The organism is Aquabacterium sp., assembly GCF_048860245.1.
Taxonomy (GTDB): Bacteria; Pseudomonadota; Gammaproteobacteria; order Burkholderiales; family Burkholderiaceae_C; genus Aquabacterium.
Window position 1 is genome coordinate 1 of the sequence record NZ_JBLIZW010000046.1, and the last position, 43,731, is coordinate 43,731.

Genomic DNA, 43,731 nt, shown 5'->3' on the forward strand with positions numbered 1-43,731 from the left:
GGTGGCGGTGGCCATGCGCCATCAACCGCATGGACGAGGCACCGTGGGCATGGTGCAGGTGCACCCCAACAGTCGCAATGTGATCCCGGGGCAGGTGAAGTTTTCGATGGACCTGCGCAATGTCAGCAACGAACTGCTGGACCAGATGGATGCGGAGATCCGTGCCTACGCGGCCCAGGTGGCGCAGGAAAGCGGCCTGACGGTGCAGGTGCAGGAGGTGTCGCACTATCCGGCGGTGCCGTTTGAAGCCGGCTGTGTGTCGGCGGTGCGCCAAGCGGCTCAGGCTTTGGGCTACTCGCACATGCCGTGCGTGTCGGGCGCTGGGCATGATGCGGTGTATGTGGCGCGTCTGGCGCCGGCCGGCATGATCTTTGTGCCGTGCAAGGACGGCATCAGCCACAACGAAATTGAATCGGCCCAGCCCGAGCACCTGGCTGCCGGCTGCAATGTGCTCTTGCACGCCATGCTGGACCGGGCGGGTGTGGTGCGCGCTTAGTGGATGGGCAGACCGTAGGCCGCGCGGGCCTTGAGGCATTGAGGGTCACCGGCCGTGACGAGCCGACAAGGCTCGGGCCGCACCTCGTAGATGCCGCAGGCCACGTGCTGTCCGACCTGACCTTGCAGCGCGGCGCAGTGAGGCTGCTTCGAGGAGGTGCCCTGCATGCAGCGCAAATGCGCGTTGAGGGGTTCGGTCAGCTCGACCGGGATCGCGCCGCCACCATCGGTGGCTTCGGCCCAGTAAAAAGACACGCGGTAAGCCGCACAACAAGCGCCGCAGCGCTGACAGTCCAACATCAGAGAAGACAGGTCGACAAGACAGAGCGCGAGTTTAGCGACTCAGGCCGCATCCGCGCAGGATCAGGTTGACGACGTGCTCGGTGGCGCGCTGGCGATCGGGCGCGCTCAGGGTGTCTTGCTGCAACACGGCGCGGATCTGGACATCAAAGTCGGCATAGGTTTGCGTGGCCGCCCAGATCGAAAAGAACAGGTGGGTGGTGTCCACGGCGGCCATGCGGCCAGCTGCGATCCAGCCATCCAGCACCCGGGCCTTGTCCACGACCTGCTGGCGCAGGTCGGTGCGCAGCAAGTCGAGCACCACCGGGGCACCGTGCAGCAATTCGTTGGCAAAGACGCGCGAGGCATCCGGGCGTTCGTGTGCCAGCGCCATCTTCAACTCGATGTAATCGCGCAGCGCTTGCGCAGGGTCGGCATCAGGGGTGATGGTTTCCAGCGGGGTCAGCCAGTCGTGCAGCACGGCATCAAGCACGGCCCGGTAGAGCTCGCGCTTATTGCCGAAGTAGTAATGCAGATTGGCTTTGGGCAGGCCGGCTTCGTCGGCGATGTCGGCCATGGTGGCCCCTTCAAAGCCGGCCCGGGCAAAGATGCGTTCGGCAGCGCGCAGGATGGCCGCTTCGTTGAGTTGACGAATCTGCCGTTTGCTGGTGCCTGCGCTGCTGCTCATGCGCTTATTTTGCCGCTTGCTCCCACACGATGTGGGTCATGGCGGCCTTGCCGGGGTCCTTCTTGATGACCGGATCGCTGCCACCGGCCATCAGCACCTTGATCGTGCGATCGTAAGCGGCCGGGTCCAGGTAGCCCATCTTCGGCGTGTTGGCGTTGCTGATCAGCTTGGCGACGTTTTCCATCTGGCGCTTTTGCACGGCCAGGCTGGCACTGCCGGAGGTGTCATTGGCCACCACGATCTTGGCGGCTTCTTCGGGGTGCTTGACGGCTTCGTTCCAGCCCTTGAAGCTGGCCTTGAGGAACTTGGCCATCTTGGCGACAAAGGCTTTGTCACGCAGGTTGGGGGCCAGCACATACAGCCCATCTTCCAGCGATGCCACGCCCTGGTCCTGGTAGAAGAAGGTGACCAGGTCGGATTCCTTCACGCCCGCGTCCACCACCTGCCAGTACTCGTTGTAGATCATGGTCGAGATGCAGGCCGCCTGGTTTTGCAGCAGCGGGTCGACGTTGAAGCCTTGCTTGAGGATGGTGATGTCCTTGCCTGGCTTGTAGCCCAGCTTGCTCATCCAGCTCAGGAAGGGGTATTCGTTGCCGCCATACCAGACGCCGAGGGTCTTGCCTTTGAGGTCCTTGGGGCTGCTGACGCCGCTGGCCTTCTTGCAAGTCAGCATCAGGCCAGACTTGTCGAAGACCTGCGCGATGTTGACCAGGGGCACGCCGTTTTCGCGGGCGGCCAGGGCATCGGGCATCCAGTTCACGATGACGTCGGCCGACTTGCCGGCCAGCACTTGCACGGGCGACACATCGGTGCCACCGGGCTTGATGGTGACGTCCAGTCCCGCCTCCTTGTAATAGCCCTTGGCCTGTGCCACGTAGTAGCCGGCGAACTGCGCCTGCGGCACCCATTTCAGTTGCAGGGTGACCTTTTCAGCGGCGTGCGCACCCACACTCAGTGCGGCGGCAGCCGACACCAGGGCCAGGCGGAAGGTGGAGGACAGCTTGCGGTTCATCGTGAGCTCCTGTGATCAAGGGTAGGACATGAACAAAAACATCGCCATCAGGCAGAACGCACCGAGGGGTGCCAGAAATTGACGCGTCGCTCCAGCCGACTCAGGGCGGCGTAGCCCAGCATGCCCACCGCACTGGCGACCACGATGGTGGCCCAGACCAGCGGCATATTCATGCGTGAGGCTTCGGTCGAAATCCGAAAGCCCAGACCCACGGTGGGGGAGCCGAAGAACTCCGCCACGATGGCGCCGATCAAGGCCAGCGAGGCATTGACCTTCAGGGCATTGAAGATGAAGGGCAGGGCTACTGGCAGGCGCAAGTCGAGCAGGGTGCGGCGGTAGCTGGCGGCGTAGGAGTACATCAGCTCGCGCTCCAGCTTGCCGGCGGCCTGCAAGCCCGCGAGGGTGCTGATCAGCGCGGGGAAGAAGGTCATCAGCACGATGACGGCGGCTTTGGAGGGCCAGTCAAAGCCGAACCACATCACGGCGATGGGGGCCACACCCACCAGCGGGATGGTGCTGGTGAGCGAGGCCACGGGCAGCAGCCCACGCTGCAAAAACGGCATCTTGTCGATGGCGATGCCCGTCAGGATCCCCAGGCCACAGCCCAGTGCGTAGCCGATCAGCACGGCTTTGCCCACGGTCTGGATCAGGTCGGCCCACAGCGTGTCGGTTTGGGTCCACAGCGCGACGGCGATCGACGAGGGGGGCGGCAACAGCACGCGCGGCACGGCAAAGGCCATGACCAGTTGTTCCCACAGCAGCAGCACCCACAGGCCAAACAGGGCGGCCGTGAGGTGGCCGCTCCAGCGCGTGGCGGGCAGGGCGGCCACACGTTGAATCGAGATCACGGACAGGAGGCTCAGCGCCAGGGTGCTCAGCCAGTAAGCGGCACCGGGTACCACGCTCTCATCCGCGGGGGCCAAGGCGATGAGGCCGGCGGATCCGGCCAGGCTCAAGCCTACTAACAGCAGCGTGGCGCCCATGCGGGGCGTGGCCCACAGGGCCCGCAGGGCACCCAAAGCCAGGACCAGCCAGGTGCCTGCTTGCAAAGCGATGCCGGTGTGCGTGCTGGCTTCCCACCAGGCCTGTGGGTGCCATGTGAAGTCACCCGGGTCGACCGCCAAAACGGGATAGGGCAGCGCCAGGCAGAGCAAGGCCAAGGCGGCGACGGCCAGCACGGATCCGGGGGCGGAGGGGCGTGGGTTCATGGGGTGAGCCTCAACGAACGGGCTGACGCTGGCGCAAGGCCACGCGTTCCAGCAGACTGACAGCAGCGGTCAAGACCACGCCCAGCACGGCCGACATCACCAGGGCGGACCAGATTTGCACGGTGTTGCCGTAGTAGGAGCTGGTCAATAGCCGGGCACCCAAGCCCGCTTGCGCCCCGGTGGGCAGTTCGGCCACGATGGCGCCCACCAGGCCAGCGGCAATCGCCACCCGCAGCGCCGGGAACAAATAGGGCAAGGCGGACGGCAAGCGGAGCATCCACAAGGTCTGCATGCGGTTGGCTGCGTAGGTGTACAGCAGCTCTTTCTCGATGGTCTGTGGGGCGCGCAGGCCCTGCACCATGGCCACCGTGACGGGAAAGAAGCACAGGTACATCGAGATCACGGCTTTGGGCAAGGTGCCGGTCAGGCCCAGGCTGCCCAGCACCACCAGCACGATGGGGGCAATGGCCAGCACAGGCACTGTCTGAGACGCCACGATCCAGGGCATGACGGCCTTTTCCAGCGTGGGCGCATGCACGATGCCGATGGCCAGCAGCAAGCCCAGCAGGGTGCCCAGCACGAAGCCCAGCAAGGTGGCCTCCGCCGTGGTGGCGGTGTGCATCAACAGGCTGCGGGGACTGTCGGCGGGCCAGTCCAGCAGGCTGTGCCACAGGTCGATGGCAATTTGGTGGGGGGCGGGCAGCACCGGGCGCTGCATGGCCCAGGTGGTGCGGACCAGATCCTGCCAGGACCAGCCGCCCTCCGGGCCGCCGAGCACCCGCTCGATGGCGCCGGGGGCATTGAGGGCCACGGCCCCGAGGTACCAGGCCCCGATCAGCACGCTGAGCACGGTGCCCACCGGCAGCACGGCGTGCCACAGCGTGTGAAGCCGACGCCCCCAGGCAGTGGTCGTCCAGGCGGGTGACATGGCGGCCTCCATCAGTGGTGTCCGTCTGCCAAGGCTTCGCGCACTTCATGCGCCAGGGCCATGAACTCGGGCGTGTCGCGCATCGACAGATCGCGATCAGGGGGCAGCGTGGAGTCGATCACCTTGACGATCCGACCCGGCCGGGGCGACATGACCACGATGCGTGAAGACAGGTACACCGCCTCGGCAATCGAGTGGGTCACGAAGATGACGGTGCGTTGCTCGCGGCGCCACAGCAATTGCAATTGCGCGTTGAGGTCATCGCGGGTGATTTCATCCAGGGCGCCAAAGGGTTCGTCCATCATCAGCAGCTTGGGCTCGAAGCCCAGCGCTCGGGCAATCGAGACACGCTGCTGCATGCCCCCCGACAGTTGCCAGGGGTACTTCTTCTCAAACTGCGCCAAGCCCACGCGCGCCAGCTGCGTGCGGGCGATCTCGCGAGCCGTCTCAGGCGGTGTGCCCTGAATTTCCAGCGGCAGCATCACGGTGGACAGCACCGAGCGCCACGGCAGCAAGGCCGCGGCCTGGAAAACGTAGCCGTAGGCACGTGCCAGTCGTGCGTCGTGTGGCGTCAGCCCATTGACCAGCACGGTGCCGGAGGTGATGGGCTCCAGGTCGGCAATGACACGCAGCAAGGTCGTCTTGCCGCACCCCGACGGGCCAATCAGGGAAATGAACTCACCCTGACGAATGTCGAGGTTGACTTCGTGGAGGGCGCGCACCGGTGCGTCGGGCGCAGGGTAGATCACGCTGGCGTTCTGAATCTGAACGACAGGTTTGCCCAAAACCAGCGCAGACGGGGGCGCCGACAGGTCAGCAAGCATCTCGGGTGCATTCATGAGGACAGCAGAAAGTTGACCGGCTGGTCAGGTTTGCTTGTCCTCACCCATGCGAGTTCTGTGCCAGATGTGCCGCGCGAGGGCGACCGTGGGGGCGTCAGGGGCGCTGTCGGGCGGCGCGGATCAGGAAATCGCGCAGGCGCGGGTCGTCGGCATGGGCCACATTGAAGCGGAACCACTGGGTCGCTTGCTGATCCAGCCGGAAGTAATCGCCGGGCGCGAGGGCGATCCCTTCGGCCACGGCGGCCTGGGCCAGTGCGCGCGCATGGTGCGTGGCCTCGCTCGCACTTGGGGCATCGGGCCAACCGGCGCACACATACAGACCACTGTCGGGTACCGCCAGCGGCTGGAGTCCGATGTCCATGAGGGACTCCACCACGCGCTCGCGAGCCGCAGCGAGCCGGTGACGGATGCGCTCCAAATAGCGGCGATGGGCCGGGTCGGCCAGCACGCGTGCGGCGGCGCGCTCGTTGATCTCGGAGGTGGTGAGGCCGCATGTCATCTTCACGCGCGCCAGGGCTTGCACCAGCGTGGGCGGACACGCCACATAGCCCACGCGGATGGCCGGGGCGATGGTTTTGGAGAACCCGCCCAGCACGAGCACCCGATGCAGGCCATCTAGCCCGCCCAGGGAGGGCGCATGCGGCCCGTCGAGGTCACGGAAGATGTCGTCCTCAATCAGCCAGAAGTCGTGCCGCTCGGCCAGGGCCAGCAACTTGTGCAACTGCTGCAGGCGCAAGGTGGTGGACAAGGGGTTCTGCCCCACCGTGGTCACGAACATGGCTTTGGGGCGATGCAGCTCGGCCAGTCGCGCCACCTCGGCCAGATCCAGCCCTTGAGCTGTGCGCGGGATGCCGATGGGGCGCAAGCCGTGGCAGCGCAGCTGGGCGTGCAGGTTCCAGTAACCGGGGTCTTCGACCAGGACCGCGTCACCGGGCTGCATCAGGCCCATCATCACCAGCTCGAAGCCGTGCGTGACCCCGTGGGTCAGGATGATCTGATCGGCATGCACAGGGCCCAGCCGATCGGACAGGTCGTGGGCCAGCCATTGCCGCAGCCCGCCATAGCCCAATGGGTGGCCGTAGCTGGCCAAATGCTCGCCGGCGATGCGGGTGGCCTGACGCAGCGCGGCATGGAAGTCGTTTTCGGCGTACCAGCTCAAGGGCAGCCAGCCACAGCCGGCCGCCAGCAAGTCCCGCCCTTGCGCAAACATGTTCAGGCTGAGCCAGTCGTCGCTGATGTGGGTGGGCAGTTGCAGATCGGCCTGGGCCCGCTCCCGCGCCAGCCGAGACGACTGCACGTAGTAGCCCGCCCCCTTTCGAGCCGACAGCACCTGTTTGCCCACCAGGGCCGTGTACGCCTCGGCCACGGTGAAGGTGCTGATGCCCAGCCGGGAGGCCAGAACCCGGACGGACGGCAGGCGGGTGCCGGCCCGCAGTTCGCCTTGTTGCACCGCGCGCTCCAGCGCGTGCGTGATCCGCCCGACCAGGCTGGCCCCCCGTCGCGTGTCGCGCGAGGGGGCCATGCGGTCGCCCAGCTCATCGGTGAGCTGGGTCAGCCAGTCGGCGGGCGCAGAAGGGGCGTGGCGTGGCGAGTCGGTCATGTTGAAACTGTACAGATGAAATGGCCTGTACGGTTGGTGTGAACATGCAAGTCGTTTGCCAGCTTGCCGTTGTACCGTGTTGGTGCGCAGCCGTGGTGGCCCCTAGCATGGGGGCATGAGCTTCAACCCCGCCACCGAAACCGCTGATCCGGCCACGCTGACAGGCCTGCCTGCCGCCTGGTTGCCCTTCACCCCCAACCGCTATTTCAAGCAGCACCCCAAGATCGTGGTGGGCGCGCAAGGCGCGTACTACCAGACGGCCGATGGGCGCCAGTTGTTTGATGCCTTGTCCGGCCTGTGGTGTTGCCCCTTGGGGCACGGGCACCCCAAAATTGCCGAGGCCATGGCCCAGCAAGCCTCGACGCTGGACTACGCCCCGGCCTTCCAGGTGGCGCACCCGGGGTCGCTGGCGCTGGCGGGTCGCATCGCCGACATGGCCCCAGCTGGACTGAACCGCGTGTTCTTTGCCAACTCCGGATCGGAGTCGGTGGACACCGCCTTGAAGATGGCCATTGGCTACCACCGCCTGCGCGGCGAGGGCGGCCGTTACCGCATCATTGGCCGCGAGCGCGGCTACCACGGCGTGGGCTTTGGCGGCATTTCAGCGGGGGGCATGGTGGCCAACCGCAAGATGTTCGGCACCGTGATGCTGCCCGGGGTGGATCACCTGCCGCACACCTGGTCACCCCAACACATGGCCTTCTCCAAAGGCCAGCCCACGTGGGGTGCGCACCTGGCCGATGAACTGGAGCGCATGATTGCGCTGCACGATGCCAGCACCATCGCCGCCGTCATCGTGGAACCCGTACAAGGCTCGACCGGTGTGGTGGTGCCGCCCGTGGGCTACCTGCAAAAGCTGCGCGACATCTGCACCCGTCATGGCATCTTGCTGATCTTTGATGAGGTCATCACCGGCTTCGGTCGCCTGGGCACGGCCTTTGGCGCTCAGCGCTTCGATGTCACACCCGACCTCATCACCTTTGCCAAGGCCATCACCAATGGCACCGTGCCCATGGGAGGGGTCATTGCCAAGCAAGAGATTTACGACACCTTCATGGGCGTGAATGCCCCGGACTATGCGGTCGAGTTCATGCACGGCTACACCTACTCCGGCCACCCCTTGGCGGCGGCGGTGGGGCACGCCGTACTGGACATCATGCAGGCCGATGGCCTGATCGAGCGCGCGGCCAGTCTGTCGCCGGTGCTGGAGGACGCGCTGCACAGCTTGAAGGGCGAGGCCGGCATCACCGACATCCGCAACTTCGGCTTCTGCGGGGCCATCGACCTCAGCCCGTGGGAAGGGCAACCCGGCCGCCGAGCCATGACCGTGTTTGAGATGGCCATGCAGCAAGGCCTGCTCGTGCGCTTCACGGGCGACACCATTGCCATGGGCCCGCCCTTCATTGCCACCCCCGATGAGTTGGCCCGCATGGTCGATGTGCTGCGCGATGTGGTGCGCCGCACGGCCAGCCCCTTGTGAGTTTTTCAGGAAAGCGTTTGTTCATGTATCACGTTCATCACCACATCTCGGGTCAGCCTCAACCCTCATCCTCCGGTCGCACGGCCGACATCTTCAACCCCGCGCTGGGGCAGGTTCAGGGGCGTGTCGACCTGGGCACGGTTGCTGAGCTGGATCAGGCCGTTGCTGCGGCACAGGCGGCGTTTCCGGCCTGGGCGGCCCAGCCGTCCTTGGCGCGTGCCCGGGTCATGTTCCGTTTCCTGAGCATCGTGCAGCAGCGATCCAAGGCGCTGGCCGAGCTCATCGTCCAAGAGCATGGCAAGACCTTTCCTGACGCCATGGGCGAGGTGGCGCGCGCCATCGAAATCATCGAGTTCGCCACTGGCATCCCGCAGCTGATGAAAGGCGAGTACACCGATCAGATCGCGCGCGGCATCGACGCGTGGTCCATGCGCCAGCCGCTGGGGGTGGTCGCCGGCATCACGCCGTTCAACTTTCCGGCCATGGTGCCGATGTGGATGTTCCCGATTGCGCTGGCTTGCGGCAACACCTTCATCCTCAAACCCTCCGAGCGTGATCCGTCACCGTCTTTGCTGATGGCTGAATGGCTGAAAGAAGCCGGCCTGCCGGACGGTGTGTTCAATGTGGTGCAAGGCGACAAGGCCATCGTGGACGCCATCCTGGCTCATCCGGTGATCCAGGCTGTCAGCTTTGTGGGGTCCACGCCCGTGGCTGAGTACATCTATGCCGAAGGGGCCCGCTATGGCAAGCGCGTGCAGGCACTGGGTGGCGCGAAGAACCACTTGGTGGTCATGCCCGATGCCGACGTGGGGCAGGCCGTGGACGCCTTGATCGGGGCGGCATACGGCTCAGCGGGCGAGCGCTGCATGGCCATTTCGGTGGCGGTGGCTGTGGGCGATGTGGCCGACACGCTGGTGGCGCAACTGGCCGAGCGGGTGCAGGCCCTGCGCGTGGGCGAGGGGCATCAGGACGGTGCGGAAATGGGCCCGGTGGTCACGCGCATGGCGCAGCAACGCATTGAAGGCTTGATCGGTCAGGGCATTGCCGAAGGGGCTGTGGCGGTGGTCGATGGGCGCGGCTTGCGCGTGCCGGGGTATGAAAACGGCTTCTTCGTGGGGGGCACCCTGTTGGATCGCGTCACGCCCGACATGATCGTGTACCGCGAGGAAATCTTTGGCCCGGTGCTGTGCGTGGTGCGGGTGCCCGACATCGCCGCAGCCGTGAAACTCATCAACGACCACGAATATGGCAACGGCGTGGCGGTGTACACCCGCGACGGTGGCATTGCCCGCGAGTTTGTGCGCCACATCCAGGTGGGCATGGTGGGGGTGAACGTGCCCTTGCCCGTGCCCATGGCATTCAACAGCTTTGGTGGCTGGAAGCGCAGCCTGTTTGGCGACCACCACGCCTACGGCCCCGAAGGCGTGCGCTTCTACACGCGGCACAAGGCCGTCATGCAGCGCTGGTCCGACAGCATCGCGCGCGGGCCGGAGTTTGCGTTCCCGCAAATGACCTGATGGTGTCGGGTCGGGCTCACCAGTAGCGCTGCACGCCCAGCAGGCACGATCGCTGGGTGCCGGCCTGCGCGCGGCGCGCCCATTCGCACCGCACTTGCAGATTGGTCTGGGCGTTCAGTGTCCAGCGGTGCGCCAGGGTCAGGCCGCTCTCGGCGGGTTGGCCCATCATGCCGACCCGTGCATACCCTTCGACTTGCATGCGCCAGTGCGTGGAGGCATCCCACAGCAGGCCCGCGGCCAGACCCGTGGCGACACTCCAATCACGCGCAGGCAAGGCGTGGTCCAGCCAGAACTGGTTGTCCATGAACACATAGCCCAACGCATGCCCCGTGGCGCCCAGTTCGGCGCTCAAGCCGGGGCCGCCATTGGCTTCGAAGGCCAAGGGGGCCGCGGTGTACGGGTGCTGTGCATCGGGGCCCCAGCTGCGCCGCCAGCCCGCCTTGACCCGCCACGAGCGGGCATCCAGAATCCCGTCAAGGGGGCTGAGCGACTGGATTTCCACGGGAGTGAACCGGTCCAATCGCATCCCCCGTTGCGCGCTGTAGGCCAGCTCCAGCCGGCCAAACTGGATCGCGGCGCCGCGTTGGTAGCCGGGTTCGGGGTCCAGCAGGTCGTGGTAGGCCGGACGCCACATCACGGACCAGACCTGTTCGCCGCCGCGTTGTCCTGTTAGCAGGTCGACCCGACCGGTGGCGTGGCCCTCAGTCGGGGGCGTGGGGCGCGGTGGCGTCACCGGTTCAGGGGCACTGGGCAAGGCCGCGCGGGCGATGAGCAGGCTCATGCGACGCGCCTGAATGGCGGCTTCGGTGCTCTCGTTTTTGCTGCCTTCGTAGGCCACATAGCGCTCGGCGGTTTCCAGAATCAAGGAGCGGCGCAGGGGATCGGGTTCCAGGCCCGTCAACTGTGCCGGTGTCAATTGCTGGTTGGCCAGTTGCTTGGCCTGGACGGTGCCTTGTGGCCCCAGGCGTTGCGCACGCTCACGCAGTTCGGTACTGTTGGCCGGTCGGTAGTGCACCTGCTTCAGCAAGCCTGGCGCCTTCAGCACCGCACGCACCGTGTCGACCGGGATGGCCCACCATGTGAAGCGATCGGTCAAGTGCAGTTCGGGGCGGGCGGCGTCCAGCAGGGACAGCAGGTGGTAGGAGCAGTTCTCGTCGAAGAAGAAGTAATCGAACCGTGTGCTGCCGAGCTCCCAGGTGTGGGCCAGCAAGCGCGCCATTTCATCTGGGGTGAGGGTCAACTCATATTCCCAGATGTCTCGGTTCTCCAGATCGTTGTAGTCCCGGATGCGGAGGTAGTACGGCGAGTTGGTGAACTGACCGGGGTACAGCCCCGTCAGACCCTTGAGGGCAAAGGCGAGGCCTTCGGCTTCGTTGCCATCGGCGGCATAGCTGATGGCATAGGACAGGAGCGGGTTGAACCCCCCTTCCGAGGCGGGCGGATCCAACCGCAGGAACGTGTGCCCGTACATCGAGGCAGGGGCATTGAGGTAGGCCGCCGGGAACACCAGTGTGGCCTGCCCGGCATGCAGACCGGCCCGCCAGGCCTCATAACGAGGGCAGTCGGGCGTGGGCAGCAGCACGGGGTCGAAATGCAGTTGCTCGTTCAGCCACGCGTGTCGGGCGATGAAGCGGCAGGCGGCCGGCTGATCCAGCGCGAAGCGGGGCTGTGGGTCGAAAAAGGCGGCGAGGGTGGCATCCAGCTCGGACGCCGGATTCTGGGCGCCGTCGGGCGCCGTGAAGAAGCCTGGGTCATCGGCCAGGCTGCGATCGCGTCCGGTGAGGGGGTGGACCCGCATGTGCAGCAGCGTGCGCCACATGGGGTGCTGCGCGAGATGCCGTTCACGCGCCTGTCCTTGCAGGGTGTGCAGATAGGCCCGTTGCGCGGGCGGCAGGACCGGTGTGGGCCAGCCGGTGTCCGACGCGGACGAGGTGACAGACAAGAGGGCGATGGCCAGCGGCCACACGGCACGCCAGAGACCTTGCGCCAGAGAGCGAACAGACAGCATGTCGAGCAAGAGTACGTATGCCCGACCAGGGCCGGGCATACGAGGGGAGGGATTGCCGCATCCTGCGGCTCAGCCTGAGCGACGCGAGGCGTCCTCAGATGCGGGTGGCGTACACGGCCAGGCGGTCGTTGGCGGCCAGGACCGACTTCAGGTTGGCGGCCACGTGCTCGTCACCGAAGACCACGGCAAATTCGTTCTTCAGGGTGGCGGCGAACAGGGCGCGGTCGGCCTTGTCAACGCCCATCACCACGGCCAACGCATCCAGGTTTTCACCTTGGCCGGCGGCGGCGTCACGGGCCAGGGCCACGCGGTTGCCGTCGATGAACATGGCGGTCTTCCAGCTCGAGGACACCACGCCGTCCTGGGTACAGCCCGAGGTGCCGAAGGTGATGCCGAAGGTCTGGTTGCCCGAGGTGCCGTTGGTGGTAGCTGCCAGCACTTGCGGGGCGATGCCCGATTGTCCCTGGAACACTTTGGAACCCCAGCCGCATGAACCGACGTTGTTCTGGGCGGCCATCGACGAACCGGCTGCGGCCAGCAGGGCCAAGGCAACAAATTTCTTCATGGAATCCTCCTGATTCAAGACCAATGCGGCGCTGACCTGTGCGCAGGAAAGGCCGTGAGGCGACCTTGGGTCGTTCGCATCGTCGGGTCCATTCTAGGATCGGTGGCGTGTGTGACGGGTGGCGTGCCACGGTCGGTGTCGTGTGCGGGGGACACGCTTTCGGGTGGCTTGACGCTGCGTAGGGCGTGCACGGGGCTTGGTTGATCCTGTCTCGCGCAACGTGCTACAGTGGTCCCTATGCAGATGGTGAGCTTTTATTTTTGCTTCTTTCATCTCCCGCCCCAAACCGGCGCAGGAGTGGCAGGCGCATAAGCGAACCACCCAGATCCTGAAAACCGCCGGTTGATCCCGGCGGTTTTTTTTCGACATCTCGACCGACCCGCAACAGGAAGCCACATGACCGCCAAATCCAGCGCCGCAGCCGGCTGGGTCCAGCCCGCCGACCGTACCTCCGAGACCGACGATGCCCGCATCAAGAAGGTCACCACCCTGCCCGCACCCGATGCGCTGATCCGCTTCTTCCCGATTCGCGGCACCGCCGTCGAGTCGCTGGTGGCCGACACCCGCAAGGCCATTCGCAAGATCATCAACGGCAAGGACGACCGCCTGCTGGTCATCATCGGCCCCTGCTCCATCCACGATCCGGCCGCCGCCATCGAGTACGCCCGCAAGCTGCTGCCCCTGCGCGAGCAGTACAAGGACACGCTGGAAGTCGTGATGCGCGTGTACTTCGAAAAGCCCCGCACCACCGTGGGCTGGAAGGGCCTGATCAACGACCCGTACATGGACGAGTCGTACAAGATCGACGAAGGTCTGCGCATCGCCCGTCAGCTGCTGCTGGAAATCAACCGCCTGGGCATGCCCGCCGCCAGCGAATTCCTGGACGTGATCTCGCCCCAGTACATCGGCGATCTGATCTCGTGGGGCGCCATTGGTGCGCGCACCACCGAAAGCCAGGTCCACCGCGAGCTGGCCTCGGGCATTTCGGCGCCCATCGGCTTCAAGAACGGCACCGACGGCAACATCAAGATTGCCACCGACGCCATCCAATCGGCTTCGCGTCCTCACCACTTCCTGTCCGTGCACAAGAACGGCCAGGTGGCCATCGTTGAGACGGCCGGCAACCCGGACTGCCACGTCATCCTGCGTGGTGGCAAGGCGCCCAACTACGACGCTGCCAGTGTTGAAGCCGCCTGCAAGGACCTGGAAGCCGCCAAGCTGCATCCTTCGCTGATGGTGGACTTCTCGCACGCCAACAGCTCCAAGCAACATGAGCGTCAGGTCGTGGTGGCCAAGGACATCGCCGAGCAGGTGTCGGGTGGTTCGGACAAGGTGTTCGGCGTGATGGTGGAAAGCCACCTGTGCGCAGGCGCCCAGAAGTTCACTCCGGGCAAGGACGATCCGGCCAAGCTGGCTTACGGCCTGTCCATCACCGATGCCTGCATCGGCTGGGACGACTCCGAACAAGTGCTGGACATCCTGTCCAACGCGGTGAAGGCACGCCGCGCACGCTGAACGGCACCGCCGCTTCGCGTTGAATGCCCCCTCTCATGGGGGAGAGAGGGCTGATCCGGATGGGTCGGCCCTTTATCTTGGGGGGTAGGCCGGGGATACTTGCGCCTGAATCTCACTGGCCCCCATGACTTCCTCTGCGCTTCGTTTCCTGTTGATTGATGACCACGCCCTGTTTCGCACCGGCTTGTCGCTGATGCTGGCAGAGCGGTGGCCGCATGCCGCCTGCCAGCATGCCGGGACGTGGGCAGAGGTGCAGCGCCTGCTGGCGGATGAGGCGCAGCCGGCGCCAGATGTGGTTTTGCTGGATGTGCACCTGCCTGATGGCCGTGCCGTCGGGCATTTGCCGGAGCTCATCGCACGGTGGCCCCACTCGCCGGTGCTGCTCATGTCTGGGCAAGTGAACGAAGCCGATGTGGACGCGGCGCGGGCGCATGGCGCCGCCGGGTTTCTCTCCAAGACGGCCTCGGCACACGAGATCGTGGCAGCGGTTCAGCGCGCCTGTGAAGGCCGTGGTGCGGTGTTTGATGCCTGGACGTCCCCGTTCACCGCGCCCCACGTGTCGGGCCAAACCTTGTCGGTCGCCGAGGTTCGGCCGTCTTACGGAGACGACGGCTCGCTTCAGCTCGATGCGCGTCAACGAGACATCTTGCGCTACTTGGGGCGTAACACCCCCAATAAAGCCATCGCGCGGCAACTGGGCTTGAGCGAGGATCAGGTCCGGGTCACGGTGTCGTGGCTCACGGAAGCGTTGAACGCCAGCAGCCGGTTGCAGGCGTATGAAACGGCCCTCGCACGCGGCCTGTTGCGTTCATGAAGCGTCTGTCAGCGTTGTGGCGCGAGGCGTGGCAATTTGCGCCCCCTCGCATGCTGACCGAGCAAATGGCCCTGCTCGATCGCAACATCACGACGGCCTTACTGGGCTCCATGTTGGCCGCCCTGATCACCGCCTTGGCATTTCGTTTTGCCGTCGGCAATGACGATGTGTGGTGGTGGGCGATCGTGACCTGCGCGCTGGGGACGGCTGGTTTGTTGGCGCGGCGAGGCTTGCCACACCCGCGTGCCGCCAACGGGGCGCTGAAATACGCGCAAGCGATGCGTGTGGTGTGGCTCTTCAACGGCGGGGCCTGGGGTGCGGCCGCACTGTTGTTCATCAATGCCGCAGAGCCATCGTCCATCAACATCCTGGTGGGGGTGACGGCGGGCATGGGGTCTGCTGCCGTCGCAGTGTTCGGGCCGAACTGGCCCATGGCCGTGGTGTATTGGCTCTCCTGCTTGCCGCCCCTGGTGTGGGCGCTGCTGCGCACGGGCGATCCGTTCGGCATCATGATGGGCTTGGCCGCTGCTCTCTACCTGGTTGTCATGCTGGTGTACGCGTATCACACGTCCCGCATGGGGCGTCGGGCCATTGACCTGTACTTCGAAAACGAAGGACTGGTTCAGCGCTTGCGCGATCAGACCCAGCGTGCGCTCGAGGCACGGCAACTGGCTGAAGAGGCCCAGTTGGAGGCCGAAGAGGCCAACCGGGCCAAAACGCTTTTTCTGGCCTCGGCCAGCCATGACCTGCGCCAGCCCTTGCATGCCGCCAGCCTGTTTCTGGGGTCGCTGGCTCGTTCGGGCCTGAATGCACGGCAGATGCAGTTGCTGGACCACATTCAGTCGTCCACGGCGGCGGCCAGCGACATGCTCAACACCTTGATGAATTTCTCCAAGGTGGATGCCGGCGTGATCCAGTCGCATCCACAACGCTTTGCGCTCCAGCCTTTGTTCCACAAGCTGGAGCGTGAGCTGGCGCCCTGGGCGGCCCAAAAAGGTTTGGCGTTCCGCCTGCGGGACACCGGGCTGGTGCTGTTCGCCGATCCGGGCCTGGTGGAACTCATCTTGCGCAACCTGCTGCTCAACGCCATTCGCTACACCGAGCGAGGCGGCGTCCTGCTCGGGTGCCGGGTCCGCGCTGGGCGCGCGGTGGTGGAGGTCTGGGACACCGGCATCGGCATCGAGCCGGCGGCGCATCGCGCCATCTTTCGAGAGTTTCATCAGTTGGGCAACCCGGAGCGTGATCGCCGCAAGGGCCTTGGGTTGGGTCTGGCCATCGTCGAGGGCTTGGCACGTGCCATGAGCGTGGATGTGGATCTGGCCTCCAGACCTGGTCGCGGATCGGTCTTTCGGCTGACCTTGCCCATCAGTGAGGTGGTCACCGGGGCGGCCAAGGCCACCGATCCGACCGGGGTGGCCGCCAGTGGCTTGAGTGGCTTCAGGGTGCTGCTGATCGAAGACGATACCGCGGTGCGCGAAGCCATGGTGGATCTGATGGCGCAATGGGGGGTATGTTGCGAGGCGGTCGGGACACCGCAGGCCGCGCTGGACATGCTGGCTCGGTTCAGCCCGGACGCCGTGTTGGCCGATTACCGCTTGTGCGGTCACTGGACGGGGTTGCGTGCCGTGCTGGCCATCCGCGAGCGATTGGATCGGAGTGTGCCGGCCGCATTGATCACGGGCGACACGTCTTTTGCCCGCTTGCAAGAAGCCAGCGAGGCAGGCTTGGGGATCTTGCACAAGCCTGTGTCGGCCGATCGCTTGCAAGCCTTGTTGCGGGATCTGGTGCATGCGGCACGGTGCACCTGGACCGGCGGCGTGGCGGCAAACGAGCGCCTGTGAGACGGTGTGAGGTCAGTCAGCGAGGGGGGCGGGACCGGATCGGCCACGCAGCATCCACAACAGACTGACCGCGAGCGTGGCCAACCAGAGGCCCTGGCCGCCCACACCCAGATGATCCAGCGCCCAGCCACTCACGATGGGGCCCAAGGCACCCCCGGCGGTGTAGCCCGCGATCATGGCGGACGTGCCGGCCAAGGCTGACGATTCGGCGAAATCGTGCGCCACACAGATCATGCTCAAGGTGTAGAGCGCGCCGCCGACGGCACCCCACAGGCCTGCACACAACCAGATGAGTGAGGGCCATGTGGCGGCTTGCGTGAAGGCCAGTGCACTGAGCGTCAGCAGCGTGGCGCCCGCCACAAACAAGCGCTTGACCGGGAAGTGATCGGCCAGCCATCCCAATGGGTACTGCAGCGCGAAACTGCCCAAGCCCAGTGCGCCGGCAATCGAGGTCGCCCCGGCCAGATCCAGCCCGATCTGTGAGCCGTACGCGGTGGTGATCGAGCCGAGTCCCACCTCATGAACGCCGCCCACCACCGCAGCCCACGCCAGTACGGGGCGGTAGCGCCAGGCTTGCCACAAACCCATGTGAGCGCGGTCTTCGTGCATGGCCTTGAGGTGGCTGACCGAGCGGTGCATGGTCAAGACCAGGCCCAGCACCAAGCCCAGACAGGCCAAACCATTGGCTTGCCGGGAGTCCAGTGCCAGCAGGCTGGGGACAAAGGGCCCCAGGGCCATGCCGCCGCCGAGCAGGGCCTGATAGAAGCCGGTGAGCCGTCCTCGGTGGCTGGGCGGCACGTTGTGGGCGACCAGGGCTTCGGTGGCGTTCCATGCCGCGCCTGCGCCCAAGCCGGCCATCAGGCCAAAGGCGCACCAGGCGAGATAGTGGTCCGTCAACAGGTAGCCCAGGCTGGCCAGAATTTCCAGCAGCAGGCCGGCGCGGTAGGCCTGTCCGACGCCCACGCGTGCGAACAGACGCGGCACCCATGGCACCAGGATGGCCACACTGATGAACGGCAGCGTGGCGAAGAGACCGATGGCGGTGTTGCTGGCGCCGGTCGTTTGCAGACGCACGGCCAACACCGGGTTGAGCAGGCTGAAACTCAGCACCACCATGGCGGTGCCCAGCATGACGCGCCACAGCCCGGGTGGCAAAGAAGGCAGGTGCGCGCGCGTCAACTCAGTTCAACCAGCCTTTGCGGCGGAAATACCAGAAGGGCGTCACGATGGACAACACCATCAGGCCGAGCGCGAACGGGTAGCCCCATTCCTGACTCAACTCGGGCATGTGCTGGAAGTTCATCCCATAGATGCTGGCGATCAGCGTGGGTGGCAGCAGGGCCACCGAGGCCACCGAGAAGATCTTGATGATCTTGTTCTGGTTGATGTTGATGAAACCGACGGTCGCATCCATCAGGAAGTTGATCTTGTCGAACAGGAAGGCGGTGTGGCTGTCGAGCGAGTCGATGTCGCGCAAGATCTGACGGGCTTCTTCAAACTGATCAGCATTGAGCATGCGTGCCCGCATCATGAAGCTCACCGCACGGCGCGTGTCCATCACATTGCGACGGATGCGGCCGTTCAAGTCTTCCTGTCGGGCGATGGCGGCCAGGGCTTCAGCGGCGGCCTGGTCGTTGACTTCGTCCTTCAGCACACGGTGGCTGACCTTTTCCAGGTCGTCGTAAATGCCTTCCAGCGTGTCGGCCGAGTATTCCGCATCGGCGTCATACAGCTTGAGCAGCACATCCTTGGCATCTTCGATCAGCGCTGGAATGCGGCGTGCCCGCATGCGCAGCAGGCGGAACACCGGCAGGTCTTCCTTGTGCACCGAAAACAGCACGTTGTCATGCAGGATGAAGGCCACGCGGACGTTGCGCGGGGTTTCATCGTCGTCGATCAGAAAGTCGGAGCGGATGTGGATGGCGCCGTCTTCTTCGTAGAAACGGGCGGACTCTTCCAGGTCGTCGTCGATGATGTCGGCGGGGATGACCAGGCCGAACTTGACGGCGATCCAGCTCTTTTCCTCGGGGGTGGGATCTTCCAGATCGACCCAGACCGGACGCGCAGGCGTCAGTTCATCGAGGCTGTCAATTTCTTCTTGAAACAGCCGGCCGTTGGCCAGCGTGAATACGTTGAGCATGGGCACTCCAGCATGCAGGCCCCGTCGCTCAAAGAACGGGTGCGCCCACAGTGTCAAGGGATGAGGTGGTAATGGTTGCCGCCCCCTCCCGCGGTGGCCCTGCTGAACCCGTTGCCATCAGGCAAGCAGGTGGGGCCGCACGCTGAACCTTGCAAACCATGGTGGGCAAGGCATCACGTGGCTGGAGTGGGCGGTCACCGATGGGGACTGTCCAAGGTGATGGCTCCAAAATGCCGGCACAGGCCGGCGGATGCGCCATTATGGCGCGCCGACCCTGGGCGTGGCGTGACAAGGCTGTCAAAAAGTCGAGCTTTTTCAGGCCTGTCGCAACGGTGTATGGTTGCGGCCATGGCTATTCCTGCATCTCGTCTGGACCTCAATCTGTTTCGCGTGATGGATGCCGTGTACGAGCACGGCGGCATCTCGGGCGCAGCGCGGCATCTGCATCTCAGTCAACCGGCCGTCAGCCATGCGTTGGCCCGCCTGCGTCGGCTGTGGGGCGACCCGCTGTTCACCCGGCAAGGCAACCAGATGGTGCCCACCGAGTTGACCCGGCGGGTGATTGGCGAGGTCCAGGCGCATTTGCGAGGCTTGCATGGTCTCATGGCGCAAGCCGATGCGTTTGATCCGGCCACACTGGACATGACCTTGCGGGTTGGTCTGCGTGACGTGCTGGAAGCGATTGCCTTGCCGCCGTTGGTGGCGCGCTTGATGCAGGATGCCCCCAAGGTCCGCCTGAGCAGCGTGCGGGTGCCGCATGATGCGCTGGAGCGCTCACTCACGCTGGGCGAGGTGGACCTGGTCATTGATCGCCAACGTCGCGTGGCCGGCCGGATTCAGGGTGTGCAACTGGCCGATGACGCCTTGGCGGTGTTGATGCGTGCCGATCATCCGCTGGCGCAACAGCCTTTGAGCTTGGATGACTATTTCGCGCAACAGCACGTGATGGTGGCGTTGCAGCCCGACCGCCCGGATCCTTTGCAAGCGGTGTGGGCGAGGCTGGGGCGTGGCGAGCGTCGCGTCATCCTTCGGTGCCAGCATTACTACGCAGCGGCCCGCGTGGTCGCAGCCAGCGATGTGTTGTTGACCTTGCCGCGCACCTACGCCGAGGGGCTGACCCGCGCTTTGCCCTTGACCTTGCATGAACTGCCGGCCGATGTGCCTCCCATGGGCATTTGGATGTATTGGCACGCGGACCGGACGGACGATCCCGTCCACCGCTGGATGCGTGAAGGGGTGGGCGCAGCGGCCCGCGAGGCCATGCATGCGGCGCATAACTTTTGATGAAAATTCATCATTTGATGCACAGCTTGCGCAGGCGTAGGATCCCTGTCATTCCTTCAGGAGACAACCATGGATTTCAAGCCCAGTGACCGTGCCGCCCAGACCGCCCAGCGCGTGCGTGCTTTCATCAAGGAGCATATTGAGCCGATTGAGGCCGACCACTGGTCTGGCATCCTGGCTCAGCGTCACGGTGGTGACTGGACCCAGTGGAAGATTCCTCCGCGTGTGGAGGCGCTGAAGGCCAAGGCCAAGGCCGAAGGCCTGTGGAACCTGTTCCTGCCGGATCCCGAACTGGGTGCGGGCCTGAGCGTGCTGGAGTACGCCTTCAGTGCCGAAGAAACGGGCCGTTCGATGATGGCCCCCGAGATCTTCAACTGCAACGCCCCCGACTCCGGCAACATGGAAGTGCTGTGGAAGTACGGCAATGCCGAGCAGAAGGAGCAGTGGCTCAAGCCTCTGCTGGCCGGTGACATCCGTTCGGTGTTCTTCATGACCGAGCCGGACGTGGCCTCATCGGATGCCACGAACATGGCCGCCACGGCTGTGATCGACGGCGATCACATCGTGCTCAACGGCAAGAAGTGGTGGTCGTCTGGCGTGGGTGACCCACGTTGCAAGGTCGGCATCTTCATGGCCCTGACCCCGGATGAAAGCAAGGACCGTCACCATCAGCACTCGATGGTGCTGGTGCCGATGGATGCGCCCGGTGTCGAGATCAAGCGCATGCTGCCGGTGTTCGGTGAGTATGACGAGCCACACGGTCACGGTGAAGTGCACTTCCACAATGTGCGGGTGCCGATTGGCAACTTCATTTCGGGTCCTGGTCGCGGGTTTGAGATCGCACAAGGCCGCTTGGGCCCAGGTCGCATCCACCACTGCATGCGCTGCATCGGTGCCGCAGAAAAGGCCTTGGAGTTGGCCATCCAGCGTGGTCTGGAGCGTACGGCGTTCCGCAAGCCCCTGATCGATCTGGGCGGCAACCGCGAGCGTTTGGCAGAGTGCCGTGTGGCCATCGACCAAGCCCGTTTGCTGACGCTGCAAGCGGCCTGGAAGATTGACACCCTGGGTGTCATGAGCGCCCTGACCGATGTGTCGGCCATCAAGGTGGTGGCGCCTACCATGCTGCAAAACGTGGTGGACTTTGCCATCCAGATCCACGGCGGAGCCGGGGTGTCGCATGACACCGCGCTGACCATGTTCTTCAACCAGGGCCGTTCCTTGCGTCTGGCCGATGGTCCGGACGAAGTGCACAAGGGCATGATCGCGCGTCTGGAACTGAAGAAGTACGGGGTCAAGCGCTGAGATGGGGGCCATCTACCTCATTCGTCACGGTCAGGCGTCCTTCGGCAGCGAAAACTACGACGCCCTGTCCCCCGTTGGGCATGAGCAGGCCCGCGTGGTCGGGTGTGCCTTGCAGGCGCGGGGTGTGCAGCCCACGGCTGTGGTCAGCGGCACCATGCAGCGCCATCAGGAAACCGCTGCGGGCGCCTTGGCCGAGATGGGGGTGAATCTGCCGCTGCAGATTCATGCCGGGGTCAACGAGTTCGCGCACGAGAACGTCATCGAAGTGGCCGAGCCGCGCTATGCGAGCAAGACCGTGATGATGAGCGAGATGGCCGCTGCGGGGGATCCCCGTCGCGCCTTTCAGAAGTTCTTCCAAGATGCCGTGACCCGCTGGGTGGGCGGCAATCATGATGACGAGTACGACGAGCCCTGGTCGGTTTTCAAGCTGCGATGTGTGTCGGCGCTGGAGGACCTGGTGGCCCTGACGCCGGCCAAGGGGCACACAGTTGCCTTCACGTCGGGGGGCACCATCAGTGTGATGTGCGCGCACCTGCTGGGCTTGAGCGATGCACAAGCCTTCACGATCAACTGGACGCTGGCCAACGCCGGCGTAACCAAGATCGTGACCGGCCGGGACGGCCTGCATCTGGTTTCCATCAATGAACATGCGCACCTGGAAGGCGCAGAATCGTCCCTGCTGACCTTCCGCTGAACGTCGTGCCTGCTATAACGGCCAATGCATGCGGATTCGGTTCCGCAGAGATGGGCTGAAAGCAAAAAACGACGGAGAGGCAGATGAGCAAACGCAGGTGGGCAGCTGGCGTGGTGCTGGCGCTGGTCGCGCTGGCAGGCTTGGGGGTGAGTCAGGCGTGGGCCCCGGATCGGTCGGTGCAGTCACTGTCTGTACGTTGGGCGCCGGCGCCTTCGCGTTTCATCTCGGTGATGGACATGCAGGTGCATGTGCGCGACGAGGGCCCCCGGGATGATCCACACCCGCTGGTCTTGCTGCATGGGACCTCTGCTTCGTTGCACACCTGGGATGGCTGGGTGAGTGCCCTGAAGACACAGCACCGTGTCATCCGTGTCGACATGCCGGGATTCGGCCTGACAGGTCCCAACCCGACCAACGATTACCGCTTGCCCACGTATGCCGACTTCGTGATTGCGGTCCTGGACCAGCTGGGGGTGCAGCAGTCGGTGATCCTGGGGGGCAATTCCTTCGGGGGCGAGGTGGCCTGGAAGACCGCCGTCGACCACCCCACGCGCGTGAGCCGTCTGGTGTTGGTTGACTCGGCCGGGTATTACTTCGAGCCGCGCAGCATGCCCATTGGGTTCAAGCTCGCACGCATGCCCGCGCTCAAGCCCGTGATGGCGAAGCTGCTGCCGCGTGGGGCCATTGAATCCAGCGTCCGCAATGTGTATGGCGACCCCAGCAAGGTCACCACCGAGCTGGTCGATCGCTATTACGAGTTGACCTTGCGGGCGGGGAACCGTGCGGCCCTGTCTGAGCGATTCACGCAAGCGCCGACAGGCCAGTACGCCGATCAGGTGAAAGAGGTGCGGCAGCCCACGCTGATTTTGTGGGGGGCGCAAGACCAGTTGATCCCGCCTGACAACGCCCAGCGCTTCCAGCGCGACATTCCTGGCAGTCAGATGGTGATGTTCGAGGGGCTGGGGCATGTGCCCCACGAGGAAGACCCGGCGCGCACCGTCTCAGCCGTCCAGCGCTTTCTGGCGCAGCCGTGACGGCACAAGGACCTCACTCGGGTTGAGGCTCGCTGTCGAAGTAGTACGTCGTGCGCGTGCGCGGTGACAGGTAGGCGTGCGCTTCCGGGCTCAACTGTTGTGGGCGCAAGGTCTTGCGAACCGACAAGGCTGGCTCGTGCTCCAGGTCCAACAGCAGGGCTTCGGACTTCGGAATGGCCGGGTTGTAAACCAAGACCACCGGGCGCAGGGGCTTGCTGGTGTTCACCGACACCACCATGGCCAGACGGTCGTCGCTGAGTTCGACCACGGTGCCGGGCGGGTAGACGCCCATGCAGCGCACGAAGGTGCTCAAGGCCTTGCTGTCAAAGCGGCTGCTTTGCTGCGAGAACAGCAAGGACAGGGCTTCGTGTGGGGTCATGGCCTGATTGGGATCGGACGGGTTGCACAACTCGTCATAGGCATTGACCAGGGCCACAATCCGTGAGGCCAGCGACATCTGTGCGCCCGTCAAGCCGGACGGGTAGCCCGAGCCATCCAGTCGCTCATGGTGTTGCAAGATGATGGGCAGGATGCCCGCCGGCAGCTCCAGCTTGCGGGCGATCTGGACGCCGTACTCGCAGTGCATCTGCTTGAGCCGCACCTCGGCGCTGGTCAGGCCGTCATGTTTGCGCAGCAATGCGGCGGGCAACTCCAACTCGCCAATGTCGTGGAACAGCGCGCCCAAGCCCACAGTACGGATCACCTCGGGTGGGGCCTGCATTTCCTTGGCGACCATCATGGACAGCAAGGTCACGTTCAATGCGTGGCTGTAGACCTCATCGCCGCCAATGCGATCGGCCATCAACTGAATGGACACGTCGGCGTCCACCAGCAGCAACTCCACCATGGAGTACACCAGGTCGGTGGACGAGCGACGGACATCGCCCGGCATGGAAAACACGTGCTGGTTGATGCCGCGGATGGTGCGGGTGGCCGCAACAAGCGCTTGCTCGCAGGCACTGGCCCGTGCACGCTGCATGGCCAACTTTTCCAGGTGCACGCGACGCATCAGCACGTCTGCTTGATCCGCAGCGGACTGGGCGGGCGCTGTGGCCACCGCAGATGCTTCCGTGGCATGGGTCTCGGCGGCCTGGGGCGCCGGAGGCAGGGGCTCCGCCTCGCTTTTCTCGGGGATGTAGCGGATGCGCGTCAGTCCCAGGCTGCGCAGCGTGTCGATCTGACCTTGATTGCGGATGCGGAAGCTGGAGAAGGTGAACGGGTGCTGCGTCCAGGACAAATCCAGATGCACGTACAGCCCGATGCAGAGTTGCTCGGGCTGGATGTAATGCGCATCGTTCAGTTCCGCAACGGCCATATTCAATTCAACGACGGGTTCAGTTCAGGTGTTTCGTGACCACTTCCAGCAACTGGCGTGGACTGAAAGGCTTGGTCAAGTATGCCTCGGCCCCCAATGATTGCCCCAACTGCCGGTCGCTTTCTTGCCCCTTTGCGCTGAGAAAGATCACTTTGGTCGAGGCCAGCTCTGGCGTGGACTTGATCTGTCGGCAGACCTCAAACCCATCCACATGACCTGGCATCATGATGTCCAGCAGCAGCATGTCTGGCCGCAACTGCTTGGCCATTTCGATGCCGATGGTGCCGTTTTCCGCTTCGTGAATGTCCAGATCCTCGATTTCCAGCGTCATGCGAATCAGTTCGCGGATATCGAGTTGGTCTTCAACGATCAGAACACGCTTCATGGGCTGCAGGCGGTGGCGCAAGTCAAGGGCAGATGGGATATCGGTCCGTTTCTCAAGATTATGAGGGTGAACGCCGAAATTACCTCATGTCGAAAATACACGTTGGTGTCTTGCGCCTATTGGTGGAGAGCCTGGCCATCTTCCTGAGTGCGGAAGCCGTGGTCATGCTGGCGCTGCCCGTGCTGGCGCCAGGCTTGCACGGCTGGCAAGAGGCCCTGTTGGACTCCGCCATGCTGGCGGTCTTGTCGGGCCCCTTGTTGACATGGCGTGCTTTTCGTTTCTGGCAGCGTCAGGCGATTGCCGACAACAAGCCGTCCATGGAGCGTTTGTTGTGGTCCGTTCCCTTTCAGCGCTCCTTGCCTTTTCCGCTTCTGGTGTTTGTCGGGGGGGCGGCACTGTCGGTGATGGTGGCGGTGGGCCTGCATCAGAAGTCCACCGAAGCGGCGGACGCGCAGTTCGACCGCGTCAGCGTCCAGTTGCAGCGGACGCTGGAGGCGCGCCTCGACAAGACCCTGGCGGGGCTCAAGGGGGTGCGAGGCGCCATGCTGGCACATGGTGGCGAGTTGCCACAGGCGGGATTTCGCACGTGGGTGGGCTCACGAGACGTGGTCAGCGAGTTTCCCGGGATCCGGGGGATGGGCTTCATCAAATACATCAAGCGTGAGGACCTGGCCCGTTTCATCCAGCAGGTGCGTGCGGACCATGCGCCGGATTACGCCGTGCATCCGACCACCGCGGCGCCAGACCTGTACGTGATCAAGAACATCGAGCCGCTGGAGTTCAACCGCCCGGCATGGGGGTTCGATCTGGGCTCGGATCCCCGCAGACGGCAGGCGCTGGACGAGGTGGTGGACACTGGGTTGCCATCGCTGACGCCGCCCATTGTCTTGCTGCAGGACCAGCACCATCGCCCAGGTTTTTTATATTTGTTACCAGTGTTTCAACCAGGTGTGGCAGCCGACACACCGCAGACCCGGCGAGACCATCTGCTCGGGGTGATTTATGCCCCGATCGTGGCCGCTGAATTGGTGGCCGGGTTGGACTCGGCTGCGGCATCTTTGGTCCGGTTCACGCTCTACGACGGTTATGAGCCTGAGCCTGCGCACTGGATGGCGGGCACCGACAGCACCCAGGAGCGGCAAGTGAGCGGTGGGGGACGATTCCGCCGACTGCATCATTTGCTGATTGGTGGGCGAGCGCTCACGCTGGAGGTGCGCTCCACGGAGAGCTTTGAGCGCGATGTGGCCTTTGCCATGCCCACCTGGATTGGCTTGCTGGGCCTGCTGTTGAGCAGCATGATCGCGGCAGCCTTGTGGCTGCTGCGGACCGCGCGCGTGCGGGCAGAGGATTTGGCGCAGGCCATGACCCACGAAAGCAACGCATTGCTCGAGACACTGGACCGTTTCGGGATGGTGTGTGTGACGGCGCCCGATGGCCGGATCATCGATGTCAACGAGGCGTTTTGCCATGCTTGTGGCTATGAGCGCAACGAACTGTTGGGGCAGAACCCGCGCATCCTGAATGGCGGCAGTCACGACGACCTGTTCTGGATCACCGCGTGGCAGGCCTTGCTGCACGGTCGGTCTTGGACGGGCGACATCTGCAACCGTCGCCGCAGTGGTGAGCAGTATTGGGTCCACTGCGTGATCTCCCCAGTGCTGGATCAGCGCGGGCAGGTTGAAAAGTACATCTCGATTTCGTACGACATCACCGAGTCACGCCAGGCGCAGGACGCCATCAAGGCCAACGCGGAACGCTACAACCTGGCCATTGACGGCGGCAACGACGGCCTGTGGGACTGGATGAACATCCACTCTCAGGAAATGTGGTGGTCGCCGCAGTTCTTCCGTTTGCTGGGCTACTCGCCGGGTGCGCTCAAACCGGATCTGGCCACGTTTGACAGCATGTTGCACCCGGAAGATCAGGAACGGACCTTCGCGACCATCAACGCCGCACTGACGCACGCCGAGCCTTATGACATGGAGTACCGTCTGTGCACGCGTGCCGGCGAGTACCGGTGGTTCCGTTCTCGCGCCAAGGTGTACTTTGATGATTTGGGGCGCGCCACGCGCATGGCGGGCTCCATCCAGGACGTGCACGAGCGGCGCTTGGCCCAATCGCAGTTGCAGGCGCACATCGAGCAGATGGCGGCCATCTTCAGTCTGACGCAGGACGCGTTCGTGTCGTTCGATGCGCAAGGTCGCGTCAGCTACGTCAGCCCTGCCACGCCCCGACTGACAGGCATGCTGCCAGGTGCCTTGCACGGGCTGGACGAAGCCACCTTCATCCGCACGATCTTGCGCACTGCAGTGGACGAGCCTGAGGTGCTGCCCACCACCTTGGAGACCCTGCTGCATGAAGCCGGACATGCCGGAACCGGTCGCGTCATGCTGGAAATGAAGCCGCCTGCCCGCCGCATGCTGGAGTTGCGCCTCAGCCAGGGGCAAGGGGTGGCCGTGTCACAGGTGCTGCATCTGCGCGATGTCACCCACGAGACCGAAGTGGACGAGATGAAGAGCGCCTTCTTGTCGGTGGCTGCCCATGAGTTGCGCACGCCCATGGCCTCGATTTACGGGTTCACCGAATTGCTGCTGACCCGTGAGCTCAAGCCGGAGAAGCAACGTGAGTTGCTGGGCCGCATCTATCGTCAAAGCGAGGCCATGGCGGCCATCATCAACGAATTGCTGGACCTGTCTCGACTGGAAGCACGACAAGGCAAGGACTTCGAGTTCACGGCCTGCAATCTGGAGTCGCTGGTGCAGGAAGTGATCCGTGACTTCAAGGCTCCCGATGGCCGCTCGCTGCCCAAGACCTGCTGGCCAGACGAGCCGGTCATGGTCTGGGTGGACCAGCAAAAGATGCGGCAAGCCGTGCTGAACGTGCTGTCCAACGCCTACAAGTACTCGCCCAGCGGGGGGGACGTCTGGGTGTATCTGGTGCAGCGGGAAGAGGCCGGCCGACAGGTGGTGGGCGTGCAGATCCGGGACTTTGGCATGGGCATGAACCCAGAGCAGCTCAGCCGCGTGGGGGAGCGCTTCTACCGCGCCGACAAGTCCGGCAACATTCCCGGGACAGGCCTCGGTGTGGCCATCGTCAAGGAAATCATGGAGTTGATGGGCGGGCGCGTGGTGATCGACAGCAAAGAGGGCGAGGGCACCACCGTGACCCTGGTGCTCAACTGTCAGACCGAGTCTCACGACGTCCAGCCAGCATGAAAAAAGGCGCCCCGCAGGGCGCCTTCTTGATGCGGTCGATGAAACCGATCAGGCCTTGGCTTCGGCCTTCTTCTTCTGACGCCAGGCGTGCAGCAGGGGTTCGGTGTAGCCAGAAGGCTGTTCCTTGCCCTTGAACACCAGGTCCAGTGCGGCTTGGAAGGCGCAACCGTTGGGGTTCGCGACCAGCGATTCGTACAGCTTGTCGCCAGCGTTTTGCTTGTCGACGATGGCGGCCATGCGGGTGAAGGTTTCACGCACTTGGGCTTCGGTCACCACGCCATGGTGCAGCCAGTTGGCCACGTGCTGGCTGGAGATACGCAGGGTCGCGCGGTCTTCCATCAGGCCGATGTCATGGATGTCAGGCACCTTCGAGCAGCCGACGCCTTGGTCAATCCAGCGGACCACGTAACCCAGGATGCCCTGGATGTTGTTGTCCAGCTCTTGCTGCTTCTCGGCTTCGGTCCAGTTGGCTTGTGCCACCACGGGGATGGTCAGCAGCTTGTCCATCAGGGCCTGGGCGTCTTCGCCAGACTTCTCGATCTCGGTTTGCACCGCTGCCACGCTCACTTGGTGATAGTGGGTGGCGTGCAGGGTGGCGGCGGTCGGCGACGGTGTCCAGGCGGTGTTGGCGCCAGCCTTGGGGTGACCGATCTTTTGCTTCAGCATTTCGGCCATCAGGTCAGGCATGGCCCACATGCCCTTGCCGATTTGCGCGCGGCCCTTCAGGCCACATTGCAGACCGATCAGCACTTTGCGGCGCTCGTACGCAGCAATCCAGTCCGAACCCTTGATGTCGCCCTTGCGCATCATGGCGCCGGCCAGCATGGCTGTGTGCATTTCGTCGCCGGTGCGGTCCAGGAAACCGGTGTTAATGAAGGCCACGCGGCTCTTGGCGGCAGCGATACAGGCCTTCAGGTTGGCCGAGGTACGACGCTCTTCGTCCATGATGCCCAGCTTGACGGTGCTGTCAGCCAGACCCAGCAGCTGTTCAACGCGGCCGAACAGTTCGTTGGCGAAGCCCACTTCGGTCGGGCCGTGCATCTTGGGCTTCACGATGTAGATCGAGCCCGCGCGCGAGTTGCGGATGGCTTGGCCGTTGATCTTGCCATGGCCTTGCAGGTCGTGCAGGGCGATGGTGGTGGTGATCACGGCGTCCATGATGCCTTCGGGGATTTCCTTGCCCTCGGCGCCCCACAGGATGGCGGGGTTGGTCATCAGGTGACCCACGTTACGCACGAACATCAGCGAACGACCGTGCAGCTTGACTTCACCGCCATTGGCGCCGGTGTACACGCGGTCGCCGTTCAGCGTACGGGTGAAAGTCTTGCCACCCTTGGCCACTTCTTCGGCCAACGTGCCTTGTTGAATGCCCAGCCAGTTGCTGTAGCCCAGCACCTTGTCTTCGGCGTCCACGGCGGCGACGGAGTCTTCCAGGTCCAGGATGGTGGACAGGGCCGCTTCCAGGATCAGGTCGGACACGCCGGCCGGATCGGTCTTGCCGATGGCGGTTTCACGGTTGATCTGGATGTCGACGTGCAGGCCGTTGTTGACCAGCAGCACGCTCTTGGGGGCCGCCGCGTCGCCTTGGAAGCCCACGAACTGCGCGGGGTTGGCCAAGCCAGTGGTCGAACCATTGGCCAGGGTCACGACCAGCTTGCCGCCTTCGACGCGGTAGCCGGCGGCGTCCTTGTGGGAAGCGCCTTCCAGCGGAGCGGATTGATCCAGGAAGTTGCGGGCCCAGGCGATGACCTTGGCGCCACGGACGGGGTTGTAGCCCGTGCCTTTTTCAGCGCCGCCTTCTTCGGAGATGGCATCGGTGCCGTACAGCGCGTCGTACAGGCTGCCCCAACGTGCGTTGGCGGCGTTCAGTGCGTAGCGGGCGTTCAGGATGGGCACCACCAGTTGGGGGCCGGCTTGCAGGGCCAGTTCGGCGTCCACATTGGCGGTCGTGGCTTGCACGTCAGCGGGCACGGGCACCAGGTAGCCGATCTTTTCCAGGTGGGCCTTGTAGGCGGCCATGTCCTGGATCGGGCCGGGGTTGGCGGTGTGCCATGCGTCCATCTCGGCCTGGATGCGGTCGCGCTCGGCCAGCAGGGCGGCATTCTTGGGGGCCAGGTCGTTGACGATCTGGTCAAAGCCAGCCCAGAACTTGGCGCTGTCAATGCCGGTGCCGGGCAACACCTTGTCTTCGACAAAACGGAAGAGTTCGGTGGCCACTTGCAGGCTGTGGACGGTGGTACGTGCGGTCATGAAAACCTCGTCAGGAGATGATCTTGGAGGAGAGGGGTGGGTGACCTCGGGCGTGGCCGAAGCACCAGCTGAACACGGAAGTTTATTCGATACTTTCGTGAACATTACTGCCCATAAAATTCATGGATTCATGACTTTTAAGCAAAAATCAACCGGAAATGGGCCCGCATTCCTGCGGATTTGGGTTGACCCCATCTTGTCGGGCGGGCCGGGTGCGTTCAGGATGTGACGCGCAGTTCTGTTCCGGCAGGTGGCCGGGGGAGCAACAGACGTGGACCGACTCAAGCAGATCGAATCGTTCGTGGCCGTGTCCATGAAAGGCAGCCTGACGGCCGCCGCGGCCGCCGAAGGCGTGGCTCCGGCCGTGATCGGGCGTCGCATCGATGCCCTGGAAGAGCGTCTGGGCGTCAAGTTGCTGGTGCGCACCACGCGCCGCATCACTTTGACCCACGAAGGCAGCGCCTTCTTGGAAGATGCTCAGCGCGTGCTGGCCGAGTTGGCGAATGCCGAGGCCAGCGTGAGCGCCGGAGGGCTGAAAGCCAGCGGCCATTTGCGCATCACCGCGCCGGCGGGGTTCGTGCGTCGCCATGTGGCGCCCCTGGTGCCGCAATTCATCGCACGGCACCCGGAGGTGTCCTTGTCCCTGGATTTGTCAGACAGGCTGGTCGACCTCGTCAACGATGGTTATGACTGCGCCATCCGCGTGGGGGACTTGCCGGATTCGTCGCTGGTGAGCACCCGTCTGGCCGACAACCGTCGCCTGTGCGTGGCCAGTCCGACCTATCTGGCCGGGCGTGGTCGCCCCGAGCATCCTTCCGACATCACCCGACATGACTGCCTGACCTTGAGCTCCGAAGCCAGTCAGACGCGCGGGTGGGCCTTCACGATGGATGGGCAGTTGACCCGGGTGCGCCCCTCGACGCGGCTGGACTGCTCTGATGGTCAGGTCCTGCATGCCTGGTGTCTGGCCGGACTGGGGTTGGCCTGGCGCTCCTGGTGGGAGGTGTCGGCCGACGTGCAGGCCGGCCGACTGGTCAGCGTGCTGGACGCGTATGCGGCGCCACCCAACGGCATTTATGCGGTGTTTGCCCAGCGCAAGCACCTGCCTTTGCGGGTGCGCCTGTGGATCGACTTCATCAAGGAGGCCTACGCCGATGAGGTCTATTGGCAACAAGTCGCCGTGACTGGGGCATGATGCAGGACCTTGCCCGATCCAACTTGATCTGACCGCCATGTTGCTGGAAGCCATCCTGGCTTATGCCCACTTTGCCGCCATCCTGGGTGTCGTGGTCTTCGTGACCAGCGAGGCCGCCCTGTGTCGGCCCGAGTGGCTCAACGCGGCCGTGATTCACCGACTGGTGCGCATCGACACCTTGTATCTGGCGGCTGCGGCGGTTGTGCTGCTCACGGGTCTGGCGCGCACCTTCTGGGGCATCAAAGGCGCGGGGTGGTACTGGACGCAGCCCTTGCTGCACGCCAAGCTGACCATCTTCGCCTTCATCGGCGTCCTGTCGCTCAAGCCCACGTTCAGTTTTTTGCGGTGGCGCAAGCGTTGGGACGAACTGAATGTGCTGCCGGCCGCCGCTGAGGTGCTGGCGGTGCGGCGCATCATCATGTTTCAGGCGCATGTGATGCTGCTCATTCCACTGGCCGCCACCTTGCTGGCGCGTGGCGTCTGGACCTTCTGAACTTGGCCTTGCGGCCATCAAAAAGGGCTCCCGAAGGAGCCCATGCGATTCAGAAACCGGCTGGAAGGTTTACTTCGCCGCCGCATCCTTTTCGCACTTCTTGATGAAGCTGGTCTTGGCTGCACCCGCCAGGGCCTTGCCATTCTTGTCGACCGCCTTGGCCGCGCAGGCAGCGCCGGCACTGGCTGCCCCCGACTCCTTCTCGCACTTCTTGATGAAGCTGGTCTTGGCCGCACCCGCCAGGGCCTTGCCATTCTTGTCAACCGCTTTGGCTTCGCAAGCCGCATCACCCGCGTGAGCCACGGTGGCCAGCAGGGCCAGAGTCAGGGAAGCAATCAGTGCACGCATGTGGAGCTCCTAGTTTCAGGTCAGGCATTCTGCGGAGGCGACCGTTCGCCATCCGTCTGTGCAGCTTAACGCGTGGCGCCGTCCATGCGATGACAGCACCGGTAAATTGAGGTGCGGGGCACCTCACATGATGCGCCGCGGGTGGGCCAGGGCCTCGTGGGCCGCATGCAGGCGCCGCACCAGCACGCGGATGAAGGCTTCATCAAACAGATGCCGGCATGTGGGGCTGAGCTGCTGCATCGTGTCCGGGGTGAACGAAATGGTGGTCGCGGGCTCGGTCACCACCACGTCGGTGCTGTGACGTCGCAACTCGGGATTGGGCGCCAAATAGGCCATCTCGCCCACCGAGGTGCCGGCGCCCAGCAGCGCCACCCGCTTGCTGCTGCGGTACACCTCGACACTGCCTTGGGCAATGATGTGGAAGGTGCGCCCCTCTTCGCCCCGTCGGTACAAGGCATGGCCAAACGAAAAGCGCTGCCACTTGGCCCGGTGCACCACCTCCCACAACTCAACATCGCCAAAGTTGGAGAAAAAGTCCAGCGTACGCAGCAGGTTGAACCGCTCCGAATCCAGCACGCCCTGCAGGTGGCCGCGGGGCACCTTGTGCTCGGCAATCAGACCGGACAGGGCTTGTGCAAACGCATCCCAGCTGGGGTAGCGGTCGTCCCGGTTCTTGGCCAGGGCGCGCATCACCACTTCGTCCACGGCCGTGTCCACGCCTGCCCGCATGCCGGACAAGGGCGCCGGCATCTGGTTGTAGATCTGGTTCATCAGCACCGCTTGCGACGATGCTTCAAAGGGCGGTCGCCCCGCGATCAGGTGGTACAGCACCGCGCCCAAGCCGTAAATGTCGGCGCGGCAGTCAGGTGTCTCCCCATCCAGTTGCTCGGGGGCCATGTAGGCCAGCGACCCTACTTGGTGGATTTGGGTGGACTCGGCCGTCAGGTTGAGCACGCTGCCAAAGTCGCTGATCTTGACGTCCACCACCTGACCGGCTTCGTTGGTGATTGCCAGGATGTTGGCCGGCTTCACGTCGCGATGGATCAGGCCTTGGCGGTACACATAGCCCAAGGCCATTGCGCACTTGAAACCCACTTCAATGATCTGATCCAGTGGCAGCAGCTGATCGGGACGGCAGAACGTGCGCAGCGTGGTGCCCGGCACATACTCCATCACCACATACGGCGACACCGGATCGGGTACCGCGTCGTAAATGTGCACGACGTTCGGGTGTTGCAGTCGGCCGACCAAAGCGGCCTCGGCCGCAAAGAAGCGCGCGTACACCGGGCCATCCACCGCGTCGATCAGCACCGACGAGCGCACACGCTTGATGGCCACATCCCGGTCATGGAAATCATCCCGGCACAAGAACACCTCGCTGGTGGCGCCGTCGCCCAGCTTCTTGGTGATGCGGTACTTGCCGATCAGACCGTTGTCGAGGTCGATGTCGATGTCATCCATGCTGAGCCAATGATCTCCTTGTCCGGATCTTTCCACTGTGCGTGATTTCCCGTTGTGCGAAAAGACCCTGATGAAGTGTGCAATTCTCCTCTCTTGATCGACGTTGTACACCCACGGCGGCAGCCCTCGTAGAATTCCACCCATGATTCAAGCCAAGCGTGACCTTCTTTCTGCCCTCGGTGAGGCCCTGCGCCAGGCGGCGCCCGACGCCCCTGCGTCCTTCTCTCCGGTTTTCGAAGCCCCCAAGCAAGCTGCCCACGGTGATCTGGCCGTGACGGCGGCCATGCAGTTGGCCAAGCCGCTGAAGAAGAACCCACGCGAGCTGGCCACGGCCCTGGTGGCCGCCCTCGAAGCCCAGCCTGCCGTGCAGCAATGGGTGCAGTTGCCCATCGAAATCGCGGGCCCCGGCTTCATCAACCTGCGCCTCAAGCCCGCCGCCAAGCAATCCATCGTGACCGACGTGCTGGCCGCCGGCGAGCAATTCGGCTGGCAACCCAAGACGGGCAAGAAAGTGCTGGTCGAGTTCGTGTCGGCCAACCCCACGGGTCCGCTGCACGTGGGCCACGGTCGTCAAGGCGCTTTGGGCGACGCCCTGTGCAACCTGTTCGAAACCCAGGGCCAGTCGGTGACCCGTGAGTTCTATTACAACGACGCCGGTGTGCAGATCAGCACCCTGGCTTGGTCCACCCACGCACGCATCAAGGGGCTGAAGCCCGGCGACGAGCACTGGCCCGAGTCCGCCTACAACGGCGACTACATCGCCGAGATCGCGGCCGACTTCCTGGCCAAGAAAACCGTCAAGGCCGATGACCGCGAGTTCACCGCCTCGGGCGACCCCGAAGACATCGACGGCATCCGCCAGTTCGCCGTGGCCTACCTGCGCCATGAGCAAGATCTGGACTTGAAGGCCTTTGACGTTCGCTTCGACAACTACTACCTCGAGTCCAGCCTCTACACCGACGGTCGCGTGGAAAACGCGGTCCAGCGTCTGGTCGATGCGGGCAAAACGTATGAAGAGGGCGGCGCGCTGTGGCTGCGCTCCACCGATTACGGTGACGACAAAGACCGCGTCATGCGCAAGACCGACGGCGGCTACACCTACTTCGTGCCCGATGTGGCCTATCACATCGCCAAGTGGGAGCGCGGCTTCGAGCAGTGCGTCAACATCCAGGGCTCCGATCACCACGGCACCATCGCCCGCGTGCGTGCGGGCCTGCAAGCTGCTGGCGTCGGCATCCCTCAAGGCTGGCCCGACTACGTGCTGCACAAGATGGTCACCGTGATGAAGAACGGCGAGGAGGTCAAGATCTCCAAGCGCGCCGGCTCTTACGTCACCCTGCGTGACCTCATCGAGTGGACCAGCAAGGACGCCGTGCGCTTCTTCCTGATCAGCCGCAAGGCCGACACCGAATTCACCTTCGACGTCGACCTGGCCCTCAAGCAGAACGACGAGAACCCCGTGTTCTACGTTCAATACGCCCATGCACGCATCCACTCGGTGCGTGCGCAGTACGCTGACAAGGGCGGGGACCTGCAAGCCATACACGGCGCAGACCTGACTTTGCTGACCGCTGACACCGAGCTGGCGCTGATGACCAAGCTGGCCGAGTTCCCCGGCATGCTGACCGCAGCCGCACAAGGTTTGGCCCCGCACGACGTGGCCTTCTACCTGCGTGATCTGGCCAGCGCGTTCCACAGCTACTACGCGGCGGAACGTTTCCTGGTCGACGAGGTCGAACTCAGCCGCGCCCGTGTGGCGTTGCTGACGGCCACCGCCCAGGTGCTGCGCAACGGTCTCGCCCTCCTGGGCGTGAGCGCACCCGAAAAGATGTAATTCACCCTTGATCGACAGGACTCCACGCATGACAACCCAGCGCGGCTCGCAACGCGGCGGCTTTTTCCTCGGCATGATCGTTGGCCTGTTGATCGGGTTGGCGCTGGCGCTGGGTGTGGCCATCTACATCACCAAAGTGCCACTGCCGTTCATCGACAAGGTGCCGCAGCGCACGGCCGAACAGGACGCGGCCGAAGCCGAGCACAACAAGAACTGGGACCCCAACAGCCCGCTGTATGGCAAGAACCCGGCCAAGCCGCACGCGGTGGAGTCGGCACCTTCTGCTGCAGCATCGGGGGCCAGCGCCGCTGCTCCGGTGCGTGAGGCGCCGGTCGCGCCCACCCCAACGCCTGCTCCAACGGCTTCTGCCGCCACCCCGGCCAAGGGGGCCTCGGCAGCCAAGCCTGCGGCAGCACCCGCGTCCAGCGCTCGCAACCCGGCGGCCATCCTCTCCGGCGAGCCCGTGTCAGCCACGCCTGCCTCGGATGCGTTGACCTATCAGGTGCAAGCTGGTGCCTATGGCAGTCAGGCTGAAGCCGAAACCCAGCGCGCCAAGTTGGCCATGATGGGGCTCGAACCTCGCATTCAAGAGCGCGAAGTCAACGGCCGCAACATGTTCCGTGTGCGCATTGGCCCGTTTGCCCAGCGTGAGCAGGCCGAAGAGGTTCGCGTCAAACTGCAAAACGCCGGCGTGGAGTCGGCCTTGGTTCGCATTCAGAAGTGATGCCGCATTGGGCGGCTTCGAAAGGACAAGACATGAATCGTCGTGAGTTTTCGATCCAAACCCTGGGCGCCTTGGGCTTGGGAGCGGGCGTGGGCCTGCCCGGTTTGGCCATGGCACAGGGTGGTCCGATCGAGGGCACGAACTATGTCAAGCTGAACCAGTATGCCCCTGTGACTGCGCCGGCTGGCAAGGTCGAAGTGGTCGAGTTCTTCTGGTACGGCTGCCCCCATTGCTTCCATTTCGAGCCCGCGTTGAGCGCGTGGGTCAGTCGATTGCCGGCCGATGTGGTGTTCCGCCGGATTCCCGTGGTGTTCCGCGAAAATCCGTTTGCCATCCACCAAAAGCTGTACTTCGCGGTTGAAACCCTGGGCTTGAGCGCGACGCTCCACGCCAAGATCTTCCATGCCATGCATGAGCAAGGTCAGCGCCTGGACAAGCCCGAACTGATCGCCGACTTTGTGGCCAAGCAAGGCGTGGATGCCCCCCGCTTCATGGCCACCATGGAGTCGTTCGGCGTGCAGGCCAAGTGCAAGCAAGCCCGCGCCCTGACCGACGCGTACAAGATCGATGGCGTGCCCACCCTGGGCATTGGCGGCCGCTTCACCACCTCGGTCAGCCTCAATGCCACGCCCGAAAAGACCCTGGCCACCACCGACTTCCTCATCAACTTGGTGCGCAAGTCTCGTTGAAGCCCCACAGCGTCCGCGCACATCAAGCATGTGTACGGACGTGTGTCAACCTCCGCAGTATTTCGCGGGGTCTCGCCGGCAAGGCCGGCACTTCATGGCTAGAATTTCTGCAACTTTCATGCCGAAGATGCAGAACCAATCTTTCCCATCGCTTTTGACCTCCCTTGTGCAACTCCTGCTGGGCGGGCTGTTGGTGCTTGGTGTGTCGGGAGCGCATGCCGAAAAGGCCGACCGTTTTCAGCCGCTCAACTTCGCCGCTGACGCCGCGCGCGTGGAAGACAAGCAACGCCTGAACATCCTGTCGGGCAATGTCGAAATCTCCAAAGGCAGCATGGTGGTGCGCTCCGACCGAGTGGAAGTGCGCCAAAACGCCGATGGGACGCAAACCGCCACGGCCATCGGTGGGCCCGGTGGGCGCGCTTACTTCCGCCAGAAGCGCGATGGTGCGGACGAGTTCATCGAAGGCGAAGCCGAGCGCATCGTGTACGACGGCAAGACCGAAATCGTGCGTTTCACGGGGCGTGCGCTGATGCGCCGCCTGCAGGGGCAATCGGTCAACGACCAGGTCACGGGCCCGGTCATCGTCTACGACAACAAGACCTCCGTCTTCCAGGTCGAAGGTTCGTCAGATGGTGCCGCATCGTCCGGCCGCGTTCGTGGCGTCATCACCCCTCGCAGCAGCGAACCGCGTGCTGCGACGGAAGGGGGCCGCTGAAATGCGTGATGACGCAACCGCCGCAGGACCTGTCAGCCAACTGCGCGCCGAACAACTCAAGAAGCGCTACGGTGCCCGCACGGTCGTCCATGATGTCCATGTGGCGGTGAGCGCCGGCGAGGTGGTCGGCCTGTTGGGACCCAATGGCGCCGGCAAAACCACCAGCTTCTACATGATCGTGGGGCTGGTGCCGGCCGACGCGGGCCAGATCACCATCGATGGCGAGCGCGTCGAAAAGCTGCCCATCCACCAGCGCTCGCGCCTGGGTCTGAGCTATCTGCCGCAAGAGGCGTCCATCTTCCGCCAGCTCAATGTCGAAGAAAACATTCGCGCGGTGCTCGAGTTGCAAGTCGACGAGCAGGGCAAGCGCCTGAGCAAGTCCGCCATCGAGCAGCGGCTGAATGCCTTGCTGCACGATCTGAGCATTGAAAAGCTGCGCACCAGTCCGGCGCTGGCGCTGTCCGGTGGCGAACGTCGTCGGGTCGAAATTGCCCGTGCGCTGGCCACACAGCCCCGTTTCATCCTGCTGGACGAGCCCTTTGCGGGCGTCGACCCCATCGCGGTCATCGAAATTCAGCGCATCATCAGTTTCCTCAAAGAGCGTGGCATCGGGGTGCTCATCACCGATCACAACGTGCGTGAAACGCTGGGGATCTGTGATCGGGCCTACATCATCAGTGAAGGCCGCGTGCTGGCCGAAGGCCGTCCGGGCGACATCGTCAACAACGCTGAGGTCCGCAAGGTCTACCTGGGCGAACACTTCCGCATGTAAGCGCCCCCATGAAGCCATCTCTGCAGTTCCGGCTTTCACAGCATCTGGCGTTGACGCCTCAGTTGCAGCAGTCCATTCGCTTGCTGCAACTGTCCACGCTGGAGCTGCATCAGGAAATCGAGCAGATGCTCGAGCAGAATCCCTTCCTCGAACCCGAGGAAGACTTCAGCGCCATTGAGACCCTGGCCACGATGGAGTTCGAGCGCCAACGCAACGACCGCAACAGCGTCGAAGACGGGGGCGCCGACCGCGACGGGGGACAAAGCGATGCCGAGCCCGCCGGACTGGACTCCGCCGATCTGGGCGCGGGTGCCACCGAGCGAGACGACTGGGAAAACGGCACCGAGCGGGATGACTTCGATGGCATCAGCGAAGCCCCGGCCCGCCAGTCCAGCGGAGACGACGATGACTTCGACCCGCTGGAGCGCAACACCTCGGCCATCAGCCTGCAAGACCACCTGCGTCAGCAATTGCTGGGAACGCGCCTGAGTCAGCAGGACATGGCTGCGGTCGAGATCCTGATCGAGTCGCTCAACGAGGACGGCTACCTGGCCGACCCCATCGAAGAGATCGCCGAAAGCCTCACCCCCGAATCGGCCGATGAGGACCTGCGTGACGAGATCCTGTCCCGCCTGCGTTGTGCCTTGGGGTGGCTGCAAAACCTCGAGCCCGTCGGTGTGGGAGCGGCCAATCTGTCCGATTGCCTGATCCTGCAGTTGCGTGCGCAGCCCAGCAGCGAGGCCCGGCAGATCGCCATCCTGATCTGCCGACATCATCTCGAGTTGCTGGCGCGGCGTGATTTCAAGAAGCTCATGGCGGCCACGGGCGCCGATGAGACCCTGCTCAAGGAAGCGCAGGCCTTGATCGTGGCGCTGGAGCCCAAGCCAGGACGCGCCTTCACGCGTGCCGAGGCCAACATCATCGTGCCGGATGTCATCGTGCAGAAATCCGGGCGCAACTGGAAGGTGGTGCTCAACCCGGACGTCATGCCGCGGTTGCGCATCAACGATTACTACGCCCAGGCTTTGCGCGCCACCCGTGCGCCGCGCGGCGGCACAGCCTCCGAAGGCCACACCAACCTCAATGCGCGCCTGCAGGAGGCGCGCTGGTTCGTCAAGAACATCCAGCAGCGATTCGACACCATCTTGCGCGTGTCGCAAGCCATCGTCGACCGTCAGCGCAACTTCTTCACCCACGGCGAAATCGCCATGAAGCCGCTGGTCCTGCGCGAAATCGCGGATGAACTGGGCCTGCACGAATCCACCATCTCGCGTGTGACCACCGCGAAGTACATGCTCACGCCTTTTGGCACCTTCGAGCTCAAATACTTCTTCGGTTCGTCGCTCAACACCGAGGCCGGCGGCAATGCTTCCAGCACCGCGGTGCGCGCCCTGATCAAGCAACTGGTCGCCGCCGAAGATCCCAAAAAGCCACTGTCTGACAGCGCGTTGGCCAACATGCTGGAAGAGCAGGGCATCCAGGTTGCTCGCCGCACCGTGGCCAAGTACCGAGAAGCCCTCAAGATTGCGCCGGCCAACCTGCGCAAGGTACTCTAAAGCGCATCCCTCTTTGGGGACAGCCTGGCCGAGGTACACCGGCCCCATCGTCATCTGCGTTCAGATCATGCCCACCTCCCTCGAACACCTCCTCAGCGTTCTGCCCTGGCAGGACTGGACCGCGCTGGTGCTCTTTTTCATCAGCTGGATTGGCTATGTGCTGTTTGCCAAGCGTCGCGCCAAAGCCGAGCGCACCTTGCTGTCCAGCACCAACCACTATCGCCGCCTCTGGATGCTGCAGGTCACCCACCGCGACCAGCGCATCGTCGATGCCGCCGTCACCCAAAATCTGGCCAGCAGCCCCAGCTTCTGGGCGTCGACCACCATCCTGGTGCTTGGGGGCTTGCTCGCCGTGCTGGGCACCAATGACAAGGCCTCCGAGCTGGTGAAGGACCTGCCTTTCGCGGCGCGAACCTCCATGCTGGTGTTCGACGTCAAGATCCTGGTCCTGCTCACGGTCTTCATCTACGCCTTCTTCCGCTTCACCTGGTCGATGCGGGTTTACTCCTTCGGTGCGATCATGGTGGGGTCCGCCCCCAACGTCGATGTGTTCACGCGCGGCGAGGCCGATCGCAAGGAGTTCGCCGACCGTGCCGGCAAGCTGATGGGCATGGCGGCCGAAAGCTTCAATGACGGCTTGCGTGCGTATTACCTGTCTTTCGCCGTCATTGGCTGGTTCATGTCACCGTTTGCCTTTGTGCTGGGTACGCTGGCGGTGTTGTGGGTGCTCTATCGACGAGAATTCCACTCCGACGTGCTCGCCATCTTGCGCGCCTGAGCGCTTCCTCTCTTTTTCCTCTCGTTCATCATGCCGATCAAGCCCCCCCGCCGCCCTGTTGTGTCCGCTTCCACGGGGCGTCCGTCTGGCGAGTCGGCTGACCGCCCCCTGCGCGCCCATCCCGCGGGCCCCCGCGGCCCAGGCCCGCATGCCGGCCGTGCGCCCAGTCGCGTGCGACCCGAACACCAGGCGCGCTCGCCGGGCCCCGTCCTGAACGCAGACCGCCCCGCCGCCCTGTACCTCTCGTGCCCCTCGGGCGTCGAAGCGCTGCTGGCCGACGAGGCTCGCCGCATCCTGGGCGGTGATGCACAGATCACCGAGTCTCGTGGTGGCATCGAAGTTCAGGCTGCATCGACCGCGCGCGATCCGGCCGCCAAGCACCGCGAACTGATCGGGCACGCCATGCGTCTCAATCTCGAAAGCCGCTTGGCCCAACGCGTTCTCTGGCGGGTGTCCTCGCGCGTCTATCGCCACGAAGACGACATCTACCTCCTTGCCCGCTGTGTCAACTGGGCAGACTGGATCACGCCCCGGCAAACCTTGCGCGTGGATGTCACGGCGCGCCGCAGCCACCTGCAAAGCCTGAATTTCGCCGCCCTGCGCGTCAAGGACGCTGTTTGCGACGACCTGCGCGAGCGTTTCGGCGAGCGCCCCAATGTGGATACCCGCTTCCCCGACCTCAGCCTGGTCCTGTACATGGATGACCTCGAGGCCACCCTGTATGTGGACACCTCTGGCGAGGCGCTGTTCAAACGCGGCTGGCGCGAGGACACGGGCGAAGCCCCGCTCAAGGAAACCCTTGCTGCGGCCATGCTGGCGGCAGCCGGGTGGCAAGGTCGCCCGGAAGATGGCGCCTTGCTGGATCCCTGTTGTGGCGCCGGCACCATTCCCATCGAAGCCGCCCAGATTGCGTGCGACATGGCGCCGGGCCTGCACCGCCGCTTTGCCTTTGAAAAGCTGTTGCCCTTCAAGCCACATCTGCCCGAGTGGCAGCGCCTGAAGCAAGCCGCCAAGGATCGCCAGCATCCCCCGCGCGTGGCCATTTACGCCGGCGACGTCGCCTTCCGGATGACCGACTTTGCCACCCGCAATGCCGAACGTGCGGGTGTGCGGCAGTACATCGAATTCAAGACGGCAGACGCCTTGCAGCGCCCGGTGCCTTGCGAGCGTGGCGTCCTGATGTTCAACCCGCCCTATGGTGAGCGCATTGACACCAAAGGTTCGGTGCGCAATGCCTACCAGCAGCGCGCCGAGTTCGACGACGAGGAGCCCGTGGCACGCGCAGGCCGCGAGCAGTTCCAGGACGACGAAGCCGCAACATTCTTCCAGCGGCTTTCGTCACACTGGAAAAAGCACTACACCGGCCGGACCGCGTGGATCTTGAGTCCGGACATGAAGTTGCCCGGTGCCATGCGCTTGAAGGAAAGCCGCCGCGTCGTCATGTACAACGGTCCCATCGAGTGCCGACTGTTCCGTTTCGATCTGATTGCCGGCAGCCTGCGCACACCTAAGCCGACGGGCGACGCAGATCAAGCGGGCGCCTCGCAAGACTGATCCCGAAACCCTGGCCTGCCCGCCCCACCGCAGGCGAAAGACGCGGTCAGCCCTCGTAATGCGCCGCCATCACACTGAGCGCGGCCAACGGGGCTGTGTCGGCACGCAAGGTGCGCGCGCCCAGCGTCACAGCTTGCCACCCGGCTTGCAGCGCGCTGGCTTCCTCTTCCTCGTTCAGGCCGCCCTCCGGGCCATTCAGAAACACCCAGCGCACCGCCTGGGTCGAATCCGTGGCCGTGGCCGCCTGCAGCACCGAACGAATGGAGCGGGCCTCCCGCAGGCTCAGCACGGCGCGGTGATCAAACTGCGCGCTCGAAGCCGCCTCTGAGCGCAACCATGTGTTCAGGCTTTGCACGGGATGCACCACCGGCACGACGGCGCGCCCGCATTGCTCGCTCGCGGCCACCGCGACCCCCTGCCAGTGCGCCACCTTCCTGTTGGCGCGGTCCCCATCCAGTCTGAGTACCGACCGCTGGCACATCAAGGGCTGGATGGCGTACGCACCCAACTCGGTGGCCTTCTCGATCACGGTGTCCATGCGGTCGTTGGCCGGCATGCCCACCGCCAGGGTAATGCGCACCGGCAGCTCGCGATGATTGGGCACGGCGCTTTGAAGCCGCACCGCCACGTGCTTGCGCCCCATCTCGCCAATCTCTGCTACCCACTCTTGACCTGCACCGTCAAAGACCTGGATGCACTGCCCAGGCTGCATGCGCAACACCTGAACGTGACGCGCAGCGCCGTCCGGCAACTGCAACTCATGATCAGGCAAGGCACCCGGCAAAGCGCCGACAAAAAAACGAGGCAACACGCGCAACCCTCATTCAAGACAAGTGATCCCTGCAGTCCGGACGAGATCTCCCTCAGACATCACCCGCCGCAAACGCCATTGTCCGCCAACGAAAACGAAGCAACGCTGACACCGCCAAAGCCCTCCGCCAGAGGGTGCCCGCATCTTTTTTCAACTTTTTTGCAAAAAGACTTGCGCACTCATGAAAAACAGTGCCATAATTGCGTTCTTCGCTGATCGCGACAACAAACAAGCGATCGACGCAAGCGACAAGTTCTTTAAAAATTAACAGCCGATAAGCGTGGGTGTTTGGATGAAAGAAGCCAAATGCTCACGGAAGACGAAATGAAATTCACTTGTAGTGAAGTTCACTTCAATTCCGAAAGAGTGAGTTTACAGAGATTGAACTGA

The 43,731-nt window shown here is 64.0% G+C and carries 38 protein-coding genes; 21 read left to right on the plus strand and 17 right to left on the minus strand.

The features are described 5' to 3' along the window. Positions 1-496, plus strand: a 496-nt coding sequence (locus ACMV18_RS05100; RefSeq protein ID WP_420816952.1) for a M20/M25/M40 family metallo-hydrolase, incomplete at its 5' end; no start/stop codon positions are given. Here the strand turns inward: ACMV18_RS05100 and ACMV18_RS05105 are convergent. From ACMV18_RS05105 to ACMV18_RS05135, 7 genes are all read right to left on the minus strand, one after another. Then, the gene (locus ACMV18_RS05105) at positions 493-795 is read right to left on the minus strand and encodes a YkgJ family cysteine cluster protein (protein WP_374256998.1); all 303 of its coding nucleotides are present in this window, start codon (positions 793-795) and stop codon (positions 493-495) included. The genes ACMV18_RS05100 and ACMV18_RS05105 overlap by 4 nt on opposite strands. A gap of 34 nt (positions 796-829) precedes the next feature. Beyond that, positions 830-1,462, minus strand: coding sequence for a TetR/AcrR family transcriptional regulator (locus tag ACMV18_RS05110; RefSeq protein WP_374257001.1), 633 nt, complete (start codon positions 1,460-1,462; stop codon positions 830-832). 4 nt (positions 1,463-1,466) lie between these two features. Then, positions 1,467-2,474: an ABC transporter substrate-binding protein gene (locus tag ACMV18_RS05115; RefSeq protein WP_420816953.1), complete on the minus strand. Its 1,008-nt coding sequence runs from the start codon at positions 2,472-2,474 to the stop codon at positions 1,467-1,469. 47 nt (positions 2,475-2,521) lie between these two features. Next, positions 2,522-3,682, minus strand: coding sequence for an ABC transporter permease (locus tag ACMV18_RS05120; RefSeq protein ID WP_420816954.1), 1,161 nt, complete (start codon positions 3,680-3,682; stop codon positions 2,522-2,524). Between the two features lie 10 nt (positions 3,683-3,692). After that, the gene (locus tag ACMV18_RS05125) at positions 3,693-4,610 is read right to left on the minus strand and encodes an ABC transporter permease (RefSeq protein ID WP_420816955.1); all 918 of its coding nucleotides are present in this window, start codon (positions 4,608-4,610) and stop codon (positions 3,693-3,695) included. Positions 4,611-4,621: 11 nt separating this feature from the next. Further along, a complete protein-coding gene (locus tag ACMV18_RS05130; RefSeq protein ID WP_420816956.1) occupies positions 4,622-5,449 on the minus strand; it encodes an ABC transporter ATP-binding protein in 828 nt (275 codons plus the stop codon). A gap of 97 nt (positions 5,450-5,546) precedes the next feature. Then, a complete protein-coding gene (locus ACMV18_RS05135) occupies positions 5,547-7,052 on the minus strand; it encodes a PLP-dependent aminotransferase family protein (RefSeq protein WP_420816957.1) in 1,506 nt (501 codons plus the stop codon). A gap of 115 nt (positions 7,053-7,167) precedes the next feature. Between ACMV18_RS05135 and ACMV18_RS05140 the strand changes: the two genes are divergently transcribed. Both ACMV18_RS05140 and ACMV18_RS05145 read left to right on the plus strand, forming a co-directional pair. Next, entirely contained in the window at positions 7,168-8,532 is a 1,365-nt protein-coding gene (locus tag ACMV18_RS05140) for an aspartate aminotransferase family protein (protein WP_420816958.1), read from the plus strand. Positions 8,533-8,555: 23 nt separating this feature from the next. Then, positions 8,556-10,049, plus strand: a complete 1,494-nt coding sequence (locus tag ACMV18_RS05145; RefSeq protein ID WP_420816959.1) for a CoA-acylating methylmalonate-semialdehyde dehydrogenase — start codon at positions 8,556-8,558, stop codon at positions 10,047-10,049. A gap of 16 nt (positions 10,050-10,065) precedes the next feature. Here ACMV18_RS05145 and ACMV18_RS05150 read toward each other — a convergent pair whose 3' ends face one another. Beyond that, complete coding sequence (locus ACMV18_RS05150; RefSeq protein WP_420816960.1) at positions 10,066-12,057, minus strand: DUF4105 domain-containing protein; 1,992 nt, start codon at positions 12,055-12,057, stop codon at positions 10,066-10,068. A gap of 94 nt (positions 12,058-12,151) precedes the next feature. Further along, entirely contained in the window at positions 12,152-12,622 is a 471-nt protein-coding gene (locus tag ACMV18_RS05155) for a DUF3015 family protein (protein ID WP_420816961.1), read from the minus strand. A gap of 396 nt (positions 12,623-13,018) precedes the next feature. Between ACMV18_RS05155 and ACMV18_RS05160 the strand changes: the two genes are divergently transcribed. From ACMV18_RS05160 to ACMV18_RS05170, 3 genes are all read left to right on the plus strand, one after another. After that, entirely contained in the window at positions 13,019-14,137 is a 1,119-nt protein-coding gene (locus ACMV18_RS05160) for a 3-deoxy-7-phosphoheptulonate synthase (RefSeq protein WP_374257014.1), read from the plus strand. 124 nt (positions 14,138-14,261) lie between these two features. Then, positions 14,262-14,951: a response regulator transcription factor gene (locus ACMV18_RS05165; RefSeq protein ID WP_420816962.1), complete on the plus strand. Its 690-nt coding sequence runs from the start codon at positions 14,262-14,264 to the stop codon at positions 14,949-14,951. Then, a complete protein-coding gene (locus ACMV18_RS05170; RefSeq protein ID WP_420816963.1) occupies positions 14,948-16,792 on the plus strand; it encodes a hybrid sensor histidine kinase/response regulator in 1,845 nt (614 codons plus the stop codon). The genes ACMV18_RS05165 and ACMV18_RS05170 overlap by 4 nt, the downstream gene beginning before the upstream one ends. Positions 16,793-16,804: 12 nt before the next feature. Here ACMV18_RS05170 and ACMV18_RS05175 read toward each other — a convergent pair whose 3' ends face one another. Both ACMV18_RS05175 and corA read right to left on the minus strand, forming a co-directional pair. Beyond that, on the minus strand, positions 16,805-17,971 hold the full coding sequence (locus ACMV18_RS05175; protein WP_374257020.1) for an MFS transporter: 1,167 nt from the start codon (positions 17,969-17,971) through the stop codon (positions 16,805-16,807). Position 17,972: 1 nt separating this feature from the next. Further along, positions 17,973-18,932, minus strand: coding sequence for a magnesium/cobalt transporter CorA (corA, locus tag ACMV18_RS05180; RefSeq protein ID WP_374257021.1), 960 nt, complete (start codon positions 18,930-18,932; stop codon positions 17,973-17,975). Positions 18,933-19,280: 348 nt separating this feature from the next. Between corA and ACMV18_RS05185 the strand changes: the two genes are divergently transcribed. The 4 genes from ACMV18_RS05185 to ACMV18_RS05200 all read left to right on the plus strand — a co-directional run bounded on the left by ACMV18_RS05185 (position 19,281) and on the right by ACMV18_RS05200 (position 23,246). After that, on the plus strand, positions 19,281-20,216 hold the full coding sequence (locus tag ACMV18_RS05185) for a LysR family transcriptional regulator (protein ID WP_420816964.1): 936 nt from the start codon (positions 19,281-19,283) through the stop codon (positions 20,214-20,216). Positions 20,217-20,285: 69 nt separating this feature from the next. Further along, the gene (locus ACMV18_RS05190) at positions 20,286-21,518 is read left to right on the plus strand and encodes an acyl-CoA dehydrogenase family protein (protein ID WP_374257024.1); all 1,233 of its coding nucleotides are present in this window, start codon (positions 20,286-20,288) and stop codon (positions 21,516-21,518) included. Position 21,519: 1 nt separating this feature from the next. Beyond that, on the plus strand, positions 21,520-22,212 hold the full coding sequence (locus ACMV18_RS05195) for a histidine phosphatase family protein (RefSeq protein ID WP_374257025.1): 693 nt from the start codon (positions 21,520-21,522) through the stop codon (positions 22,210-22,212). 83 nt (positions 22,213-22,295) lie between these two features. Further along, positions 22,296-23,246, plus strand: a complete 951-nt coding sequence (locus tag ACMV18_RS05200; protein WP_420816965.1) for an alpha/beta fold hydrolase — start codon at positions 22,296-22,298, stop codon at positions 23,244-23,246. A 13-nt stretch (positions 23,247-23,259) separates the two neighbouring features. Here the strand turns inward: ACMV18_RS05200 and ACMV18_RS05205 are convergent, their stop codons facing one another. Both ACMV18_RS05205 and ACMV18_RS05210 read right to left on the minus strand, forming a co-directional pair. Continuing rightward, positions 23,260-24,561 (minus strand): HD-GYP domain-containing protein, encoded by a 1,302-nt coding sequence (locus ACMV18_RS05205; protein ID WP_420816966.1) that lies wholly within the window; start codon positions 24,559-24,561, stop codon positions 23,260-23,262. Positions 24,562-24,580: 19 nt separating this feature from the next. Then, a complete protein-coding gene (locus ACMV18_RS05210) occupies positions 24,581-24,946 on the minus strand; it encodes a response regulator transcription factor (protein ID WP_374257029.1) in 366 nt (121 codons plus the stop codon). Between the two features lie 86 nt (positions 24,947-25,032). Between ACMV18_RS05210 and ACMV18_RS05215 the strand changes: the two genes are divergently transcribed. Continuing rightward, positions 25,033-28,161 carry a CHASE domain-containing protein gene (locus tag ACMV18_RS05215; protein ID WP_420816967.1) on the plus strand — a complete coding sequence of 1,043 codons (3,129 nt, stop codon included), beginning with the start codon at positions 25,033-25,035 and terminating at the stop codon, positions 28,159-28,161. A 48-nt stretch (positions 28,162-28,209) separates the two neighbouring features. Here the strand turns inward: ACMV18_RS05215 and ACMV18_RS05220 are convergent, their stop codons facing one another. After that, positions 28,210-30,411 (minus strand): malate synthase G, encoded by a 2,202-nt coding sequence (locus ACMV18_RS05220; RefSeq protein WP_420816968.1) that lies wholly within the window; start codon positions 30,409-30,411, stop codon positions 28,210-28,212. 271 nt (positions 30,412-30,682) lie between these two features. Between ACMV18_RS05220 and ACMV18_RS05225 the strand changes: the two genes are divergently transcribed. Together ACMV18_RS05225 and ACMV18_RS05230 are read left to right on the plus strand one after the other, a co-directional pair. Continuing rightward, positions 30,683-31,606 (plus strand): LysR substrate-binding domain-containing protein, encoded by a 924-nt coding sequence (locus ACMV18_RS05225; protein ID WP_420816969.1) that lies wholly within the window; start codon positions 30,683-30,685, stop codon positions 31,604-31,606. A 37-nt stretch (positions 31,607-31,643) separates the two neighbouring features. Continuing rightward, positions 31,644-32,099 carry a DUF2214 family protein gene (locus ACMV18_RS05230; RefSeq protein ID WP_420816970.1) on the plus strand — a complete coding sequence of 152 codons (456 nt, stop codon included), beginning with the start codon at positions 31,644-31,646 and terminating at the stop codon, positions 32,097-32,099. 69 nt (positions 32,100-32,168) lie between these two features. On the opposite strand, the gene ACMV18_RS05235 is transcribed toward ACMV18_RS05230, so the two are convergent. After that, the gene (locus ACMV18_RS05235; RefSeq protein ID WP_420816971.1) at positions 32,169-32,447 is read right to left on the minus strand and encodes a hypothetical protein; all 279 of its coding nucleotides are present in this window, start codon (positions 32,445-32,447) and stop codon (positions 32,169-32,171) included. A 123-nt stretch (positions 32,448-32,570) separates the two neighbouring features. Then, complete coding sequence (locus tag ACMV18_RS05240) at positions 32,571-33,908, minus strand: serine/threonine-protein kinase (RefSeq protein WP_374257039.1); 1,338 nt, start codon at positions 33,906-33,908, stop codon at positions 32,571-32,573. A 142-nt stretch (positions 33,909-34,050) separates the two neighbouring features. Between ACMV18_RS05240 and argS the strand changes: the two genes are divergently transcribed. From argS to ACMV18_RS05280, 8 genes are all read left to right on the plus strand, one after another. Beyond that, positions 34,051-35,742, plus strand: coding sequence for an arginine--tRNA ligase (gene argS, locus ACMV18_RS05245; protein ID WP_420816972.1), 1,692 nt, complete (start codon positions 34,051-34,053; stop codon positions 35,740-35,742). A 28-nt stretch (positions 35,743-35,770) separates the two neighbouring features. After that, positions 35,771-36,466 (plus strand): SPOR domain-containing protein, encoded by a 696-nt coding sequence (locus ACMV18_RS05250; RefSeq protein WP_420816973.1) that lies wholly within the window; start codon positions 35,771-35,773, stop codon positions 36,464-36,466. Between the two features lie 32 nt (positions 36,467-36,498). Next, complete coding sequence (locus ACMV18_RS05255; RefSeq protein WP_420816974.1) at positions 36,499-37,155, plus strand: thiol:disulfide interchange protein DsbA/DsbL; 657 nt, start codon at positions 36,499-36,501, stop codon at positions 37,153-37,155. Positions 37,156-37,321: 166 nt separating this feature from the next. Further along, the gene (lptA, locus tag ACMV18_RS05260) at positions 37,322-37,870 is read left to right on the plus strand and encodes a lipopolysaccharide transport periplasmic protein LptA (RefSeq protein ID WP_420816975.1); all 549 of its coding nucleotides are present in this window, start codon (positions 37,322-37,324) and stop codon (positions 37,868-37,870) included. A 1-nt stretch (position 37,871) separates the two neighbouring features. Beyond that, positions 37,872-38,642, plus strand: a complete 771-nt coding sequence (gene lptB, locus ACMV18_RS05265; protein WP_420816976.1) for an LPS export ABC transporter ATP-binding protein — start codon at positions 37,872-37,874, stop codon at positions 38,640-38,642. An 8-nt stretch (positions 38,643-38,650) separates the two neighbouring features. Continuing rightward, positions 38,651-40,198 carry an RNA polymerase factor sigma-54 gene (locus ACMV18_RS05270; protein WP_420816977.1) on the plus strand — a complete coding sequence of 516 codons (1,548 nt, stop codon included), beginning with the start codon at positions 38,651-38,653 and terminating at the stop codon, positions 40,196-40,198. Between the two features lie 67 nt (positions 40,199-40,265). After that, positions 40,266-40,976 carry a DUF599 domain-containing protein gene (locus ACMV18_RS05275; RefSeq protein ID WP_420816978.1) on the plus strand — a complete coding sequence of 237 codons (711 nt, stop codon included), beginning with the start codon at positions 40,266-40,268 and terminating at the stop codon, positions 40,974-40,976. Positions 40,977-41,006: 30 nt separating this feature from the next. Then, a complete protein-coding gene (locus ACMV18_RS05280) occupies positions 41,007-42,530 on the plus strand; it encodes a THUMP domain-containing class I SAM-dependent RNA methyltransferase (RefSeq protein ID WP_420816979.1) in 1,524 nt (507 codons plus the stop codon). 46 nt (positions 42,531-42,576) lie between these two features. On the opposite strand, the gene ACMV18_RS05285 is transcribed toward ACMV18_RS05280, so the two are convergent. Continuing rightward, on the minus strand, positions 42,577-43,338 hold the full coding sequence (locus ACMV18_RS05285) for a 16S rRNA (uracil(1498)-N(3))-methyltransferase (protein WP_420816980.1): 762 nt from the start codon (positions 43,336-43,338) through the stop codon (positions 42,577-42,579). Between the last annotated feature and the right edge of the window lie 393 nt (positions 43,339-43,731).

Excerpts from the sequence above, each read along its gene's own strand:
- ACMV18_RS05105 (WP_374256998.1), bottom strand. The coding sequence starts at position 795 with ATGTTGGACTGTCAGCGCTGCGGCGCTTGTTGTGCGGCTTACCGCGTG.
- ACMV18_RS05110 (WP_374257001.1), bottom strand. The coding sequence starts at position 1,462 with ATGAGCAGCAGCGCAGGCACCAGCAAACGGCAGATTCGTCAACTCAAC.
- ACMV18_RS05115 (WP_420816953.1), bottom strand. The coding sequence starts at position 2,474 with ATGAACCGCAAGCTGTCCTCCACCTTCCGCCTGGCCCTGGTGTCGGCT.
- ACMV18_RS05120 (WP_420816954.1), bottom strand. The coding sequence starts at position 3,682 with ATGAACCCACGCCCCTCCGCCCCCGGATCCGTGCTGGCCGTCGCCGCC.
- ACMV18_RS05125 (WP_420816955.1), bottom strand. The coding sequence starts at position 4,610 with ATGTCACCCGCCTGGACGACCACTGCCTGGGGGCGTCGGCTTCACACG.
- ACMV18_RS05130 (WP_420816956.1), bottom strand. The coding sequence starts at position 5,449 with ATGAATGCACCCGAGATGCTTGCTGACCTGTCGGCGCCCCCGTCTGCG.
- ACMV18_RS05135 (WP_420816957.1), bottom strand. The coding sequence starts at position 7,052 with ATGACCGACTCGCCACGCCACGCCCCTTCTGCGCCCGCCGACTGGCTG.
- ACMV18_RS05140 (WP_420816958.1), top strand. The coding sequence starts at position 7,168 with ATGAGCTTCAACCCCGCCACCGAAACCGCTGATCCGGCCACGCTGACA.
- ACMV18_RS05145 (WP_420816959.1), top strand. The coding sequence starts at position 8,556 with ATGTATCACGTTCATCACCACATCTCGGGTCAGCCTCAACCCTCATCC.
- ACMV18_RS05150 (WP_420816960.1), bottom strand. The coding sequence starts at position 12,057 with ATGCTGTCTGTTCGCTCTCTGGCGCAAGGTCTCTGGCGTGCCGTGTGG.
- ACMV18_RS05155 (WP_420816961.1), bottom strand. The coding sequence starts at position 12,622 with ATGAAGAAATTTGTTGCCTTGGCCCTGCTGGCCGCAGCCGGTTCGTCG.
- ACMV18_RS05160 (WP_374257014.1), top strand. The coding sequence starts at position 13,019 with ATGACCGCCAAATCCAGCGCCGCAGCCGGCTGGGTCCAGCCCGCCGAC.
- ACMV18_RS05165 (WP_420816962.1), top strand. The coding sequence starts at position 14,262 with ATGACTTCCTCTGCGCTTCGTTTCCTGTTGATTGATGACCACGCCCTG.
- ACMV18_RS05170 (WP_420816963.1), top strand. The coding sequence starts at position 14,948 with ATGAAGCGTCTGTCAGCGTTGTGGCGCGAGGCGTGGCAATTTGCGCCC.
- corA (WP_374257021.1), bottom strand. The coding sequence starts at position 18,932 with ATGCTCAACGTATTCACGCTGGCCAACGGCCGGCTGTTTCAAGAAGAA.
- ACMV18_RS05185 (WP_420816964.1), top strand. The coding sequence starts at position 19,281 with ATGGCTATTCCTGCATCTCGTCTGGACCTCAATCTGTTTCGCGTGATG.
- ACMV18_RS05190 (WP_374257024.1), top strand. The coding sequence starts at position 20,286 with ATGGATTTCAAGCCCAGTGACCGTGCCGCCCAGACCGCCCAGCGCGTG.
- ACMV18_RS05195 (WP_374257025.1), top strand. The coding sequence starts at position 21,520 with ATGGGGGCCATCTACCTCATTCGTCACGGTCAGGCGTCCTTCGGCAGC.
- ACMV18_RS05200 (WP_420816965.1), top strand. The coding sequence starts at position 22,296 with ATGAGCAAACGCAGGTGGGCAGCTGGCGTGGTGCTGGCGCTGGTCGCG.
- ACMV18_RS05205 (WP_420816966.1), bottom strand. The coding sequence starts at position 24,561 with ATGGCCGTTGCGGAACTGAACGATGCGCATTACATCCAGCCCGAGCAA.
- ACMV18_RS05210 (WP_374257029.1), bottom strand. The coding sequence starts at position 24,946 with ATGAAGCGTGTTCTGATCGTTGAAGACCAACTCGATATCCGCGAACTG.
- ACMV18_RS05215 (WP_420816967.1), top strand. The coding sequence starts at position 25,033 with ATGTCGAAAATACACGTTGGTGTCTTGCGCCTATTGGTGGAGAGCCTG.
- ACMV18_RS05220 (WP_420816968.1), bottom strand. The coding sequence starts at position 30,411 with ATGACCGCACGTACCACCGTCCACAGCCTGCAAGTGGCCACCGAACTC.
- ACMV18_RS05230 (WP_420816970.1), top strand. The coding sequence starts at position 31,644 with ATGTTGCTGGAAGCCATCCTGGCTTATGCCCACTTTGCCGCCATCCTG.
- ACMV18_RS05235 (WP_420816971.1), bottom strand. The coding sequence starts at position 32,447 with ATGCGTGCACTGATTGCTTCCCTGACTCTGGCCCTGCTGGCCACCGTG.
- ACMV18_RS05240 (WP_374257039.1), bottom strand. The coding sequence starts at position 33,908 with ATGGATGACATCGACATCGACCTCGACAACGGTCTGATCGGCAAGTAC.
- argS (WP_420816972.1), top strand. The coding sequence starts at position 34,051 with ATGATTCAAGCCAAGCGTGACCTTCTTTCTGCCCTCGGTGAGGCCCTG.
- ACMV18_RS05250 (WP_420816973.1), top strand. The coding sequence starts at position 35,771 with ATGACAACCCAGCGCGGCTCGCAACGCGGCGGCTTTTTCCTCGGCATG.
- ACMV18_RS05255 (WP_420816974.1), top strand. The coding sequence starts at position 36,499 with ATGAATCGTCGTGAGTTTTCGATCCAAACCCTGGGCGCCTTGGGCTTG.
- lptB (WP_420816976.1), top strand. The coding sequence starts at position 37,872 with ATGCGTGATGACGCAACCGCCGCAGGACCTGTCAGCCAACTGCGCGCC.
- ACMV18_RS05270 (WP_420816977.1), top strand. The coding sequence starts at position 38,651 with ATGAAGCCATCTCTGCAGTTCCGGCTTTCACAGCATCTGGCGTTGACG.
- ACMV18_RS05275 (WP_420816978.1), top strand. The coding sequence starts at position 40,266 with ATGCCCACCTCCCTCGAACACCTCCTCAGCGTTCTGCCCTGGCAGGAC.
- ACMV18_RS05280 (WP_420816979.1), top strand. The coding sequence starts at position 41,007 with ATGCCGATCAAGCCCCCCCGCCGCCCTGTTGTGTCCGCTTCCACGGGG.